The organism is Sphingopyxis sp. (genome assembly GCF_050725655.1).
In the GTDB taxonomy this organism is placed as follows: domain Bacteria; phylum Pseudomonadota; class Alphaproteobacteria; order Sphingomonadales; family Sphingomonadaceae; genus Sphingopyxis.
Genome location: NZ_JBOHHT010000122.1, coordinates 1 through 47,389 on the forward strand (window position 1 = coordinate 1; position 47,389 = coordinate 47,389).

General features: G+C 63.1%; 47 protein-coding genes and 1 tRNA gene. 19 read left to right on the forward strand and 29 right to left on the reverse strand.

Features of this window, described 5'->3' with window-relative positions; translation table 11 throughout:
• Positions 1-261: 261 nt before the first annotated feature.
• From ACREBX_RS19710 to ACREBX_RS19720, 3 genes are all read right to left on the reverse strand, one after another.
• A complete protein-coding gene (locus ACREBX_RS19710) occupies positions 262-963 on the reverse strand; it encodes a DUF899 family protein (protein ID WP_431563431.1) in 702 nt (233 codons plus the stop codon).
• Positions 964-1,061: 98 nt separating this feature from the next.
• Positions 1,062-1,640, reverse strand: a complete 579-nt coding sequence (locus ACREBX_RS19715; RefSeq protein ID WP_431563432.1) for a DUF2846 domain-containing protein — start codon at positions 1,638-1,640, stop codon at positions 1,062-1,064.
• A 12-nt stretch (positions 1,641-1,652) separates the two neighbouring features.
• Positions 1,653-2,291 carry a carbonic anhydrase gene (locus ACREBX_RS19720; RefSeq protein ID WP_431563433.1) on the reverse strand — a complete coding sequence of 213 codons (639 nt, stop codon included), beginning with the start codon at positions 2,289-2,291 and terminating at the stop codon, positions 1,653-1,655.
• 62 nt (positions 2,292-2,353) lie between these two features.
• Here ACREBX_RS19720 and lipA point away from each other — a divergent pair, with 62 nt between their 5' ends.
• Positions 2,354-3,289 carry a lipoyl synthase gene (gene lipA / locus ACREBX_RS19725; protein WP_431563474.1) on the forward strand — a complete coding sequence of 312 codons (936 nt, stop codon included), beginning with the start codon at positions 2,354-2,356 and terminating at the stop codon, positions 3,287-3,289.
• Positions 3,290-3,296: 7 nt separating this feature from the next.
• The gene (locus ACREBX_RS19730) at positions 3,297-3,776 is read left to right on the forward strand and encodes a type II toxin-antitoxin system RatA family toxin (protein WP_431563434.1); all 480 of its coding nucleotides are present in this window, start codon (positions 3,297-3,299) and stop codon (positions 3,774-3,776) included.
• Here the strand turns inward: ACREBX_RS19730 and ACREBX_RS19735 are convergent.
• Both ACREBX_RS19735 and ACREBX_RS19740 read right to left on the reverse strand, forming a co-directional pair.
• On the reverse strand, positions 3,719-4,276 hold the full coding sequence (locus ACREBX_RS19735; protein ID WP_431563435.1) for a CinA family protein: 558 nt from the start codon (positions 4,274-4,276) through the stop codon (positions 3,719-3,721). The genes ACREBX_RS19730 and ACREBX_RS19735 overlap by 58 nt on opposite strands.
• Before the next feature lie 4 nt (positions 4,277-4,280).
• Positions 4,281-5,459: a bifunctional 2-C-methyl-D-erythritol 4-phosphate cytidylyltransferase/2-C-methyl-D-erythritol 2,4-cyclodiphosphate synthase gene (locus ACREBX_RS19740; RefSeq protein ID WP_431563436.1), complete on the reverse strand. Its 1,179-nt coding sequence runs from the start codon at positions 5,457-5,459 to the stop codon at positions 4,281-4,283.
• Between the two features lie 96 nt (positions 5,460-5,555).
• Here ACREBX_RS19740 and dusB point away from each other — a divergent pair, with 96 nt between their 5' ends.
• The 7 genes from dusB (at position 5,556) to hflX (ending at position 14,761) form a co-directional block, all read left to right on the forward strand.
• On the forward strand, positions 5,556-6,554 hold the full coding sequence (dusB, locus tag ACREBX_RS19745; RefSeq protein ID WP_431563437.1) for a tRNA dihydrouridine synthase DusB: 999 nt from the start codon (positions 5,556-5,558) through the stop codon (positions 6,552-6,554).
• The gene (locus tag ACREBX_RS19750; RefSeq protein WP_431563438.1) at positions 6,551-7,642 is read left to right on the forward strand and encodes a two-component system sensor histidine kinase NtrB; all 1,092 of its coding nucleotides are present in this window, start codon (positions 6,551-6,553) and stop codon (positions 7,640-7,642) included. The genes dusB and ACREBX_RS19750 overlap by 4 nt, the downstream gene beginning before the upstream one ends.
• Positions 7,639-9,048, forward strand: a complete 1,410-nt coding sequence (locus tag ACREBX_RS19755) for a sigma 54-interacting transcriptional regulator (protein WP_431563439.1) — start codon at positions 7,639-7,641, stop codon at positions 9,046-9,048. Before ACREBX_RS19750 ends, ACREBX_RS19755 begins: the two co-directional genes overlap by 4 nt.
• 123 nt (positions 9,049-9,171) lie before the next feature.
• On the forward strand, positions 9,172-11,433 hold the full coding sequence (locus tag ACREBX_RS19760) for a sensor histidine kinase (protein ID WP_431563440.1): 2,262 nt from the start codon (positions 9,172-9,174) through the stop codon (positions 11,431-11,433).
• A complete protein-coding gene (locus tag ACREBX_RS19765) occupies positions 11,423-12,802 on the forward strand; it encodes a sigma-54-dependent transcriptional regulator (protein WP_056374564.1) in 1,380 nt (459 codons plus the stop codon). The genes ACREBX_RS19760 and ACREBX_RS19765 overlap by 11 nt, the downstream gene beginning before the upstream one ends.
• 118 nt (positions 12,803-12,920) lie before the next feature.
• Positions 12,921-13,421 carry an RNA chaperone Hfq gene (hfq, locus tag ACREBX_RS19770; RefSeq protein ID WP_249340006.1) on the forward strand — a complete coding sequence of 167 codons (501 nt, stop codon included), beginning with the start codon at positions 12,921-12,923 and terminating at the stop codon, positions 13,419-13,421.
• 8 nt (positions 13,422-13,429) lie between these two features.
• Positions 13,430-14,761, forward strand: coding sequence for a GTPase HflX (gene hflX, locus ACREBX_RS19775; protein WP_431563475.1), 1,332 nt, complete (start codon positions 13,430-13,432; stop codon positions 14,759-14,761).
• Between the two features lie 7 nt (positions 14,762-14,768).
• Here the strand turns inward: hflX and ACREBX_RS19780 are convergent, their stop codons facing one another.
• The 11 genes from ACREBX_RS19780 to ACREBX_RS19830 form a co-directional block, all read right to left on the reverse strand.
• Positions 14,769-15,149, reverse strand: coding sequence for a hypothetical protein (locus tag ACREBX_RS19780; RefSeq protein ID WP_431563441.1), 381 nt, complete (start codon positions 15,147-15,149; stop codon positions 14,769-14,771).
• A gap of 75 nt (positions 15,150-15,224) precedes the next feature.
• Complete coding sequence (gene mazG, locus ACREBX_RS19785) at positions 15,225-15,998, reverse strand: nucleoside triphosphate pyrophosphohydrolase (protein WP_431563442.1); 774 nt, start codon at positions 15,996-15,998, stop codon at positions 15,225-15,227.
• 66 nt (positions 15,999-16,064) lie between these two features.
• On the reverse strand, positions 16,065-16,241 hold the full coding sequence (locus ACREBX_RS19790; protein WP_431563443.1) for a hypothetical protein: 177 nt from the start codon (positions 16,239-16,241) through the stop codon (positions 16,065-16,067).
• Complete coding sequence (locus ACREBX_RS19795; protein ID WP_431563444.1) at positions 16,238-17,002, reverse strand: MBL fold metallo-hydrolase; 765 nt, start codon at positions 17,000-17,002, stop codon at positions 16,238-16,240. The genes ACREBX_RS19790 and ACREBX_RS19795 overlap by 4 nt, the downstream gene beginning before the upstream one ends.
• 13 nt (positions 17,003-17,015) lie before the next feature.
• A complete protein-coding gene (locus tag ACREBX_RS19800; RefSeq protein WP_431563445.1) occupies positions 17,016-17,792 on the reverse strand; it encodes a TatD family hydrolase in 777 nt (258 codons plus the stop codon).
• Positions 17,792-19,369: a methionine--tRNA ligase gene (metG, locus tag ACREBX_RS19805; protein WP_431563446.1), complete on the reverse strand. Its 1,578-nt coding sequence runs from the start codon at positions 19,367-19,369 to the stop codon at positions 17,792-17,794. The genes ACREBX_RS19800 and metG overlap by 1 nt, the downstream gene beginning before the upstream one ends.
• Before the next feature lie 38 nt (positions 19,370-19,407).
• Positions 19,408-20,397, reverse strand: a complete 990-nt coding sequence (locus ACREBX_RS19810) for a DNA polymerase III subunit delta' (RefSeq protein ID WP_431563447.1) — start codon at positions 20,395-20,397, stop codon at positions 19,408-19,410.
• The gene (gene tmk / locus ACREBX_RS19815) at positions 20,388-21,005 is read right to left on the reverse strand and encodes a dTMP kinase (protein ID WP_431563448.1); all 618 of its coding nucleotides are present in this window, start codon (positions 21,003-21,005) and stop codon (positions 20,388-20,390) included. Before tmk ends, ACREBX_RS19810 begins: the two co-directional genes overlap by 10 nt.
• Positions 21,002-22,225, reverse strand: a complete 1,224-nt coding sequence (locus ACREBX_RS19820; protein ID WP_431563449.1) for a D-alanyl-D-alanine carboxypeptidase family protein — start codon at positions 22,223-22,225, stop codon at positions 21,002-21,004. The genes tmk and ACREBX_RS19820 overlap by 4 nt, the downstream gene beginning before the upstream one ends.
• An 11-nt stretch (positions 22,226-22,236) precedes the next feature.
• Complete coding sequence (locus ACREBX_RS19825; RefSeq protein WP_431563450.1) at positions 22,237-23,205, reverse strand: septal ring lytic transglycosylase RlpA family protein; 969 nt, start codon at positions 23,203-23,205, stop codon at positions 22,237-22,239.
• 25 nt (positions 23,206-23,230) lie between these two features.
• On the reverse strand, positions 23,231-24,226 hold the full coding sequence (locus tag ACREBX_RS19830) for a lytic murein transglycosylase (RefSeq protein ID WP_431563451.1): 996 nt from the start codon (positions 24,224-24,226) through the stop codon (positions 23,231-23,233).
• A 375-nt stretch (positions 24,227-24,601) separates the two neighbouring features.
• On the opposite strand from ACREBX_RS19830, the gene ACREBX_RS19835 reads away from it, so the two are divergent.
• Positions 24,602-24,691: transfer RNA gene (locus tag ACREBX_RS19835), tRNA-Ser, on the forward strand.
• A gap of 740 nt (positions 24,692-25,431) precedes the next feature.
• Here ACREBX_RS19835 and ACREBX_RS19840 read toward each other — a convergent pair.
• The 4 genes from ACREBX_RS19840 to ACREBX_RS19855 all read right to left on the reverse strand — a co-directional run bounded on the left by ACREBX_RS19840 (position 25,432) and on the right by ACREBX_RS19855 (position 27,517).
• Positions 25,432-25,746: a hypothetical protein gene (locus ACREBX_RS19840; protein ID WP_431563452.1), complete on the reverse strand. Its 315-nt coding sequence runs from the start codon at positions 25,744-25,746 to the stop codon at positions 25,432-25,434.
• The gene (locus ACREBX_RS19845) at positions 25,736-26,155 is read right to left on the reverse strand and encodes a hypothetical protein (RefSeq protein ID WP_431563453.1); all 420 of its coding nucleotides are present in this window, start codon (positions 26,153-26,155) and stop codon (positions 25,736-25,738) included. Before ACREBX_RS19845 ends, ACREBX_RS19840 begins: the two co-directional genes overlap by 11 nt.
• 81 nt (positions 26,156-26,236) lie before the next feature.
• Positions 26,237-26,560 carry a hypothetical protein gene (locus ACREBX_RS19850; RefSeq protein WP_431563454.1) on the reverse strand — a complete coding sequence of 108 codons (324 nt, stop codon included), beginning with the start codon at positions 26,558-26,560 and terminating at the stop codon, positions 26,237-26,239.
• 204 nt (positions 26,561-26,764) lie between these two features.
• Positions 26,765-27,517 (reverse strand): hypothetical protein, encoded by a 753-nt coding sequence (locus ACREBX_RS19855; RefSeq protein WP_431563455.1) that lies wholly within the window; start codon positions 27,515-27,517, stop codon positions 26,765-26,767.
• Between the two features lie 201 nt (positions 27,518-27,718).
• On the opposite strand from ACREBX_RS19855, the gene ACREBX_RS19860 reads away from it, so the two are divergent.
• Positions 27,719-28,567, forward strand: a complete 849-nt coding sequence (locus tag ACREBX_RS19860) for a hypothetical protein (protein WP_431563456.1) — start codon at positions 27,719-27,721, stop codon at positions 28,565-28,567.
• A gap of 260 nt (positions 28,568-28,827) precedes the next feature.
• On the opposite strand, the gene ACREBX_RS19865 is transcribed toward ACREBX_RS19860, so the two are convergent.
• The 5 genes from ACREBX_RS19865 to ACREBX_RS19885 form a co-directional block, all read right to left on the reverse strand.
• Positions 28,828-30,327: a DUF3987 domain-containing protein gene (locus ACREBX_RS19865; protein WP_431563457.1), complete on the reverse strand. Its 1,500-nt coding sequence runs from the start codon at positions 30,325-30,327 to the stop codon at positions 28,828-28,830.
• 207 nt (positions 30,328-30,534) lie between these two features.
• Entirely contained in the window at positions 30,535-30,768 is a 234-nt protein-coding gene (locus ACREBX_RS19870) for a helix-turn-helix transcriptional regulator (protein ID WP_431563458.1), read from the reverse strand.
• A 469-nt stretch (positions 30,769-31,237) separates the two neighbouring features.
• Positions 31,238-32,509 carry a tyrosine-type recombinase/integrase gene (locus ACREBX_RS19875; protein WP_431563459.1) on the reverse strand — a complete coding sequence of 424 codons (1,272 nt, stop codon included), beginning with the start codon at positions 32,507-32,509 and terminating at the stop codon, positions 31,238-31,240.
• Between the two features lie 209 nt (positions 32,510-32,718).
• Positions 32,719-33,810, reverse strand: a complete 1,092-nt coding sequence (locus ACREBX_RS19880; protein ID WP_431563460.1) for a flavin reductase — start codon at positions 33,808-33,810, stop codon at positions 32,719-32,721.
• 115 nt (positions 33,811-33,925) lie between these two features.
• Positions 33,926-34,906 (reverse strand): NAD(P)H-dependent flavin oxidoreductase, encoded by a 981-nt coding sequence (locus ACREBX_RS19885; RefSeq protein WP_431563461.1) that lies wholly within the window; start codon positions 34,904-34,906, stop codon positions 33,926-33,928.
• 121 nt (positions 34,907-35,027) lie between these two features.
• Here ACREBX_RS19885 and ACREBX_RS19890 point away from each other — a divergent pair, with 121 nt between their 5' ends.
• From ACREBX_RS19890 to ACREBX_RS19915, 6 genes are all read left to right on the forward strand, one after another.
• Positions 35,028-36,209, forward strand: a complete 1,182-nt coding sequence (locus ACREBX_RS19890; protein WP_431563462.1) for an acyl-CoA dehydrogenase family protein — start codon at positions 35,028-35,030, stop codon at positions 36,207-36,209.
• 110 nt (positions 36,210-36,319) lie between these two features.
• Positions 36,320-37,414 carry an acyl-CoA dehydrogenase family protein gene (locus ACREBX_RS19895; protein WP_431563463.1) on the forward strand — a complete coding sequence of 365 codons (1,095 nt, stop codon included), beginning with the start codon at positions 36,320-36,322 and terminating at the stop codon, positions 37,412-37,414.
• Positions 37,411-38,616 carry an acyl-CoA dehydrogenase family protein gene (locus ACREBX_RS19900; RefSeq protein WP_431563464.1) on the forward strand — a complete coding sequence of 402 codons (1,206 nt, stop codon included), beginning with the start codon at positions 37,411-37,413 and terminating at the stop codon, positions 38,614-38,616. The genes ACREBX_RS19895 and ACREBX_RS19900 overlap by 4 nt, the downstream gene beginning before the upstream one ends.
• A 12-nt stretch (positions 38,617-38,628) precedes the next feature.
• Entirely contained in the window at positions 38,629-39,411 is a 783-nt protein-coding gene (locus tag ACREBX_RS19905; protein ID WP_431563465.1) for an SDR family NAD(P)-dependent oxidoreductase, read from the forward strand.
• 26 nt (positions 39,412-39,437) lie between these two features.
• The gene (locus tag ACREBX_RS19910) at positions 39,438-40,688 is read left to right on the forward strand and encodes an acetyl-CoA C-acetyltransferase (protein WP_431563466.1); all 1,251 of its coding nucleotides are present in this window, start codon (positions 39,438-39,440) and stop codon (positions 40,686-40,688) included.
• A gap of 16 nt (positions 40,689-40,704) precedes the next feature.
• Positions 40,705-41,835 (forward strand): CaiB/BaiF CoA transferase family protein, encoded by a 1,131-nt coding sequence (locus ACREBX_RS19915; RefSeq protein ID WP_431563467.1) that lies wholly within the window; start codon positions 40,705-40,707, stop codon positions 41,833-41,835.
• A gap of 4 nt (positions 41,836-41,839) precedes the next feature.
• On the opposite strand, the gene ACREBX_RS19920 is transcribed toward ACREBX_RS19915, so the two are convergent.
• Together ACREBX_RS19920 and ACREBX_RS19925 are read right to left on the reverse strand one after the other, a co-directional pair.
• Positions 41,840-42,541, reverse strand: coding sequence for an acyl-CoA dehydrogenase family protein (locus ACREBX_RS19920; protein WP_431563468.1), 702 nt, complete (start codon positions 42,539-42,541; stop codon positions 41,840-41,842).
• Entirely contained in the window at positions 42,538-43,677 is a 1,140-nt protein-coding gene (locus ACREBX_RS19925; RefSeq protein WP_431563469.1) for an acyl-CoA dehydrogenase family protein, read from the reverse strand. Before ACREBX_RS19925 ends, ACREBX_RS19920 begins: the two co-directional genes overlap by 4 nt.
• Before the next feature lie 51 nt (positions 43,678-43,728).
• On the opposite strand from ACREBX_RS19925, the gene ACREBX_RS19930 reads away from it, so the two are divergent.
• Both ACREBX_RS19930 and ACREBX_RS19935 read left to right on the forward strand, forming a co-directional pair.
• A complete protein-coding gene (locus tag ACREBX_RS19930) occupies positions 43,729-44,532 on the forward strand; it encodes a crotonase/enoyl-CoA hydratase family protein (RefSeq protein ID WP_431563470.1) in 804 nt (267 codons plus the stop codon).
• Entirely contained in the window at positions 44,529-45,314 is a 786-nt protein-coding gene (locus ACREBX_RS19935; RefSeq protein ID WP_431563471.1) for a tyrosine-protein phosphatase, read from the forward strand. Before ACREBX_RS19930 ends, ACREBX_RS19935 begins: the two co-directional genes overlap by 4 nt.
• Positions 45,315-45,318: 4 nt before the next feature.
• Here the strand turns inward: ACREBX_RS19935 and ACREBX_RS19940 are convergent, their stop codons facing one another.
• Complete coding sequence (locus tag ACREBX_RS19940; RefSeq protein WP_431563472.1) at positions 45,319-46,653, reverse strand: amidohydrolase family protein; 1,335 nt, start codon at positions 46,651-46,653, stop codon at positions 45,319-45,321.
• Positions 46,654-46,726: 73 nt separating this feature from the next.
• A partial coding sequence (locus tag ACREBX_RS19945) for a phosphatase PAP2 family protein (RefSeq protein ID WP_431563473.1) occupies positions 46,727-47,389 on the reverse strand: 663 nt, incomplete at its 5' end.

The following is a 47,389-nucleotide window of genomic DNA, read 5'->3' on the forward strand; positions in this document are numbered from 1 at the left end:
GTCCCCCTCCCCATCGCTGCGCGACAGGGAGGATATTACGTCCGCTTCCCACCCCAAAACGGACAATCGAAATACCGCTTTCCTACATTATCTCGCGGTGTCACCGTTTCTCCGGCTCTTTGATCTCGTCGAAACCTCACTCACCCGCCTAAAGCGACAAAGGAGACATTTTACACGCGCACATGCGTATCCTTTGTCGCCTTAAGGCCACAAAGGTCACAATTCCGATGCGAGCATGAAGGGCTTTTGTGGCCCTAACCCTCAATATTCGAGCGACGGATACCAGTCGGTCCCGCGCCCGCCCGGCGTCAGGTCGAGGATTGACCAAAGGCTTGCGATATCGGGCGCGTCGCGCGGGTCCTGTCCCGGATCGGCCATTTCGCGGGTCATCTCGCTTTTCCAGAACAGGCGGATGCCGCTGCCGTTGCGCTTGAAGACCGCCAATGCCGGGTTCTCGCTTCCATCGGCGTTGAGCAATTGAAAGTCCTGCGCATAATCGTCGCCGACCGTTTGCACGAAATCGAGTGCCTGCCAGCCGCGTTCCTGCGCGAAAGCCTTTTGACGCTCGACCGGGCTGCGCCCGAAGACCTTGAACGCAACGCGCTGCTTGATGTCGTTGGCATTGCCGTTGACCGAACCCAGCCAGTTGGTGCACATCGGGCAGGGGCGTTCGCGCTCGGGGCCGTACATCCAGAAATAGCTGACCAGCGTGTCATGATCGCCGAACAGGTCGGCAAGCGCCGGTTCGGAGCCGTTCGCATCCTTGAACCGATAATCCTTCATCAGCGGCCCCGGGGGCAGCTGGCGCCGCTGTTCGGCGACGCGAGTCATCCTGCGCCGCAGGTCGATTTCCTCGGCGAGCAGCGATTTACGGGCCTTGGTATAGTATTCATCTTCGCCGGGGAACGCTCGGCGGCGGGAAGCAAGTGCCGGCGCAGCCGACAGGGTTTGGCGAAGGGCCATCCAATTCTCCTTTTTGGGAGAACGTGCAATCAACGCCATTGTTGCGAAGACGTTTCACGGCTGCTCGCAGCCGCGCGTCATTTCGTCGCAGGACCGGGTCAGGCTGGCGGCATTTCCCACAGGATCAGCTTGGTCGCGTGGACATTTTCGCGTGCTTTCGCGGAGTCGAGGCGGGTCAGCTTCACCCCGCCTTTCAGCGCGCCCATTTCGATCATCGCGTCGATCACGACGACCCCGCCTGCGCCGACGTCGATTTCCAGTTCGGCAGGCCGCGCGAGTTTCGCCTTGGCCGTCGCGACATGGATATGGTGCGTCCCCGGCGCGACATCGGCCATCAGCATCTGGCCCGACTTGATCTGCCCCTTCGCATTGCCGTCGAGCGTCACGTTCATGCCCTGCAACGCGGCGACGAAACCGCGGCGGGTGACATAGATGCGCGCCTTTCCGTCGGGCGCCTGCATCGTCCGCGCGTCAGCGGTGGCAGCCGTGTCGGCCTTGGCGCCGCCCTTGTTGCTCGACAGCGCCCAGATGCAAAAGGCGATAATCCCACCAAACAGGATGGCGGTCAGAATGAGCAAGGTCCCGGGGGACATCGTCTGGGCCAACGTTGGCCCCATCATCGCGCCAATGATGGCCGCCACGAAAATGAGGGTCAGCCACATCGCATTCTTGCTCATATCGCCTCCTGTTCAGACGGGAGAAAATTCGCTCGTCGTCTCGTCCATAACGTGCAGCACCCCGTCGCTGATCGCGAAAAAGGCGCCGCGCAGTTTCAACGTCCCGCGCCGTACCTTTTCCTGAATGCACGGAAAAGTTCCCAGATTGTCAAGGCTTACGCGCACTGCAGCCAATTCCATCGCACGGCCTGCGTCGCGGTTGTCGATATCGCGGTGCTCGCTGCGAACCTGCTCGCTGGCATCGTCGAGCATCGCGATCCAGTCGGCGATAAATCCGCCGCGGCCCGGCTCGGCCCCCGCCATCGTCCGGTGCAGCGCGGCGTGGCAGCCGCCGCACAGGCCGTGGCCCATCACGACGATTTCCTCGACCTTCAGGAACTGCACTGCAAATTCGAGCGCGGCCGAGACGCCGTGACGTCCGGGGGTCGTCTCGAACGGCGGCACCAGCGCCGCGACGTTGCGGACGACGAAGATTTCGCCCGGATTGGTGTCGAAAATCTGCGACGGTTCGGACCGGCTGTCCGAACAGGCGATGATCATCACCTTGGGCGATTGCCCCTCGGCGAGATGTTCCCAGCGCTCGCGCTGTTGCTGCCAGCCGCCGTTACGGAAACGCCGGTAACCATCGATCATATCTGCAAAGTGAGTCATGGAGGCGCCTTAGCATAGGTAGAGAGGTTGAGAAGAGGCGCGTGCACGACTATGTGGGCGGCATGAACGCTCCCGCATCGCCCGCCACCACTCCCAGCCAGCGTCAGCGCAAACCCGACTGGATTCGCGTCAAAGCCCCGACCAGCCCCGGTTACGCCGAAACGCGCAAGCTGATGCGCGAGCTCAACCTGCATACGGTGTGCGAGGAAGCGGCGTGCCCGAACATCGGCGAATGCTGGACGAAAAAGCATGCGACGGTGATGATCCTCGGCGACACCTGCACCCGCGCCTGCGCCTTTTGCAACGTCAAGACCGGTATGCCGCGCGCCGTCGACCTGCTCGAACCCGAACATACCGCGATCGCCGCAGCAAAGATGGGGCTGAGCCATATCGTCATCACGTCGGTCGACCGCGATGATCTGCCCGATGGCGGCGCGAGCCAGTTCGTGAAAGTCATCAACGCGCTGCGCCGCGAAACCCCGCAGACGACGATCGAAATCCTGACGCCCGATTTCCGTAACAAGCCCGAAAGCGCGGTCGCGGCGATCGTCGATGCGCGGCCCGACGTCTACAACCATAATCTCGAAACCGTCCCGCGGCTCTATCCGACGATCCGCCCCGGCGCGCGCTATTATGCCTCGCTCCGCCTGCTCGAAAGCGTCAAGCGCCGCGATCCGTCGATCTTCACCAAGTCGGGCGCGATGCTCGGCCTCGGCGAAGAACGGATGGAGGTGCATCAGGTGATGGACGACATGCGCAGCGCCGACATCGATTTCATGACGATGGGCCAGTATCTTCAGCCGACGCCGAAGCACGCCAAGGTGATCGACTTCGTGACGCCGCAGGCGTTCGATGCCTATGCGCAGATCGCACGCGCCAAGGGCTTCCTGCAGGTCGCTTCGTCGCCCTTGACCCGGTCCAGCTATCACGCCGGCGACGATTTCGAACGCATGCGCGCCGCCCGCGAAGCGCAGCTGGCGCGCGTCAAGGCTGGCTGATCGGCCTTTGCCAAGGCACCACGAAACCCGCGTCCTGCCGTACAGCGACGAGCAGATGTTCGCGCTCGTCACCGATATTGCGCGTTATCCCGAATTCCTGCCGTGGGTGATCGCGCTGCGTATCCGCAGCGACAGCGAGCATGAGGCTGTCGCCGACGTGATCGTCGGTTTCAAGGGGCTGCGCGAAAGCTTTTCGTGCCGCGTCCACAAGCAGCGGCCGCGCGAGGTTTGCGTGAGTTACATCGACGGACCGATGAAGCATCTCAGCAATGAATGGCATTTCCAGCCCGCCGAGGGTGGTGGATGCCGCGTCGATTTCCTCGTCGATTTCTCGTTCCGCAGCCGGATGTTCGAGGCGCTCGCCGGACAGATGTTCGACAAGGCGCTGCGCAAGATGATCGCCGCGTTCGAAACGCGCGCCGACGATCTTTACGGAGCGGGGAGGGCGATGTCCTCCGACGGCCGCAGTTCGTCCTTGCCCGGCTGAAGCAGGTCGAGCGCGAACAGCGTCGCATGGTGGCGGATCGCGGCGCGATCGGTCGATTCGAACTGCACCCGCTGGGTAAAATAATCGTCGGGGTCCTGGCCGCGCAGCGCGCGTGCGAATACAACCTGGCCGACGGGCTTCTTCTCCGAACCGCCGCCCGGTCCCGCAATTCCCGTGATTGCCACCGCGACGTCGGCGTCGCTGTTCGCCAGCGCACCCGCCGCCATCGCCCAGGCGGTCGCGAGTGAAACTTCGCCAAAGGTTTCGAGGATTTCGCTGCTGACGTCGAGCTGGCTCTGCTTGGCATGGCCCGAATAGGTGACGAAGCCGGCGCTGAACACGTCCGAGCTCCCGGCAATATCGGTCAGCGCGACCGACACCATGCCGCCCGTGCAGCTTTCGGCGACGGCGACTTTCCGCCCCGCGGTGCGGTTGCTTGCAAGGACGGCGGTGGCAAGGTCGTCGCGCGCGGCAAGGCGCGTTTCAGCATCGGACAGCACGGGTTCAATTCTCCGGAAGTTGCAGGGTCGCGACGGCCTGGGCAGCGATCCCCTCGCGGCGACCGGTGAAGCCCAGCCGCTCTGTCGTTGTCGCTTTGACACTAACCCGTTCGAGCGGAATCGCAAGGATTTCGGCAATCCGCGCCCGCATCGCGGCGCGGTGCGGGCCAATTTTCGGCGCTTCGGCGATGATCGTCAGGTCGACATGGGCGATGCGCCCGCCGCGTGCGGTCACGCGTTCGGCGGCAAAGGACAAGAAGCGGTGCGACGCGGCGCCGCGCCATTGCGGATCGTTCGGCGGGAAATGGTCGCCAATATCGCCGTCGGCGAGCGCGCCGAGGATTGCGTCGGTCAGCGCATGAAGCCCGACGTCGGCATCGCTATGCCCCTCAAGCCCATGACTATACGCGATTTCTATGCCGCCGATCCAAAGCGGTTTGCCCGCCACAAGACGGTGGACGTCATATCCCATGCCGACCGCAGTTCGCGTCATCGTATCGATCCCCAGAAGCCCAGCGAGGATCGTCATATCCTCGGCATATGTCAGTTTATGGAGCCGCGCATCGCCCGGGACCGTCACAACCGACACACCCAGCCGGCGCACCAACTGTGCATCGTCGGTTGCGGCAGCCTCGACAGCCTCGGTATGGGCGCGGCGCAATGTGCCAAGGTGGAACGCTTGCGGCGTCTGAACGCGTGCCAGTGCGCTGCGGTCGACAACCTCACCAGCGAGGTGCGCGGTTTGTTCTACGAGGGTGTCGGGAACGGGCAAAGTCGGGATTGCCGCCTCGGCATCGTGCAGCGCCTCAAGCAGGCGATCGATCATCGCTGCGGCCACACCGGGCCGTGCGGCGTCATGAACGAGGACGAATGCGCCGTCTTCCCAATCGGCGAGCGCTGTAAGCGCGTTCGCGACAGATTGCTGCCGTTCGGCCCCGGGATCGGCAGAAATCCAACCATCCGGAAGGTCTCCGAGCGCGGCCATGACGTCACCATTTGCCACCAACACGCCGCCACCGATCGCTGGATGCGAGGAAAAAGCATCGAGGCTCCAACGCAGCACCGGCTTGCTACCCAGTATTGCGAGCTGCTTTGGCATTTCCAGCCCGGCGCGCGTTCCCCGACCGCCCGCGAGCAATATGACCGCGACGCGCGGCAGAACGGAAGGGTCGGACTCGGTCATCGTGCGCGCCGGTTAGCGCAGCCGCGCCTTGCGGGAAAGCGGCTTAGCGTGTACGGGCTGCTCAAATTTTAGGCAATTTGACGAAAGCTCCCCGCCATGGCGCCGCTGCGGCCCATCCAGATTGGCAATATCACCATCGCGGATCCCGTGATCCTCGCGCCGATGACGGGCGTCTCCGACCTGCCGTTCCGCAAGCTCGTCCGCCATTATGGTTCGGGGCTCAATGTCACCGAGATGATCGCGAGCCAGGCGGCAATCCGCGAAACGCGCCAGTCGATCCAGAAAGCGGCGTGGGACCCCGTTGAAGAGCCGGTCTCGATGCAACTCGTCGGTTGCACCCCGTATGAAATGGGCGAAGCCGCGAAGCTCAACGAAGATCGCGGCGCGGCGATCATCGACATCAACATGGGCTGCCCGGTGCGCAAGGTTACCAACGGCGACGCGGGCTCGGCGCTGATGCGCGACCTGAAGCTTGCCGCCGCGTTGATCGACTCCTGCGTCAAGGCGGTGTCGGTGCCGGTAACGGTCAAGATGCGCATGGGCTGGTGCCACGACAGCCTCAACGCCCCCGAACTCGCACATATCGCCGAGGATCTGGGCGCCAAGCTGGTGACGGTCCATGGCCGCACGCGCAACCAGATGTACCGCGGCGAGGCCGACTGGAGCTTCATCCGCAAGGTCAAGGATGCGGTGTCGATCCCGGTGATCGCCAATGGCGACATCTGCTCGGTCGAGGATGCGCGCACCGCGCTGGTGCAGAGCGGCGCCGATGGCGTCATGATCGGTCGCGGCGCTTATGGCCGCCCGTGGCTGCTCGGGCAGGTGATGGCAGCGCTCCGCGGCGAAAGCCCGCGCCCCGACCCCGGCATAGACGAACAATATGACGTCATTACATCGCATTATCGCGCGATGGTCGACCATTATGGTGAAATCACCGGGGTCAATATGGCGCGCAAGCATCTCGGCTGGTACGTCAAGGGTGTGCATGGATCGGCCGAATTTCGCAATAAGGTCAACCAGATCCCCAGCAGCCGCGACGTACTCGACGCGCTCGAACAATTCTACACGCCGTTCCTGAGCAAGGCGGCGGCGTGACCGCGCTCACGTCGAGCATTCCGAGTTTCGATCACGACGAACTGATCCAGTCGCACCCCGTTCCGACGCTGCTCATCGACGGCGGCGGGGTGGTGCTGTTCGTCAACGCCGCCGCCGAACAGCTCTGCAACGTCAGCCGTTCGGCGATGGTCGGCCGCGTCGTCTATGACGTGATCGAGATGGACCGCAGCTATCGCCAGCGGATGAGCGACGCCGCGACGTCGGCGCTCTTCGCGCATCGTACAGAGATTTCAGCGGGTGGTCGCCGGTCCTTTTTCGTGGACATGCAGATGGTGCCCTATGGCCAAAGCGGCCACCGTATCCTCGCGCTCATACCGTCGCAAAGCGATTCCGAGCTGATGGGCGGCGCAATCGGCCGATCGGGCCGCGCGGCGGGCGCGGCCGCGTCGATGCTGGCGCACGAGATCAAGAATCCGCTTGCGGGCATCAAGGGCGCTGCGCAGCTGCTCGCGCGCAAGACCGATGCGGGAGGCGAGCGCTTCACGACGCTGATCTGCGCCGAGGTCGATCGCATCGCGACACTGATCGACCAGATGGAGCATTTCTCGCGCGGGCAACCGATCACCTGCGGCCCGATCAACCTGTACCAGCCGATTCATCAGGCGATGGAAACCGCGCGTGCGCGACAGTTTCCGGGCTTGCGTTTTGCCGAGGATTTCGACCCCTCGCTACCGCTCGTGCATGGAAACCATGACGCCATGGTGCAGATACTGCTCAACCTGCTCACCAACGGCTGCGAAGCATTGGGTGGGCGGGACGATGGCGTTGTCCGGCTGACGACCGCGTATCGGCATGGCCTGTCGATCGACAATGGCGACGGACGCGGCCGCATTGCGCTGCCGATCGAGGTCAGCGTCAGCGACAATGGTCCCGGCGTTCCCGCCGATATTCGCGGCGACCTGTTCGATCCATTCGTGACGACGAAACGCGAGGGGCGGGGGCTCGGCCTCGCGCTCGTCGCGAAGCTCGCGCGTGACATGGGCGGCACGGTCCAGCATATCCGCGACGGCGAATGGACCCGCTTCCGTGTTCATCTTCCCGTCGCGCAAAAGGGACGGCCCGCATGAGCAAGGCGAAGACGATCCTGCTGGTCGAGGACGACCCGGCGATCGCGATGATCATTCGCGAAACGCTCGTCGGTGAATGCAGCCGCTTCGCATCGGTCGCCAGCATCGCCGAACGCAATGCCTGGCTTGCCGACAACCGGCCCGACCTTGTCATCACCGATGTCGTCCTGCCCGATGGCGACGGTATCGATTCGCTGCGGATCGACGCCCTTACGCCGGTAATAGTATTGTCGGCGCAGAATACGCTCGATACCGCGGTGCGCGCGACGGGGATCGGCAGTTACGATTATCTGCCCAAGCCGTTCGATCTCGACGAACTGACCGCGAGCGTCCGCGCCGCGTTGCAGCGAAAGGCTGAGCCTGCGGCAAGGGACACCGCGGGGGCGGCCGACAGCCATGGTCTCGTCGGCCGCGCTCCGGCGATGCAAGCGGTCTATCGCACGATAGCACGGCTCGCCTCGAACGATCTGGCGGTGTTGATCCTCGGCGAATCAGGAACGGGCAAGGAGGTCGTGGCGCGCGCGATCCACGCGACCGGCCTGCGTCGCGCCGGACCTTTCGTGGCGATCAACATGGCAGCGATCCCGCGCGAACTGATCGAAGCCGAATTGTTCGGCCACGAAAAGGGTGCCTTTACCGGCGCGCACAGCCGCAATGCCGGGCGCTTCGAACAGGCTGCGGGCGGCACGCTCTTCCTCGACGAAATCGGCGACATGCCGCTCGAGGCGCAGACGCGCCTGCTCCGGGTCCTGCAAAGCAACGAATATTCGACGGTCGGCGGCAGCCAGGCGTTGCGCGCCGATGTCCGCGTCGTTGCCGCGACGCATCGCGACATGCGCACTCTTGTCGCCGATGGCCGGTTTCGCGAGGATCTCTTCTACCGACTCAACGTCATTCCCGTCACGCTGCCACCGTTGCGCGACCGGCGTAGCGACATTGCAGCGCTCGTTCGTCATTTTGTCGAGGCCGGGCGCAGCGCGGGGTTGCCCGATCGCCAGTTCGCGCCCGCCGCGATGCAATGGCTCGAACGCTACGACTGGCCGGGCAATGTTCGCGAGCTCGGCAATGTCGTTCAGCGACTCGCTGTCTTGTCGCGTGACGTCGTCGTGACCGACCGCGATGTCGAGACGGTGCTGCACGAAAGCGGCGAGGGCGGTGGCGCGGTCGAGCCCGCTACGCTGATCGCGCGCGCGGTTGACGATTGGGCCCGCGAGCAGATGGCGGATACGGCGTGCAACAGCGATATTCACGAACGGCTTGAGGCGATCGTCGAAGCGGCGCTTTTTCGCCGCGTATTGCGCGATGTTCGTGGCAACCAATTGGAGGCGGCGCGGCGCCTTGGTATCAATCGCAACACGTTGCGCAAACGGCTCGGGCAGCTTGATATCGATCCAGCGCAGCCTTGATTGGCGAGGATAAACCCGGAATCGGGGCAATTGGGCGACACTCGCGTAGATTGTGTGTTTTCTATGCAACAGGATTGTCGTAGCGTGGCAACAATGGCGCAATCCCCAACTCTGGCTCTCGATATGGATTCGGACGGCCAGGAAGTGCGCTCGGGATTCTGGCGCTTTGCAGCTCCCGAATATTATACGCTCGCCATCATCGTCAGCGTCGCCATTGCGACCTATATCTTCGTAACGGGTGATGCGCAGAGCGAGCGGTTGCTGACGCCTGCGCTTGTCGCGGCGATCATGGTCGTCAATCTCGTGCCGGCGATGGCACTGATCGTGCTCATCGGCAGCCGCGTTGCGCGCGCACGGGCAGTGCGGTCGATGGCCGGCGGCAACGGCCGTCTCCACGTCCGCCTCGTTGCGCTCTTTTCGCTGATTGCGGCGGCGCCGACCCTGCTCGTCGTGATTTTCGCTTCACTGTTGTTTCAGTTCGGTGTCGATTTCTGGTTTTCGGATCGCTCGCGCGGCATGTTCGAAAATGCCGCCAACCTTGCCGAGGGCTATTATCAGGAAAACCAGCGCCAAGTCGGGGCGAACACCTTTGCCATGGCAACCGATCTCGGCAAACAATTGACCCAGTTTCCGATCGATAGCCCCGCCTTCAGCAATTATTATTTTCAGCAGGTCGTGGTCCGTAGCCTCAACGAATCGGCGATTATCGAGATCGGTCGGGATGGCGTCGCACGCACAGCGGCGGCGATTAATCCGGACGATCGGGTTGCCGAGAATCGGCTGAATTCAGAGATGGTCGGCCGCCTCGACGCGGGCGAAGACATCGTCGTCATTCGCCAGGCCAATCGGATCGAAGCGGCGGCGCGGCTGCCCGGGACCGATCGCGCTTATGTCTACGCCTCACGCGACATCAATGTGCCGGGTTTTCAGCAGTCAGCGCGCGCGAGCGCGGTTCTGGCCGACTATAACAACCTCTTCGACCGCTCACAGCAGCTCCAGCTGCAATTCAACGGCGCGCTCTATCTTGGCTCGTTGCTGCTTCTTGCGCTTGCCGTCATCGCGGCGATCGTGGTTGCGGATCGTATCGTCCGCCCGCTCGGCACGCTGATCGGTGCGACGCGAACGGCTGCGGGCGGCGATCTGTCGGTCCGGGTTACCCCGCCGGTACGCGACGACGAAATCGCCGTGCTGACGCGGGCTTTCAATCGGATGACCGAGCAGTTGCAGGGCCAAACCGGCGCGCTCGTTAGCGTCAACGAGCAACTCGAAGCCCGGCGAAGCTTTATCGAGGCGGTGCTCAGCGGGGTGTCGTCGGCGGTGGTCTCGGTCGATGCCGATCGCCGCATCCTGCTCGCCAATGCCGCCGCCGAACGTTTGATTTGCCAGTCAGCCGAATGCTTGACAGGGCAACCCCTCGACGATGTCGCGCCCGAACTGGCGCGCTTGCTGATCAGCGACGAGCGCGAAGCGATCGTTCAGCTCTCGCGCAAGGATGCCGAACCCGCGACGCTCGCGGCGAAAGCGGTGGCGCAGGGCGACGGCTTTGTCCTGAGTTTCGAGGACATCACGCAGCAATTGCTCGATCAGCGCCGGGCGGCCTGGTCCGACGTGGCGCGGCGTATCGCGCACGAGATCAAGAACCCGCTCACACCGATCCAGCTCGCGGCCGAACGCCTTCAGCGTCGATTTGGCGACAAGGTCGAAGGCGATGCGGCGACCTTCCGCAAGCTGACCGACACGGTGATCCGGCAGGTGCACGACATGCGGCGCATGGTCGACGAATTTTCCAGCTTCGCCCGGATGCCCAAGCCAACCTTTGGGGTCGAGGATGTCCGCGATATCCTGCGTCAGGCCGTATTCCTGTTCGAGGTGGCGAAACCCGACATCGCCTTTGCAGTCAAAACGCCGACCGAGATCGAGCCCCTTGTTTGCGACCGCCGGCTGCTGTCGCAGGCGATGACGAATATCGTGAAGAATGCGGTCGAAGCGATTGAAGAAAAATTTAAAAACTCAGAAACTGCGGCGATGGGTCACATCGCGGCCGAACTTGACGTCGGCGCGGACGGAGAGATCGTCATTCGCGTTACCGACGACGGCATCGGCTTACCGGAAGCGCGTGACGCGATCGCCGAGCCTTATATGACCACGCGCCAAGGCGGGACTGGCCTCGGGCTCGCGATCGTCAAGAAGATCGTCGAGCAACATTATGGCGAAATGGAGTTTTCAGATAATCCGGCGGGGCAGGGGACATGCGTTACCCTGACGCTCCATCCCGACCGACTGAGGCCGTTGGCCGGCAAGGGCGGGGAACAAGGCATGGGGCATAGTGAATCGGTTCCCGGACGCATCCGGAACCGGCAGGACAGAGAAGATCATGGCGCTTGATATTTTGATCGTCGATGACGAACGCGACATCTGCGACCTCGTCGCCGGCGTCATGGAAGATGAAGGTTATGAGGCGCGCACCGCGTCCGACTCCGACTCTGCGCTCGAGGCGATCCGTCAGCGGCGGCCGTCGCTCGCGCTGATCGACGTATGGTTGCAGGGGTCGCGGCTCGACGGGCTGGGGCTGGTTGAGGCGATCAAGGCGTTCGACCCGACCCTGCCTATTATCGTCATCTCGGGCCATGGGGGGCTCGACACGGCGGTCGCGGCGATCCGCCGTGGCGCGTTCGACTTCATCGAAAAGCCATTCGAGGCGTCGCGTCTGCTCCACCTTGTCGCGCGCGCGACCGAGAATGAGCGGCTGAAGTTCGAATATGAGCAGCTGCGCGAAAAGGCCGGCCCGTCGGACGAACTGACCGGCACCAGCGCCGCGATTAACAATGTCCGCGCGACATTGAAGCGCGTGGCGGGGACGGGAAGCCGTGTGCTCATCACGGGCGCGCCCGGCGTCGGCAAGGAGGTCGCCGCGCGTGTGCTGCACGGATGGAGCGGCAGGCAGACCGCGCCGTTCCGCGTCATTTCGTCGGCGCGAATGGATCCCGAAACGGTCGAGACCGAATTATTCGGGTCCGAAGCCGAGGACGGATCGATCCGTGTCGGGCTGCTCGAACAGGCGCATGGCGGCACCTTGTTCCTTGACGAGGTCGCCGACATGCCGCTGACGACGCAGGGCAAGATTCTTCGCGTGCTGACCGACCAGAGCTTCACGCGCGTGGGCGGGCGCACGATGATTCGCGTCGACGTGCGCATCATTTCGGGGTCGGCGCGCGATCTGATGACCGAAATCGCCGAAAGCCGGTTTCGCGAGGACCTCTATTACCGGCTCAACGTCGTGCCCGTCCACATCCCGCCACTGCGCGAGCGGCGCGACGATATCGCGAGCCTCTGCGACCATTATATCCGCCGCTACGCCGCCGACCGCCGCGTCGCGCCGCCCGAGATCAGTTCGGAAGCGATGGCGGCGCTCCAGGCGCATGAATGGCCGGGCAATGTCCGCGAACTGCGCAACGTCATCGAGCGCGTGATGATCCTTGCCCCCAGCGACCGCTTGGCGCGGATCGACGCCGACATGCTGCCGTCCGAACTGGTGCGCGGCGGAACCGACATATTGCCCAATTCGGAATCGATCACCGCAATCCCGCTGAAGGAAGCGCGCGAGAATTTCGAGCGCGAATATTTGCGCATCCAGATCAACCGCTTTTCGGGCAATATATCGCGCACCGCGACCTTTATCGGCATGGAGCGCTCGGCGCTGCACCGCAAACTGAAACTTTTGGGGCTTACCGAGAGTTCGGACGGCGAGGGATAGCGGCTTTGCGCTAGACCTTGCGCGTCCTTTGCCGCATATTGTGCTTGCAAAGAAGGTCTTAAAAGCCGGAAAACCGGCGCCATACCCGCGGTTTAACCGCCAAAAACAGGAGGCAAATGTGTCCGATAAAAACCAGAATCTCCAGGATATTTTCCTCAACGCCCTCCGTAAGAGCAAGACGCCGGTGACCATGTTTCTGGTCAAGGGTGTCAAGCTGCAGGGCATCATCACATGGTTCGACAATTTCTCGCTGTTGCTTCGCCGCGACGGCCAGTCGCAACTTGTCTACAAGCATGCGATCTCGACCGTGATGCCGTCGCACGATTTCGATCTGTCGTTACTGGGCGGCAATCTGCGCGATGCACCTGCGAGCAAGGGCAAGGCGTTGCAAGATGTCTTCCTTAACGCCGTCCGCAAGTCGGACGAGTCGGTGACGATGTTCCTCGTGAACGGCGTGATGTTGCAAGGCGATATCGTTGCATTCGACCTGTTCTGCATGTTGCTCGAGCGCGAGCGTCAGGTGCAACTCGTCTATAAGCACGCGATTTCGACCGTTCAGCCGAACGGCCCGATCAACCTGACCGACAGCGAGCCGGACGCAGAAGCGGACAACGCCTGATCGACCCGATAATCGACAGTGAAGACGAGGTAACGCGCGGTGCCCCCGCGCTTATCGTCGTGCCCGAATGGCATAGCCAGCGGCTTGCGCGTGACCTCGACGCGCGCGCCGAGGAGGCGAGGGGGCTTGCGCTGGCGATCGGGCTCGACGTCGTCGCGGTACACACGCTCCGGTTGCGTCAGACGCGTGCCGCGACCTTGCTCGGCGTCGGACAGATTGAAGCGATTACGCCCGATATTGCAGCGAAGGGCGTGCAGTTGGTCGTCGTCGATGCGGCGCTCAGCCCGATCCAGCAGCGCAATCTTGAAACGGCATTCGGCACGAAGGTGATCGACCGCACCGGCCTGATACTTGAGATCTTTGGCGAACGCGCTGCAACCGCCGAAGGGCGGCTGCAGGTCGAGCTCGCGCATCTCGATTATCAAGCGGGTCGGCTGGTGCGTAGCTGGACCCACCTCGAACGTCAGCGCGGTGGTTTCGGCTTTCTTGGCGGCCCCGGCGAAACGCAGATCGAGGCCGATCGGCGGATGATCCGGAATCGCATGGCGCGCATTCGTCGCAGCCTTGAGGATGCGCGCCGCACGCGTCAGCTTCAGCGGTCGAAGCGCCAGCGCGCGCCGTGGCCGGTTGTCGCGCTCGTCGGTTATACCAACGCCGGGAAATCGACGTTTTTCAACCGTTTGACGGGAAGTGACGTCATGGCGGAAGACATGCTCTTCGCCACGCTCGACCCGACGATGCGCGAGATTCGGCTACCCGGTATCGACAAGGCGATCCTGTCGGACACCGTGGGTTTCGTGTCCGACCTGCCAACCGAACTCGTCGCGGCTTTTCGCGCGACGCTGGAGGAGGTCACGACCGCCGACCTGATTGTCCACGTCCGCGACATCGCGCATCCCGACAGCGAGGCGCAATATGCCGACGTTCGCGCCATCCTGGAATCGCTCGGAGTCAGCGGCGCACAGGATGGCGGGGAGGGCGATACACCGCCTGCGATCCCGCAGATCGAGATATGGAACAAGATCGACACCGCCGACGCCGATATGCGTGGGGCCATAGAAGAGATGGCGGCGCGGCGTTCCGACGTCGCGATCATGTCGGCGGTGACGGGCGAGGGCGTTGAGGCCGCTCGCATCCTTATGGCGGCGCATCTGACCGCACAGCACCAGGTTCGGCGCGTCTATCTGGCCTATAGCGAGGGCGAGGCGGCGGCGTGGCTACACGCGCGCGGCGAAGTACTGGGCGACGAGCCGCAGGAAGAGGGGCATGTACTGACGGTGCGGCTCGATCCCGCGGACAGCGCGCGATTCGAGCGATTATGGCCAACATCGCTAGATTAGACGGGCTTCAGTCTACGCAAAGGCTATGATTGACGCGACCTTTTGTAACATTTGTACGGCATCCAAAACCATAGTCCGTTGCGGCGCAGGCCCCGTACACTCTCTGCCGTGGTTCTGGAAACTTAAACCCCGGCTTTGTCGTATCGAGGAAGCAACCGGCTTTGCATTGTGATGCGTCGGTACAGGATTTTCCGGCATCGGGCATCGGGCGGGCGCAACCTTCGTTGCCGGACAGTCCCATAATCTTGATTGTTCCGCCGTCGGCAAAACAGGCGGCGCGCTCGTCGTCGGTCAGCTTCGTCGAAACATATCGAGGCTCTGCTGCTCCCAGCGAAAATGCGCCGACAAGCATCAGGACGAACAGTAACGGCGAGAGGACACGCATCATGCAATAGACCGTGCAGGGCGATGAATTACCGCAGGTGGTTAATCTGCCATTTGCGGTGCTTGATCCGCGCAGAAGCTAGGCATTTTCGTTCTTCTTCACCGCCAGCCAGTGCTTTTCCTGCGCATCGAGACCCAAGCCCGCCAGCGTCCCGCCCGCGTTCGCTTCCATGGCGGCAAAGCGCCGTGCGAATTTCAGATTGGCGTCACGCAGTGCGCTTTCGGCATCGACACCCAGCTTGCGCGCATAATTGACGACCGAAAACAGCAGATCGCCGATTTCCTCATGGCGTTCAAGGTCGCTGTTTGCCCCGGCCACTTCGGCGAGTTCCTCGGCGATCTTGTCGCGCGGCCCATCGACGTCGGGCCAGTCGAAGCCAACGCGTGCGGCTCGGCCTTGCAGCTTTTGCGCGCGAAGCAAGGCGGGCAACGACGATGCCACACCGGCCAACGCGCCTGCCGGGCCATCGGCGGCACGCTCGGCCGCCTTGATCTGCTCCCACTGCAACCGCACGTCGGACGTCGTGACGTCGCCGAAAATATGCGGATGTCGGCGTTCCATCTTGTCGCTGATCGCATTGGCGACATCGTCGAAACCAAACAGGCCGTCATCGGCCGCGATCTGGCTGTGAAAGACCACCTGGAGCAACAAGTCGCCAAGCTCGTCACAAATGGCGGCGGGCTCGCCGCCGGCAATGGCGTCGGCGACCTCATAAGCTTCCTCGATCGTATAAGGCGCGATCGTCGAGAAATCCTGCGCCAGATCCCATTCGCAGCCGCCATCGGGATTACGCAGTTGGCGCATGATAGCGAGCAGGCGGTCGATGGGGGATTGGGCTGCCGTATCGGCCATATCATTATCCGATAATATATATTATGTTAAATTATTTGAGATCCAGGAGAGGGCAAGGCCCCCTCGCTATGTCGCCGCTTGCCACGTGCGGATGACGAGGAATACGAGACCAAAGATTGCCACCCACGCCAGCGCCATCTTGAGCCAGTCGGCCATCGGCAAGCGTCGTGCCAGCAACGAACTCAGGACCAATGTGAACGCGCCAGCGAACCAAAGGATTTGAACAGTCGTGTCGCCGCTCATAGCTGCACCTCCAGCCCGTCATATCCGGGTTCGACACCCGGCGGCAATTCAGTCGCAAGGTCGTCATAATCCATCGTGTTGTCCATATGCGTGATGATCGCGCGCGGACTGCCAACCTTGGAAAGACCATCGAGCGTCATTGCGAGATGCGGATGCGTCGGATGCGGATAGCGGCGCAGCGCATCGATAACGAATAGGTCGACGCCCTGAAAGAAGCTGACCATTTCATCAGTAAACTTCGAAAAATCAGTCGCATAGGCGATTCTATGCGCACCATCACTGAAGATCAGACCGGTAGCCTTGATTGGTCCGTGCGGCATTTCGATCGCCGACACTTCAATGGGGCCGATCGACTGATGATCCTGAAGATCAATCGGATCGACCGACGCCGGATAGCCGGCATTGCCCGCGAAGGCATAGGTGAAGCGCCATTTGAGGATATCGAGCACATGGTCACGCGCATAGACGGGAACGGCTGACCGGCGCAGGTGCATGACCTGGCGCAGATCGTCGAGGCCATGCGTATGGTCGGCATGTTCGTGGGTCCAGATGACGGCATCGATTTCGCCCACGCCCGCATCGAGCAATTGCAACCGCATATCGGGGCTGGTGTCGACGAGGATACGAAAGCCACCGAGCGACACCATGATCGACGCCCGGCTGCGCAGATTGCGGGGATTGTCGGGGTCGCACTGACCCCAGTCGTTGCCGATCCGCGGGACGCCCGACGACGTACCGCAACCGAGGATCCTCAACTTCATGATGCGGGCAACGTCATGGCCGCGCCTTGTTGAAAAGCGCGTAAAAATTGGCGCTGGTCGTCGCAGCGAGCACTTTTTCGTCCTCACTACGCAACTTGGCAAGGAAAGCGAGCGTATCGGCCACAAAGGCGGGCTCGCCGGTTTTGCCGCGATGCGGGACGGGGGCGAGGAAGGGGGAATCGGTCTCGATCAGCAGCCGATCCTGCGGCAACCACTTGGCTGTGGCTTGGAGATCGGCGGCGTTCTTGAACGTGACTATGCCCGAGATCGATATGAAGAGCCCAAGGTCGAGCGCCTTGCGAGCGAAATCGTCGCTCGCGGTGAAGCAGTGGATCACGCCGGGGAACACCGCCCTGCCCATCTCTTCGCCAAGCAGCGCCAACGTATCGGCTTCGGCATCGCGCGTGTGAACGATGATCGGCAGACCGGTCTGCTGCGACGCGTGGATGTGACGGCGGAAGCTGTCCTGCTGCCGCGTGCGATCGCTTTTGTCGTAATAATAATCGAGTCCGGTTTCGCCGATCCCGATCACGCGGGGATGTGCGGCACGTTCTATCAGTTTGGCGGTGTCGACGTCGGAGTGATGGTCGGCGTCGTGCGGGTGGATGCCGACGCTGGCCCACACATCGTGATTTGCTTCGGCGGCGGCGAGCACGTCGTCCCACTCGCTTTCGCGCGTCGCTATGTTGAGCATCGCGGTGACGCCGCGCGCGCGGGCACGTTCCAGCACCTCGCCCTGCTGCTCGGCGAGGCCCTTATAGTTGAGGTGGCAGTGCGAATCGACGAGCATCAGGCCCCCCCTTCCCCTTCAGGCAGTTCGAGGCGGGGGAAGATCGGAACGGGCTGGCCGACCGAGAAGCCGCTGGCTGAGAGTTTCGAAAACCAGTCGCCATCGGCAAGCGCCGCGGAATCACGCGCATCTTCGGCAATGCCCATCTGATCGAGCAGCTTGTCGGCCGCTGCCGGCACGACGGGCCGGATCGCGATCGCCAGTGTGCGCACGGCCTGGAACAACGTCATCAGCACCGCGCGCATGCGTTCGGGATCGGTCTTACGCAGCGCCCAAGGGGCCTGTGTATCGACATATTGGTTGCACGCGAAGACTGTGCGGATCCAGTCCTCGATGCCGATCGAGAAACCGAGCCGCTCGAATTCGCGCGGCAGGCGGACGGCCGCCATGTCGGCGAGGTCGGCGAGCAGGTCGATATCGTCCTGCGCAGGCGCATAGTTCGCCGAAATCTTGCCGTCCAAATTCTTGAAAATCATCGACAAGCTACGTTGAGCGAGATTGCCGAAGCTGTTCGCGAGGTCGGCATTGGCGGTGCGCACGATCGCCTCGGCCGAATAGGTGCCGTCCTGCCCGAAGCTGACCTCGCGGAGCAGATAATAGCGCAGCGCGTCGACCCCGAACTGATCGGCAAGCGCCATCGGGTCTACGACATTGCCGAGCGATTTCGACATCTTCTCGCCGCGGTTCAAAAGGAAACCGTGACCGAACACCTGCTTGGGCAGCGGCAGGTTTGCGCTCATCAGGAAGGCCGGCCAGTAAACCGTATGAAAACGCACGATATCCTTGCCGATCATATGGATATTTGCCGGCCAGAATTTGCCGAAGTCGCTGGCGGGATCGGGATAACCCAGCCCCGACAGATAGGTAGTGAGGGCATCGACCCACACATACATTACATGGCCCGGCGAACCCGGCACCGGCACGCCCCAATCGAAGCTGGTGCGCGAAACGCTGAGGTCCTTGAGGCCGCCCTCGACGAAGCGCAGAACCTCGTTGCGACGGCTTTCGGGGCGGATGAAGTCGGGATTGTCGTTGTAGAGCGCGAGCAGCTTGTCCTGGTAGTTCGACAGGCGGAAGAACCAGCTCTCTTCGACGGTCCATTCGACCGGCGTGGCCTGGGGTGAGAGGCGGGCGCCCCCTTCCCCGTCGGTCAGTTCGCTCTCGTCATAAAAAGCTTCGTCGCGGACCGAATACCAACCCTCGTAGCGGTCAAGATAAAGGTCGCCATTCGCCTCCATCGCCTTCCAGATCGCCTGCGACGCTGCATGGTGCGCCGCATCCGACGTGCGCATGAAATTGTCATAGCTGATATTCAGCCTGGCATACATCTCACGGAAATATCCCGACATTTCGTCGGCAAGGTCAATCGTCGCGCGGCCCTGGTCGCGCGCGGTCTGGAACATCTTAAGCCCATGCTCGTCGGTGCCGGTGATCAGCCGGACGTCGCGGCCGCGGGCGCGCTGGAAACGGGCCATCACGTCGGTCGCGATCGCTTCATAGGCATGGCCGATATGCGGACGGCCGTTGGGGTAGCTGATCGCCGTGGTGATGTAGAAAGGTTCGGTGTTTTCGGACATGCGCGCGCCTTAGCCGCTGGCGCGCGCTAGGGAAAGCGTCAGCGTGCCGTCTGACCCGTCCTCGGCGCCAATTCGGCGAGGCAATTGCCGATTTCGAAACCGACCATCGCGCCGTCGTACGACCCGCGGATCGCATCGCGGACGGTGCGTTGAACGCGGTCCCATTGTGCGAGGATCGGTGCGATGTCGGCCACCGGCCGTTCGCGCGCGAGGCGAGCGAGCAGCCCGGGAACAATGTCGATCACCAGCTCGAGTCGGGCGCGATTGCTGGTCCCGCCGACTTCGCGCGCGAGCGCCTCGCGCAGCCGGTTCTCGGGATCGCCGCTCGTCGCAATGGCGAGCAGCTTCTTTTCCATCGCCGCGACGTCGCTGTCGATCAGCGCGAGCGCCTTGCCCGGCACGCCGCCCGATGCGGCGACTATCGCGCGTACCTCGGCCATTTCGAGCATCGGGCGTAATTCGTGTAGCCATGCGGTCAAGACGTCACGTTCAACAGGCTGAAAACGCATCGTTCTACACCGTGACCGAATGGTTGGGAGCAAACGACCGGGCGAATGGCTGACGAGCAGGAAGAGCGTCTTTGCCGGCGGTTCCTCGAGCGTCTTGAGCAGCGCGTTGGCACCGTCAGTTTCCAGATCGTCGACCGCATCAACGATGATCACGCGCCACTCGCCGAGCGACAGCGACAGGTGCAGGCGGCGGATCATCTGCCGCACCTGCTCGATCGTGATATTGCGGGCGAGTTCCTTGGCCTTGTCCTTCGGCTGGCGCGCGAGACGGAGAATTTCGGGATGATTTCCGGCGTCGACGAGGCGACCCGCCGCGTCGTCGCCCGCGTCATCGAGACCGATCGCCTGTCCGTCGCCGCCGCGTCCATGGGTGACGAGAAATCGCGCGACGCGCTCGGCGAAAGCGCCCTTCCCCATGCCCTGCGGTCCGGCGAGGAGCCAAGCGTGATGAAGGCGGCCGCCCTGCCACGCTTCGAGAAACGCCTTTTCGGCGTCCTGATGGCCGATCATCACAGCCATTCCACAAGTTCATCGAGAATCGCGGCGGTGACGTCGGTCGCGGCTGCGTCGGCATCGACGATCCGCCATCGCGCGGGCTCGCCTTGCGCCATCTCGACAAATCGCGCGGTGAGCCGCTCCTGGTAGTCGGCGGGCTTGTTGCCCATTCGGTCGCTGCCACCACGTTCGGTCAGCCGCCGCGCGGCTTCGTCCGCGCTGACGATGAGCAGGAAGGTGCGGTCGGGCAGCAAACCCAGCGAACCAAAGCCGTGCAGCGTCAGTATATCGGCATCGGTGATGCCGCCGCCGCCGCCCTGATAGGCGCGGCTGGAATCGACGAACCGATCGCAGAGCACCCATGCGCCGCGTGCGAGCGCCGGGCGAATGGCTCGCGCGACATGATCGGCGCGTGCCGCGGCGAAGAGCAACGCCTCGCTGCGCGCATCCCAGCGGTCGTCGCTTCCTTCCATCAGCAGCGTGCGGATCGCTTCCGCGCCCGCGCTGCCGCCGGGTTCGCGCGTCGCTACGGCTTCAATACCGCGCGCCTCCAGCGCGGATGCGAGCGCGCGGATTTGTGTCGATTTACCGACGCCCTCCCCGCCTTCCAGCGTGATGAACCGCCCGGTCACAGTCCGGTCAGCCGGTAAAATCCCGTTCGCGCGCGCGCCCACCAGCCGCCCTCGGCGACATCGGCGGCGGCGATAAGCGGGGTCGTTTGCGGCGGCAAGCCGTCGGGGGTGACGACCAAGTCGGCGACCGGCGTCCCGCGCGTGACGGGCGCAGCGATGGGGGCTTGGGTGCGCATCACCGCGCGATAGCCGCCCTCATAGCCCTTGGGAACCGTCATCCGCACAGCGATCCCGGTCCGGGTGGCGACCGCGGGAATGGCACCTTTTCGGACGCCGACGTGGCCGAGGCTGGCACCGGCGGGGACGATTTCGCGCCCCTCCCATTCCTCGAAACCCCATTTCATCAGCCGCTCGGCTTCGTCGCGGCGCGCTTTTTCGCTGCTCATGCCGGCGACGACCATGATGAGGCGGCGCCCTTTCCGTTTAGCCGAGCCCAGAAAGCAATAGCCCGCTTCGGCTGTATGACCGGTTTTCAGGCCGTCGACGCCTTCGAAGCGGCCGAGGATCGGGTTGCGATTGGGTTGGACGATCGGCTTGCCGTCGGGCGACTTGCCATGCTGAAGCTTCGGCAGCGAAAAATAACGATTATAGCCGTCCGGATGGTCGCGGATCAGCCGGTCTGCGAGCGTGACGAGGTCAGCGGCGCTGACCTTGGTGATGCCGCCATCGGGCCATCCATTGGGGGTTCCAAAACGGCTCGATGCCATCCCAATTTTAGCGGCTACAACATTCATTCTTTTAACGAACGCTTCCTCGCTTCCGTCGATTCCGACCGCGAGAACCGCTGCCGCATCATTGCCCGAAACGGTGATCAGTCCCTTGAGCAATTCATCGACCGAGACTTTTTCGTTCGGGCGCAGGAACATCGTCGATCCACCGGTGCTGCCGTTCCATTTCTTCCACGTCGCCTCGCTGACGGTGAACTGCTTGTCGCGCGCGAGTCCGCCCTTTTTCATCAGGTCGAGCACGACATAGGCTGTCATCACCTTCGCCATCGATGCCGGGGCAAAACGCTTGTCGGCGCCGCGCGAAAAGAGGATCGCGCCCGAATCGAGATCCTTGAGCAGGACGATCGGCGCTTGGGTGACATAGAGCGGGCGGCTGACGGGTGCGCCTTTCGGGCGGGCGTCGCCCGCCGATGCTGCTGGAAAAGCGAACGTCAGGGCGAGGATCGTCAGCGCCGCGGCGCCGCCTTTGGCAATGATGGCCGGCTTCCCCACGCGCCCGACCGTTAGCGGTCGCGCTGGACCACCGCGTCGCGGAAGCCCTTGGCTTTGACCTGACCGAGGGCGCCGCGCGCTTCAGCGTCGCTTGCAAAGGGGCCAACGCGTACGCGCCACAGAGTACCGGCCTTGGTGACCTGCCCGCCGACCGACTTGGCGGCCGCATTGGCGCGGCTTTCCGCACTGAACGCGCCGACCTGGACGACATATTTTCCCGCGCCTGCGGCAGCCGGCTTGGCCGCCGTCACTGCCGGTTTTGCCGTCGGCGCGATCTTCGCTGCCGGGGTGGGCTTGGCTGTTCCGGGGGCTTCAACGACGAGGCGGTCGTCGCCGGGCTTGGCCGTACCCGATGCGATTGGCGCCGCCGACTGCGCGGCGACGGGCGTTGCGGCGACGACCGCAGCCTTGGGCACCGGCAAAGCCTTTGCCTTGCTGCGCAGGATCGCCAGCAGCGATTCGGGTGTAGCGATCCGTTCGGGAACCGGCTTCGCGGCGCGAAGCTGGGCGCGTTCGGCCACCGGCGGGTTGGTGCGGCGGACGCGGACGGCGGAAACACCGTCAGTCAAGCCCAATTGTTCGGCGGCACCGCGCGACAGGTCGATCAGCCGATCGCCAACCATCGGGCCGCGGTCGTTGACGCGCACCAGGATCGTCCGTCCGGTATCGAGCGCGGTGACCTCGACATAGCTGGGCAGCGGCAATGTCTTGTGTGCCGCCGATATGCCCGCGGGATCGAAAATCTCGCCATTCGCGGTAGGCCGCCCGGCGAGTTCCTCGCCATACCAGCTTGCATAGCCGACATCGTCATAGTCGGGGATATCGGCGGGCGTATAGGTGACGCCGCCGACCGAATAGGGATCGCCGACCTTGACCGGCACATCGGCCACGCCCGCAACGGCGGACGAAGGGGTCGGGCTCGCCGTCGGCCCGCCTTCGCGCTTGCCGTCCATACTGCCACAACCGGAGAGCAACAACATTGCCCCCGCCATCAGGCCCCCGCCCCTAACGATCGATTTCATCCGCCAGCAACCCCACAGACAGTGCGTAAAAGTTGGAACAATTATAGTCCAATATCGCACGATAGTTACCGGTCAGCAAATAAGCCGTGCGACCGGGGCCATCGGGCTCGAGAAGCGTCGCCTGGATATTGCCGTCGGGCCAGCGTCCGCCGAGCGGCGCAATGCCGTCGGCGCGCCATTCGGCCACCGAGCGCCAGCGGCTGTGACGGTCGAAAACGCGCGGACAGCGGGTGGGTGTGAGGCGGTTCGCGACGCGGTTGCGGTCGAAGCCTGCGGGAACGGTTACCGCGACACCCCAAGGCTGGCCGGCGCGCCAGCCGGCGCGGCGAAGGTAAGAGCCGATAGATTCGATCGCGTCGGCTTCGCTCGACCAGATGCGCGCGACACCGTCGCCGTCGCCGTCTTCTGCAACCTGCAGATAGACCGACGGCAGGAATTGCGGATAGCCGAAGGCGCCGGCCCAGCTGCCCTTCAGCGCGCTGCGCGGTACGCCGCGTTCGACCATCACCATCGTCGCGATCAGTTCGGGTTCGAACAGGCTCCGCCGGCGCCCTTCATAGGCGAGTGTTGCCAGCGCTTCAGGAAGGTCGAAATTGCCGGTGACCTGGCCATAGGCGGTTTCGTGGCCGTAAATCGCGATCATGATGCTGGTCGGAACGCCGGTGCGCGCCTCGATCCGCGAGAGCAGCGGGAGCAGCCGGTCGTGGACGCGGCGGCCGCCGCCGATGCGCGCGGCGTCGACATGCTTGGCCTTGTACGGCGCGAACGACGGGATCGGTGTGTTGGGGCTCGGCGGGCTGCCCAGATTGTCGCGATCGAGCGCGATAACGCGGGGGTTATAGGTCAGTCCTGCGGTGACCCGGTCGAAGGTCGTGCGCGATACGCCGCGCGCCTGCGCCTTTGGCCACAGCGATTGGACATAGGTGTCGAAGCTGGAATCGCCGGTCTGCGCATGAAGCGGCGCCGAGGCCGTGAGCATCCATGCCGACAGGAAAGCCGTTGCAAACTTGAAAAGGCGTCCGATTCTGAAACGTATAGCGTGCATCATGTCCCCACCATAAGACGTGTCTCGCACAGATGCGAGCGGCTTGGTTAGGTTAAGGGGGGACAGGGCGAGTCCTTGGCGCGATGGGCCGAGCGGGCGAGGTTTTGCTTGCCGCAAGGCGTTCGCGCGCTATGGCGACGCCGTGCGGACAGGTGGCCGAGTGGTTTAAGGCAGCGGTCTTGAAAGCTACCGGAGCTTGTGACCTGTGTGCGGGAATATGAGTGTGGTTACAAGGGGTTAGCGTAGGTCAGGTTCGCTGGGTGCAATCACCCATAAGCCTGTCGTAAGCTGCCAGCCCCGAAACGGTGTGGAAGCGTGGCCGAGTGGTTGATGGCTCCAGTCTTGAAAACTGGCATACCTGCAAGGGTATCGTGGGTTCGAATCCCACCGCTTCCTCCAACCCCTCACAGCAACGCCCCGCACCCGAAGGCGCGAGGCGCTGCACAGCGTCAGGCAGGAGGAGGAAACCTCGCCCCGCTGGTGCGGTCGTTGGATTGACGGGGAACGCACCGCTATGCCCCGGCGTGGCGACGTTCATGCCACGCAACCTCGTTATAAGAATCGGTCTTCGTCTCCCCTGCATCCCGTATTGCCGTCTCCGCCCTTGCACAGCCGCAGGCGAACAACGTCCTCTGAGAAAAATGGGCGACGGCACTTCATGCAGCGGTGCCAGCCCACGCGCCTGACCACGCGCGGCGGGTAATCCACGTCCGTCACCGGCTCCCGGCGTTTACACCCGTCGAAAGGCCACGGGTCCGGTTCAATGATACCAATGGCGGCAGCTTGCCCGCGCATACGGAGCGGCACCTTGGGACCGGGCGGTGGCGGGGGCGGTGGAGCTTTCGGCGGCGCGGGTTGCGGCTGACCCTGCTGGTGCCGCCACGCGAGTAACCACGCTGGCTCACCATCAGCGAGCATGTGCTGTCCCCCATGCGCCGTCCGCCTCCCATGCCTTGAGCGCGGATACCAAATCGATCATGTCGTCCGGTTCGAGCGCCCCGCTTTCAATCCCCGGCAGCACCGCCTGCTCAACCCATGCGTCAAACGAACCATACCAAAGCGCGATAGGGGATGGTCTCGGCTTCCCCGCTTGCTCCATCCGCTTCACGCGGCGTTGGAGGGCGCGGAGACTCATGTGGTTATCGCAGTCCGAGCCGCTCACGCAGATTGTCAGGTCGGGCGCGCTCGGTGATGACCACTGTGGGCGGCGCTACCTCGGGCACGGGTTCCACGTCCGCTTCCGGCGCTGCCACAGGTGCGGGCACGGATGGCTTACCGTCACGCGCGTCGAACAGCGCCTTCGCGATACATGCCATCCGAAGGTTGTGATCCAGCACACCGGCGGCAAGCTGCTGCTGCTCCGCCATAAGGGCGTGATGGCATTCCACGATGCGTTGCGTCTCGTCGGTCGCCATGCCGTACTTCACAATGGGCGCGGGTTCGTCAGCTTTCATGGCGGATCACCTTCAGTTGATGTAGAACGTCATAGGCATCGGCGCGGACCTGCCAGTCGTCGCAGTCGCGCATGACCTCGCAGCATGTGGTCACTACGACCTGTCGCATCTCGCCACGCTCTTGATCGGTCATGCTGGCGACCGCATCGCAGAACGGCTGGAAGCGGCTTGGCTCACGCATGTCGTCGCCGTTGAAGGGAACGACATGGATGGGATGGGCCATCTGGTCCGCCATGCTGACAGCCCAATCCACCGCCGCCTGATATTCCGTGATGGGCTGGTAGCGCAGGTGGCGCACTACCCGCGCACCCGCGTCGTCGTATCCGAGCAGCGAGATGCGCACGAACACATCGTCATCGCCACGCGCATGGGCATGGACGCGGTTTCGTTCAGTCTTGATGATCGTCATGAGCCGGTGCCCCTATGTGTCAATCTGGACGGAAGCCGGTCGCTCTCGGCTTTCTTGCAAACGGCGCGTATTTTGCGGAAATTACTTTCGGGCATCGCTCGCCGCCTCCAAGGCTTCAATCCGAGCGGCCAATTCTTCGGATGCCCGAACGTCCGAGAGCGACTTGATGCCGTCGATGATGAGCCGCCCCACATCAGGGGCCAACTGACCACGCGCCACGCCATCCAATACGGCGGCCACCTGCTCGCTGATCGACGCAGACGGATCAAAGTCGAAGTTCACCTTCTCCGCCTGCGCCTTGATGCTCGGCAGGCACTTCGCCATCAAAATCGCGGCGGAATTGCTATCGCCCTCAAGCGCCTTGCCGATCAGCACCGCCACGATGTTCCGCATCTCATCGAGCATCTGTTGTGTGGCCAGGAGACGCCGATCTGGAATGCCCGCAGGTCTGCCCGAAGGGTTTGGCGAAGGACCGCCCGCTACCCATGACGGGTTGCCGGGGCCGCGAGGTTCAGATGCAGGGGGCGGAGGCGCAGGCTTCCAGTCGCTGCCCCACGGGGGCTGAATTGCAGCGGTCATCGAACTACCTCAATTTGATTAGAGCAAGCGTCAGAGCGCGAACGGCTTGTTGGATTTGTCCCGTTTTGCACGCAATTGCGCCGGGGTGACCTCGCCGGAATACTGGCCGTGCAGATCGAACGTGTTGCCCTTGATCTTGATGGTTCCGACCGCCTTCGCCACCTGCTTCTTCAGCACTCCCATCCGCCCGTCGATCAGATCGCGCGCGGCGGTCACTGCCCGAAGGCGCTTGGCGAGGCCGGGGTTGAACCGCTCGTGATACTCGCGAAGCAGAATCGGCTTCATCTCGTCGTCGATCCCGCTGAGCATCCCCGGAGCGCCCAACACCGCCGATGCGACAACATCGTCTCCGTCGCGGATCGCTTGCGAGATGGCGACCATGCGCTCGCTCAGTGGCAATGCCTTGAAGTGCGCGCGGATTTCGCTGCTGACCATCTGGGAAGCCTTGGATTCGACCGCCTTGGTCATCTCCTTCTCCCAGACCTGCACCTTCTCGTTGAGGCTGGCTGACGCGGTGTCCCATAGCGGATACACCTTCGCGATCATGCGCTTGTCGGCGTAGTCCGCCACTTTGAGAAGCCGTCCGGCATCATTGAGAGTAGGATCGTCCGCCACCGCCGCTTTGGCGTCGTGGATAGCACCGAGCGCAGTAAATGCCTCGCTGAACGCCGACTTGGCAGTGCTGAGGTAAGATGCGGTGTCGTCGTCGTAATCAACGATAGTCGCCATCGCCGCTTCTGGGTCAAGATCGAGACTGACGCGGACGTCTATTTCATCGGCCATATCGAACTACACTTTCGGCTGATAAGTTACGGTAGGCTTATGCGTAACTAACCGCCGTGCATCGACACAAGCGAAAAGTATGTTGTTACAATCACTTACGCCAGTTCAGACGGGTGCGAACATAAAATATGGTATTTGCTGGTCGTGGCTATCAGGTTGAATTTAGGCGGAAGATTGGGCCGCTGTGCTGGCGCTACAGCGGTGGCAGCGTATGGCCGCACCCCTGCTGGCGACGGTGCAGCTTTCGTGCCCCTGTGCCCGGCGCTGTTCGCTGTATGTAGTGACCACGAGCGGGCGGTGGCGGCGCACCCGTTGGGCTGTTATTGTTCCGGCATGGAACCAATCGAAGCTGCCGACGCCGCTATCGCGAGCATGAAGACAACCTTGTTCAATGAACTGGACATGGGCGGCCTGCATTCCCGAAGCCCGACCGCACACAAGTGGAAGGCTCCATACCGAAGCCTCCAGCTGCGGGAGGTCGTTTATTGGCGGCTACTCGATCTGCTGGACCAGTCCCTCCTACTGCACAAGAACGGGCACGGCCTCGGTGCCCGCATCTTATTACGTAGCGCGTTCGAGACGCTGGCGATCTTGATCTATCTGAACCAGCGGATGGCCGCTGTTCTAGCTGGCACGATGGAGTTCAACGATTTCAGCATAACCACGCAAAGGCTGGTCCTCGGATCGAAGGTCGAGGGCGATCCCGAACAAGCTGTGAACATCCTGACCGTGCTGGGACACTGCGACAAACAGTATCCCGGCATGATGGGCCTATATAACGACCTGTCTGAAAGCGCCCACCCGAACTACCAAGGTATGAGCGCCGGATATACCAAGATCGATCACGAGGCCGACACCGTTCAGTTCTACAATCGCTGGATGGAAAAGCACGGCGCAAGACTGCCTGATGGCATCATGCTCTGCATCGAGATTTTCCATCACGAATATAACAAGATCTGGTGCGAGACTTTCGAGAATTTGGAAAAGTGGCTCGAAGCAAATGACGAAATGCTGGAAGCGGCAAGACCAGCACCAGCGGCCGAAGCATGAGCGGCGGTTAGTGCGTTAGTGCGTTAGCCCCGGGGCACCCCCTATATACCCCCAAAACGGCTGAAATGATGCCGGAGAGGCCAGTGTAGGCTAACGCACTAACTTACTATATATTACATATAGAATCCCTAGGGTTTTCGCGGGTTTGCGGCGTTAGCCTCGGCCCGCTAACTTCGGCTACTGTTAGCCCTCGATCTGGCCGGTGGCAGGGCTAATTGCGCTAACGCAGACGCTCGCGGTAGCCCTGCCATCGTGGTCAATCATTTCAGGCCGAGCACCCGAAACGCCCTTCCATGGAAGCTGAAGTTCTCGACCAGCTTGTCGTGTTTGACCTCCATCAAATTGCCGTTTGCAATGGACGTTTTGATTGTCATATCCAGCGCGGCGGTGTGGCCCAGCTTATGCCTCTCGAACATCGTCAGCCGCTGCGTCCGCTGCTGAAGGTATTTGCGCGGGACGATGTTGGCATCCTGCATCGCCTTGCCGTGCTTGAGGTAGATGGGCAGCTTATCGACAGGCATGGTGAGGAACTCGCGGCACAGGTCCAGCACCTTCTGCTCGCGCCCGCCATCGGTGCCCTCTCCCACCTCGCCGGAGTCGATGCGCCGGAGGAAGGTGCCGTTTCCATACTCAACAAGACTTATGGCCCACTGCGCTTGCTCCTCGGTCACGACAGGATTGCAATAGTTGTCGCCAACCGCCAGCAGCGCGGCGACACGGAGCGCCTTTAGATAGGCGCGGTTCCAAACTTGGCGCTTCGCTTCGTCGTCGGATGCGCGGACGCCATCAGCGCATCGCTTGTCGAACCTCTCCAGCAACTCCTTCGCGTCCGCGCTGAATGCCACCATCTGATTGTCGCCCGCCGCGAGAGCCTTGTCTGCATGGTTCATTAGACCAGCAAGATAGATGATCAGATTCTGCGGTGGTCGTTCGATTTGAGCTGCGTTCTTCTCTGGACGGTCGCCGGTATATTCAATGACGAGGAAGCGCGACATAAACCCGTCTTCCATCATTGTCGGTGTGAGAGATTCATAAAACGTACCCGGCGTCGTCTCGCCGATTTGGCTGAAAGCCACACCCCTAATTGATTCGACGTTGTTCTCTTGGCTGCTATAGGAAATGCCACCTGCAATGCTGTTCGGAGCGGACTTCATATATAGGTTCGTCAACTGTGTTCTGAGTGTCTGCATACTCGAATCTTTAGTGGACGACATGGCAAGGAACCTGCGCCCGATTTCTCCACTTACATTTACGAAGCATTGGTTCTGGGAGAGCGCTTTGATAAGTGCTGGTCCAGACGCATACTCTGTGAAGTCCACGAAGTTGCCTGCCACAGGGCTGAGCGGCAGAACGGCGTTAATCAGGTCCGATATGCCGCTGTGCAACGCTTCCTTGCCGATACCGGAGCGAGCCACGAGAACGATATACAGGTTCAGTCCGCTCTTGGGGATAACCCATACCTTGCCACAGATACCCGCCATAAACCCCAGCGCCGCCGTGATGGCGATCTCGGGCACCGGGAGCAGTGCGCTCTGATAAAGGAACTGCGCCACCGCCCCGACGAAGCCCGGGGGCATGGGCAGCGCACCTTGCATGGGTAGCGCGGGACCGTCAGCGGCATATGCGCCCCCTCCCGGTGCCGCAACGGACTGGGCAAGCTGCGCTTTCAGGTCTGCCTGTATCGCTGCCTGCACCTCCGCGCGTTCCTTATCTGCCTTTGCGAAGAAGTCAGGACCAAGTGTGATCTGAGGTTCAGCCATGACGAGCCACCTCCGAGCCGGTCGGGGTAGTAGTCAATCTGTGCGCCAAGCTCATCGCTCCCGGCGAATTTTTACGCGGCGCAAGATATTTCGCAAAATGTTCGGGGCATTGCGGACCGACGGCGAAGCCGGGTATATTTGTGTTGTTCACGTTGATACCTTTCGGGGGCCGGATGCTGCTGGGCGTCCGGCCCCTATTCGTGACGATCATGCTGTGGCGGGATATTGGACCGTCGCGGCGCTGGTGGACGCGAACTTGCGCGCCGCCTTCCACGCCTCAATGTCGGCCGGGTCGTAACAGACCCCGGCTTGCTTGGACTGGCCCAGCTTGATGAAACGCGGCCCCTTGCCCTTACATCTCCAAAATCGGAGCGTGGCGGGTGTTATCCCGATAAGCGCGGCGGCTTCATAATGATTGAGGACGTTGACCGATGCGGTCATGGCGGTGACTCCAGCATCGCCCTGCACGGTCCTTGACCGTCAAGCAGAGCGTCGATGAGCTGTGGTCACCAGCGCCAGAGGAACCCCCTCTAGCAAAGTGTCCGTGTCCTGGGGCTTGCGCCTTACTCCAACGGCTGCGGGGACAGTAGGTTTGAGTGCCCCGTCCCCGGCACTGCAACGCATTGTTAGCACAGGCTAAGCGGCCACGCTCGGACAAAATGCGGTGTTGGCAGTCCCGAACCGGGATCGGCAAAAATCGGCCGGTAGGATTTTAATCCGTAAACCGATCAGGGGGCGATTTGTGGAGGGACGGCTCGCGGCGACTTGCCCGAAAATGCGATCTGAACGACCGGCTACCCGGCCTCGGCTGTAAGGCGGCGTGGGGCGCGATCGGCACCGGGCCGCCCCTAACCCGGCAGCGACCCCGGCCTCACCGCTGTGCGCGAGCCTGCGCGGCCCGCACCGTGCATCACGCGCGCTGCGGCAGCGCCATCTGCACCACGTTGGCACCCGCTACTTTCGCCGCTTCCGTGTCCAGATGATCGGCAATCTTCTGGGCCTCGGGCTGGAGCCACTGAAGGTTTGTCGTGTCGAAGTAGTGTTCGGCGGTCACGTCGCGGGTGATGTGGTTCGTAAGCAGGTCGGTCCTGAACTTTTCGATGCGGCACTGGCGCAGAGCGACGTTCGTATAGGTCCGGCGAAGCGCGTGTGGGGTGATGGCGCTACCGGCAACGCCGCTCAGCTTCTTCATCAGATCGCGCGGATCTTTGATATGGCCAAGCACGCCCCAGCTCGGGAAGACGTATTCGTTGTCCTCGACCCTCGGACGGGCTTTCAGCAGCTTCACGGCCTGCGTGGAGAGCGGCATTGAGACGGGGTTGGAATTCTTCGGGTTAGGTAGATGGAAATACTGATCTTCCAGATGCACCTGGCTCCACTTGAGCGAAGCCGCCTCGCTGATCCGAAGGCCGGTGAGCATGAGGAACCGCACAAGGTCGATGCTCGACATGGTGTCGCGGTTATGAGCGACCGCCCGCCACTCGGTCAGCGCGTGCCATGCCGCACCGACCTTATTGTCGAGAATGCGCGCCGTGCGGGGCTTCAACCGCACCTTGTCGTCGCGCAGGATGGCAACGGGGTTGTGCGGGATCAGCGGCGAACCGTCCGCCCGCTTATGCTGACGCGCTGCATAGTTGAGCAGCGCCCCGAGAACGGAGAACGCTTGGTTCGCCTGCCCCGGTGAGCCACCCTCACGATTACCACGCAGACCCTTCGTGAGCATCTCGCGATACCGGGTTTTGCACATATCCTCGGTGATGCTGACGACCGGCTTGTCCTTCCACGCCGCAAACGTCGTGGTCACATGGCGCTCAATGGCGTGCTTGCTGGTCGCTTTCAGCTTACCGGGACGGGACACATAAGCATCACAGACGGCTTGCAAGGTGACCTTCATCGCCTCGCTTTGCTTCTTAACGTCACGGGGGTCGCTGCCCAACCGCATGGAGCGCAGATGCTCCTTTGCCTCGTCGCGGGCGCCATCGACGGTAAACACGCCATACGGCCCAATGGTGATGCGGGCTTCTTTGCCACTGCCATCGACCCGCCCCTGCACAACGAAGGTGATCTTTCCTCTTGGCGTGACGCGGACCCCGAAGCCCTTCACCTCCGCGTCCCAATGAAACTCGTCCTTTGGACCGGGCTTGATGCGGTCAACGACCGTTTTCGTAAGTTTGATAGCCATGCGGGAAACCTCATAAGCAAGTCATAAGCAGCTTGCGCTAACTTACGGCAACCTACGTAAAACGTCCAGCGGCCTAAAACCTATATTTCCCGAGCGGTCTCTTGCTTATGACAACCTCTGCAAACATACGCAAACGCCGGTTACGCTAAACTTGAAAACCGCCGTGGGTGCAAGCTCACCGTGGGTTCGAATCCCACCCTGTCCGCCAATCAGGCGAAATGCAGCCGCCGGTATTTCCCGCGGAAATAGAGCAGCGGATCGCGGTGCGGTTCGAACTGCGCGCGCACGACCCGGCCAACCAGGATGAAATGGTCACCCGCTTCGTGCAGCGATTCGTGCTGGCACTCGAACGAGACTAGCGAACTGCCGAGCAGTGGCACGCCTGTCTGGCCGGGCGCCCACGGCTGGCTGGCGAAGCGGTCCTCGCCCTTTGCCGCGAAGCGGTTCGACGTCGGTTGCTGGCCGATCTGCAGCACGTTCACGCCGAAATGCGCGGCTTTGCGTAGCGCCGGCGCGGTTCCCGCGGTGTTGGCAATGCACACCAGCAGCAGCGGCGGATCGAGCGAGACCGAGGTGAAGCTGTTCGCGGTCAGGCCGACGGGCGTTCCCGCGTCGTCGAGCGCAGTGACGATCGTGATGCCGGTCGCGAAACAGCCCATCGCGTCGCGGAGCGTCCGCGGGTCCGATCCGGCCTTGAACTCCATCGCCTCGCGCGGCTGCCGCCGTTCGAGAAATTCGAGTAGCTGGCCGACCAGGGCTTCCTTGCGGTCGGACGCAAGTTCCAGATCGCATTCGTTGATGTCGGCGTTTTCGCCGAGCGGCAGTGCGGCGTTGAACGCATCGCTCACCGCGCTGCATTGCGCGGGTGAAAAGCCGCCGCGTACGACGAGCGCCGGGATGGCCAACCGCGCCGCGACGCCATTCGCGATGGCGTCTTCGTCGATCGGCATGTCGACCAGCACCAATCCGGCGGCCAGCAGGGCGCCTTCGAGTGCCAGCGCGCGTATCGCTATCCATCCGCCGCGCCCTGCGGTCACAACAACCGGGCGCGAACCCATTTGTGCGAGCACCGCGCGCAGATCCTCGATATGCGGCGCAAGTCCGTGCTCGTCGCCCGCTTCGCGCAGATCGAGATTGACGACGCGGCGCCCCGAAAGCACCAGCGCGTCGGCGACCTCGCGCCACGCGGCGCGGCCCTGGCCAACCTCGGGGATCAGCAGCACCGCGGGATCGTTTTCGTCGCCCAGCATGTCGGCCGACAGAGGAATGCCGCCGAAACCCTTATATTCGATGAGGCTCAAAAATCCCCCTTGCCGCGCCGGCGGGCGCGGAGGCCGGCGGCTTTCGATGTGATCAAGTTACGAAGAATCGGATCATATCGAAAGCCGCCGCGCCGCGCCAGCGCGCCCGGCCTGTTTACGCGCGCATCGACGCGAGCCGCTGGCCGACGATCGCGTCGGCCTCGGCGATGATCCGGTCGATAAGTTCTTTGCAGGTCGGGAGATCGTGAATTAGCCCCTGGACCATACCGGCCCAGAACACGCCTTTGCCGAGGTCGCCGGTCTCCAGCAATTCGCGGCCCGCCTTGCCATTCACCAATTCCGCAACGTCGGCGAAGGTCGCATCGGGCACAGCGAGACGGCGTACCACCTCTTCGCTCACTTCGCTTTTCCCGACGCGCGCAGTGTTCTTGAGGCTGCGGAAGATCAGAAAACTGCCGCGTTCGTCGTTGTCGATATAGGCTTGCTTCACGTTGCCGTGGATTGGAGCCTCCACGGTGGCGCAGAAACGCGTACCCATGTTGATGCCTTCGGCGCCCAACGACAGCGCCGCGACGAGACCGCGACCGTCGCCGAAGCCGCCCGAGGCGAGCATCGGGATTTTTACCTTGTCGGCCGCCGCGGGAATCAGGATCAACCCTGGGATATCGTCCTCGCCCGGGTGGCCCGCGCATTCGAAGCCGTCGATCGAGATAATGTCGCAGCCCGCTCGCTCGGCCGACAGCGCATGGCGCACCGCGGTACATTTATGAAGGATCGTGACGCCATGGGGCTTCAGCATCTCCCAGATTTCGCGAACCGCCTGCGTGCCCGCGGTTTCGACGATCTTGACCCCGCCATCGATGATCGCCTGCGCATAGGCTTTGTAATCGGGGGCGTTGATTGTCGGAAAAACGGTCATGTTCACGCCGAACGGCTTGTCGGTCATCGCGCGGCAACGCTCGATCTCGGCGCTGAGCGCCGCGGGGGTCGGCTGGGTCAGCGCGGTCAGGATGCCAAGCCCCCCGGCCTTCGATACCGCAGCCGCGAGTTCGACATAGCCGACGCTCTGCATCCCGCCCTGAACGATCGGATGCTCGATACCCAGCATTTCGGTGATGCGTGTCTTGAAAGCCATTCGAGTCTCTCCTGTGCGGTTCTGCCCTTACGGCATCTTCGCTCTGATCCATGAAATAACTTGACGCTTACGTCAACGTCGGGTTGACTGGGGGGATAGTTAGATAGCGAAGGGAATCAAGATGGCGGCGCGCGAAGGCATATCGGATCAGGCGTTGGCGATTGCCGGAAAGGTCGAAACCTTCGTCCGCGAAACTGTCGTTCCTTTCGAGACCGACCCGCGCCGCGACCATCATGGCGCGCCGACCGACGAGCTTGTGATGGAAATGCGCGAACATGCTCGCGCCGCCGGCGTCCTGACCCCGCATATTCTGAGCGACGGTGATCATTTGAACCAGCGCGAGACGGCAGTCGTGCTGATCAAGAGCGGACTGTCGCCGCTCGGTCCGCTCGCCTGCAACACAATGGCGCCCGACGAGGGCAATATGTATCTGCTCGGCAAGGAAGGCAGCCCCGAACTCAAGGAGCGCTTCCTGAAGCCGATGGTCGAAGGGCGCGTCCGTTCGGCCTTTTTCATGACCGAGCCGGCTGAAGAGGGCGGCGCCGGGTCCGATCCGTCGATGATGAAAACAACCTGCCACCTCGACGGCAATCATTGGGTCGTCAATGGCCGCAAGACCTTCATCACCGGCGCGCTCGGCGCGCGCGTCGGCATCGTGATGGCAAAGTCCGAACAGGGCGCGTGCATGTTCCTCGTCGACCTGCCCGATCCCGCGATCCGCATCGACGACGTGCCGAACACGATCGACAGCTCTATGCCCGGCGGCCACGCGACGCTGACGATCGACAATCTGCGCGTGCCGGCCGACCAGATGCTGGGCGAGGCCGGAGAAGGCTTTCGTTACGCGCAGGTGCGCCTCTCCCCTGCTCGCTTGTCGCATTGCATGCGCTGGCTCGGCGCGTGCATTCGTGCGCACGAGATTGCGACCGACTATGCGAACCGCCGCGAAGCGTTCGGCAAGCCGCTGATCGACCATGAGGGCGTCGGCTTCATGCTCGCCGAAAATATGATCGACCTGAAGCAGGCCGAACTGATGATCGACTGGTGCGCGGGCGTGCTCGATACCGGATCGCTCGGCACCGTCGAAAGCTCGATGACGAAGGTCGCAGTGTCGGAAGCGCTGATGCGCATCGCCGACCGCTGCGTCCAGGTGATGGGCGGCACCGGGGTCACCGACAAAACGATCGTCGAACAGGTTTTTCGCGAAGTTCGCGCCTTTCGCATCTATGACGGCCCGACCGAGGTCCACAAATGGAGCCTTGCCAAGAAAATCCGCCGCGACTGGAAAGCCGGGCTCGCCTGACGCGGTCGTCAGTTGCGGCCTGAAAAGCGTACCGTCAAAGTGCTTGACGTTTACGTCAACGTCCGGTTCATTGGCCGCAACGAGATAATGGGAGAAGGACGGGTGCACGCATGACCATCCTCTATGACGAAGGCCAGCAGGCGATCGCGACCGAATCGCGGCGCGTATTGGAGGCGCGGGTCGGCAAGGACGCGCTGCTGCCGCTTCTCGAAACCGTCGGCGAATATCATCGCCCCTTCTGGGATACCGCGAAGGAGCAGGGCTGGACCGCGCTCGCGCTTCCCGAAGCCGATGGCGGACTTGGTCTTGGGTTGATCGAGCTGGGGCTGATCGCGCATCAGGCGGGGCGTAGCATCAGCGGCGCGCCGTTCCTGACGTCGAACTTCGGCGCGGCGAAAGCGATCGAGCTTTTCGGTTCCGACGCGCAAAAGGCGCGCTGGCTACCGGGATTGGCGAGCGGCGAAGCCATTGGTGCGATCGCTTTTGCGGCTGGACCCGACATCCTTCCTGCCCGCCCCGACGTGACCTTTACCGAGGATCGGCTCGACGGCCATATGCGCGGCGTTTCTGCGGGGCTCGCGGCGGATGTCGCAATCGTCTTTGCGAACGGACCGGATATGCCGGTGCTCGCGCTTGTCGATCTCGCCGGAGCACAGCGCTCCGCCGTCCCGAGCTTCGACAACAGCCGTCTGATTGCCGACCTCGACTTTTCGGGCGTGCCGGCGGAACCGTTCGCGGTTGGCAATATGGCACGCGATGCGGCGCTTCACATCCTTGCGCTCCAGTCGGTGGTCACGGCGCACGAACAGACCGGCGGCGCCGAGGCGCTGATGGAAATCGCGCGCGACTATGCCCTCACCCGCCGCGCCTTCGGTCAGCCGATCGGCGCGTTCCAGTCGGTGAAGCATCGGATCGCCGAGCTTTACGGCCTCGTCGAACTGGCGCGCGCAAATTGCATTCATGCCGCGGCACGTGAGGGTTCGCCCGATTTCATCACAGCCGCGGCTGCGGCGCGCCTGTCGGCAACCGAAGCCTATGACACCGCGGCGCGCGATTGCATCCAGATCCACGGCGGCATCGGCGTGACGTGGGAGATCGGCCTGCACCTCCACATGCGCCGGGCACGCAGTTTGGCGATTGAACAGGGCAGCAGCCTGTTTTGGGAGGATGTTCTTGTCGAACGACTTGCGGGAGAGGCGGCGTGAGCGATCTCGAAGCCTATCGCGCCAATGCCTCGGCGTGGCTCGTATCGATGGCGCCGACCTTTGGGCGCGACGCGCGCAAGGGGTTGTCCGCAGCTGACGATCTGGCGCTTGGTCGCCGCTATCAGAAGGCAAAGTTCGACGCGGGCTATGCCGGGATCAACTGGTCGGCCGAATATGGCGGTCAGGGGCTCGGCCACCTCCAAAAGGTCACCTTCGACGCCGAGGAAATGAAGCACGGCTTCCCGAGTTTCTATTTCGGCATCTCGCTCGGTATGCCGGTGCCCGTGCTGATGCAGTTTGGTAGCGACAAGGAGTTCGTCAAGGAGCGCGTGCTGAAGGCGCTGCAAGGCGAGGAAATCTGGTGTCAGCTCTTTTCGGAACCCTCGGGCGGGTCGGATCTTGCGGGTCTCCGTACCAAGGCGGAGCCCGACGGCAACGGGTGGAAGATCAACGGGCAAAAGGTGTGGACGAGCTGGGCGCATTATAGCGACTATGGCGTCATTGTCGTCCGCACCGACCCGACTGTTCCGAAGCATAAGGGGCTGACTTACTTTTGGGTCGATATGAAGGCGCCCGGTGTGACAGTGCGCCCGATCAAGCTCGCGGGCGGTGATAGTCACGTCAACGAGGTCTTCTTCGACGATGTGAAGATTACCGACGATCATCGCATGTCGCCGGTCGGCGGCGGCTTTGCGGTCGCGATCGCGACGCTGATGATCGAACGCTATGTCGCGACTGACAGCGCGGGTTTCGGTCCGCACCTCGACCTGTTCGTCGATCTGGCGAAAGAGGTGCAGCTCAATGGCCGCCCCGCAATCGACGACGGCCGCATCCGGCAACAGATTGCGCGCAACTATGCGATGCGTTCGGGGCTCGATTCGATCAACGTGCGCGCGCGGCTGATGATGCAGGCGGGAATGATGCCGGGGCCCGAAGGCTCGCTCAACAAGCTGGTTGCGGTGCGTTCGCGTCAGAAGCTGTCGGAGCTTGCGCTCGACCTTCAGGGCCACGGCGGCTTCCTCTTCGACGAACATGCCTCGCAGAAGGAAGATTGGGCGTCGAGCTGGATCAACGCTCCCACCGGCCGCATCGCGGGCGGGTCGGACGAGACGCTGCTCAATACGATCGCCGAAAAAGTCCTCGGCCTGCCGCAGGATCATCGCCCCGACAAGGGTGTTCCGTTCAATCAGATTCCGGCCTGAGGAGGCGCGTCCATGAAAATCGATCCCAGTATATCGGCCGTTGTCACCGGCGGCGCATCGGGCCTCGGCCGTGCGACCGCAGAGGCTCTCGCGGCATCGGGCGTGAAGGTCGCCATTTTCGACATCAACGACGCGCTCGGTGAGGAAGTCGCGGCATCAATCGGCGGGCTGTTCGTCCATGTCGACATCACCGACGAGCAATCGGTGCTCGATGGTTATGCCAAGGCGCGGGCGGCGCATGGGCAGGAGCGCGTCTGCGTCCATTGCGCGATGACCTCGCGCCGCGGCAAGACGCTCGCCTATGACAAGGACACCGGCACGTTCCGGCGGACGTCGACCGAAGATTATGCCTATGGCGTCGCGGGCATATTGACCGCCAGCTATCGTATCGGGTCGATCGCTGCTGAAGGCATGGCAACATTGCCCGAGCTGGAAGACGGCGAGCGCGGCGCAATCATCTTCACCGCGTCGGTCGCGGCGCAGGACGCGCAGATCGGGCAGGTTATCTATGGTTCGGCCAAGGCCGGCGTGAACGGCCTCGTGCTGCCGATGGCGCGCGATCTGATGGACCTGGGCATCCGGGTCAATTCGATCATGCCGGGCGTGTTCGGCACCCCGCTGCTCGGCAATATGAACCCCAAGGTGAAGGAAAGCCTTGAAGCCTCGGTCCCCTTCCCCAAGCGGCTCGGCAAGGCCGAGGAATATGCAAGCCTCGCGATGGAGATGGTTCGCAACACCTATTTCAACGGCCAAGCGGTGCGCCTCGATGGCGCTATTCGCATGGCTCCTCGCTAATCTCCCCGATCGAAAGGAATTCTCTCGTGGCCGAAGCCTATATCATCGACGCCGTCCGCACCCCGCGCGGGGTCGGCAAGCCCGGCAAGGGCGCGCTGTCGCACCTTCACCCGCAGCATCTCGCGGCAACGGTGCTTGCCGCCATCCGTGATCGCAACAATCTCGACACCGCGACCGTCGACGACATCGTATGGTCGACGTCGAGCCAGAACGGTAAGCAGGGCGGCGACCTCGGCCGCATGGCGGCGCTGTCGGCGGGCTATGATACGAAGGCGAGCGGAACGACGCTCGACCGTTTTTGTGGCGGCGGGATCAGTTCGGTGAATTTCGCGGCGGCCAGCGTGATGAGCGGCATGGAAGATTGCGTTATCGCGGGTGGCACCGAGATGATGAGCTACACGACCGCTTTTGCCGCTGAACAGGCGAACGCCGGGCTGCCGCCACGCCTGATGGGATCGGGTCACGAAGCGCTCGACGAATTGCACCCGCAATCGCATCAAGGCGTGTGCGGCGATGCGATTGCGACGATCGAAGGGATCAGCCGCGAAGCGCTCGACGCGCTCGCGCTCGTCAGCCAGCAGCGCGCCGATCGTGCCATCAAGGAAGGCCGTTTCAACAAGTCGGTGGTGCCGGTTCTCAATCCCGACGGCAGCGTCGCGCTCGACCATGAGGAATTCCCGCGGCCGGAAACGACAGCCGAGGGTCTCGCCTCGCTCAAGCCGGCCTTCACCGGCCTTGCCGATTTCGACCTTGGCGGCGGCTTCACCTTCCGCAAGCAGGTCAATCGCCGCTATCCCGACGTCGAAATCCAGCATTTCCATCATGCTGGCAATTCGTCGGGCGTCGTCGATGGCGCGGCAGCGCTACTTCTGACGTCGAAGGACTATGCCGACAAGCATGGCCTGAAACCGCGCGCGCGCGTTGTCGCCTATGCCAATATCGGCGATGATCCGACGTTGATGCTTAATGCGCCCGTTCCCGCGGCGAAGAAGGTGCTCGAAAAGGCCGGCCTCACGAAGGACGACATCGATGTCTGGGAAATCAACGAAGCTTTTTCGGTCGTCGCCGAAAAGTTCATCCGCGATCTCGATCTCGACCGCGAGAAGGTGAATATCAACGGCGGCGCGATGGCGCTCGGCCACCCGATCGGCGCGACCGGTTCGATCCTGATCGGCACCGCGCTCGACGAACTCGAGCGCTCGGGCGGCCGCTATGGCCTCGTCACGATGTGCGCTGCGGGCGGCATGGCGCCCGCGATCATCATCGAACGTATCTGAGGAACAGGAGAGTCAAATGACCGGGCCGCTGAAGGGTATCAGGATCATTGAATTTGCGGGCATTGGTCCCGGCCCCTTCTGCGGCATGATGCTCGCCGACCATGGCGCCGAGGTGATCCGGATCGACCGGCCGGGCGGCTTCATGGATCCGCGCGATCCGCTGAGCCGCAACCGCACCTCGATCGCGCTCGACATGAAGAATCCCGACGCGGTGCAAATCGCGCGCGATCTTTGCAAAAGCGCCGACGGGATCATCGAAGGCTATCGGCCGGGGGTGATGGAGCGGCTCAGGCTTGGTCCCGAGGTGCTGCTCGCCGATAATCCCAAAATTGTCTATGGCCGCATGACCGGCTGGGGCCAGTTCGGCCCCTATTCCCAGGCGGCGGGACACGACATCAACTATATCTCGCTGTCGGGTGTGCTCCACGGCATTGGCCGCGCGGGCGAAAAGCCTGTCCCGCCGGTCAATTATGTCGGCGATTTCGGCGGCGGCGGGATGATGCTCGCCTTCGGTATGTCGAGCGCCCTCGTGCATGCGGCGCGTACCGGCGAAGGCCAGGTGATCGACTGCGCGATGACCGACGGATCGGCGCTGCTCGCGGGCATGACGTGGGGGTTCCATGCGGCGGGGCGGCTCAAGGATGAAGCCGGCGTCAACATGCTCGACGGCGCGGCGCACTTCTACGACAGCTATGTCTGCGCCGACGGCAAGTTCATCTCGATAGGGTCGATCGAACCGCAATTCTATGCGCTCCTGCGCGAAAAGACTGGTCTTGCCGACGATCCCGATTTCGATGCCCAGATGAATTCTGCGCAATGGGGACCGTTGAAGGAAAAGCTGACCGCGCTGTTCAAGACGAAGACGCGCGACGAATGGTGTGCGATCATGGAAATGACCGACGTCTGCTTCGCGCCGATCCTGTCGCTGAGCGAAGCGCCGCAGCATCCGCACAATGTCGAGCGCGAAACCTTCCTGACCGTCGGCGGCGCGGTGCAGCCTGCCCCTGCCCCGCGTTATTCGGTAAGCGTCAATGATACGCCGCGCCCGGCTCCCGCGGTCGGGGCCGATGGCGAAGCCGTGCTGGCGGCTCTCGGCTATGATGCAGACAAGATTGCCGCGCTGCGCGAAGGCGGCGCGCTGCGCTGACGACTCAGGCGCCGCGCTCGGTCATCGCTTCCCAGAGGCCGCGCCCGCCGAGGCTGGCGACCTGTCGTCCAAGGCGCTGCGCCCAAAAGGCGTCGTTGCCGTGGGCGCCGCGCCAGCGCATCAGCGGGACGGTCACCCGGTGGAGATCATACTCCTCGGTAAATCCGATCGCGCCATGCACCTGATGGGCAACGGCGGTGACGATGCCGACGGCGCGATTGGCGCGTAGTTTCGCCGCTGCGATTTCAAAATCGGCGGCAGACGTGTCGAGGTCCACCGCATCGAGCCGCGCCGCCAGCGCCGCCGCCGCCGCCTCGACCGCGCGGACTTCGCATGCCATCACGGCCAGCGTTTGCTGTACCGCCTGAAACTTGCCGAGCGGGCGGCCGAACTGCTGGCGGGTGTTCACATGGTCGATCGAGAGCGAAAGCGCCTGCCCCATCGCGCCCGCCATCAGGCTCACCGTCGCCGCGGGCTGATACGCGCCGCCGGCGATCAACTCGGCAACCGGGAGATCCGGCACGGCCGCACCGGCGATTTGCAGCACTGCGTTTGCGTCGCCCCAGTCGCCGCCGAAACCGCCCTCCACTTCAGGGACAAGCAGCAATGCGAAACCGGCTTCTTCGACGGGAGCGATCCCTGCCGTGGCGGCTTCGGCGAACACCGCGCGCGCGGTATCGCAGAGCATATCGCGGGCCGCGCTCATCTAAGGCCCAAGCCGCGTGCGATGATCCCGCGGATCACTTCGCGAGTTCCGCCGCGGAGCGAGAAACTGGGCGATGCGATAAGCAACACGCGGAGCAGTTTCGCGAGATCACCTTCATCGTCCCAGCCGCAGTCGACGATCGCCTGCACGCGGCGAGGCATGTCCTGTTCGAAGGCATTGCCCAGTTCCTTGACCACCGACGCCTCGACCATCGGATCTTCGCCCGCTGCGAGCTTGGCCGCGGTCGACATCGAGAGTTGGCGCAGCGTCCACATTTCGGCGGTGAGTTCGCCGATCAGCGTCGCGATCGCCGGATCGGGTTCGGGGCCTCCGGCGTCGATCAGCGCCGCGAACAGCGCGTGGCTCGACAGATAGCGTTCCGGTCCCGATCGTTCGAGACCGAGTTCGGCGGTGACCTGCTTCCACCCTTGCCCGCGCTCGCCGACCAGCGCGCCGTGGGGCACGAGCACATCGTCGAAGAACACCTCGTTGAAGTCGTGATGGCCCGCCATGTCGATGATCGGGCGGATCGTGATGCCCGGCGTGTCGAGGTCGATCAGCAGCTGGCTCAATCCCGCGTTACGCTCGCTGCCCTCTTCGGTGCGGACGAGTGCGAGCATGATGTGCGAGAAATGCGCGCCCGTGGTCCAGATTTTCTGGCCGTTGATACGCCAGCCTTCGGCGGTTTCGCGCGCCGTTGTTCGCACGGCCGCGAGGTCGGAGCCCGCGCCCGGTTCGGACAGGCCGATGCAGGCGTAAAGCTCCCCCTTTGCGATGCCGGGCAAATAGCGCTCGCGCTGCTCCTCGCTGCCGTAGCGCAGGATCAGCGGGCCGGTCTGGCGGTCGGCGATCCAGTGCGCGCCGACGGGCGCTCCGGCCGCCAGCAGTTCTTCGATCACGACATAGCGTTCGAGCGGATGGCGGTCGCCGCCGCCGTAGCGTGCCGGCAACGTCATGCCGATGTACCCCGCCGCGCCGAGCGCGCGGCTGAAGCCGGCATCGAAGCTTGCCCAGCAATTCGCCCGCGCCACCACGTCATCCTGCGGCTGGTTCACCGCAAGCCATGCCCGCAAACCGGCGCGCAGTGCGGCAATGTCGCCGGGTGGATCGAACGGATAGAGCGCAAAGCCTTGCATGTCGCACCAGCCATGCAATAGCTTTGGTTAGGCAGCAAAGGATAATTGAAGATGGGCGAATTTCTGAGTGTCGAGCGGCGGGGCAAGATCGCGATCCTGACGATGATCAAGCCCGAGAGCATGAACGCGATCGGCACGCACGAAGACTGCCAGGACATTATCGACACGCTTCGCACCCTCGGCGACGACCGTAGCGTCAGCGCGATCATCCTGACCGGCAGCGGCAAGGCGTTCAGCGCCGGCGGGAACCTGAAAGGCATGCAGGATCGCACCGGCATCGGCGTGCTCGACCAGCCCGATTCCACTCGTGCCAATTACCGCAAGGGCGTGCAGGCGGTGATCCGCGCACTGATGGATTGCGAGGTGCCGATGATTGCGGCGGTCAACGGCCATGCGATCGGGCTCGGCTGTGACCTTGCCTGCACCTGCGACATCCGCATCGCGGCCGAGAGCGCGAAGTTCGCGTGCAGCTTTATCAAGGTCGGGATCGTCCCCGGCGACGGCGGCGCCTGGCTGTTGCAGAAGGTGCTGGGCTATCCGCGCGCCGCCGAGCTGTTCCTGACTGGCGATCGCTTTGACGCCGCGCAGGCAAAGGAATATGGTCTGGTCACGGACGTCGTGCCCGATGCGGAACTGCTCGACCGTGCAATCGCCATTGCCGAGCGGATCGTCTGCAATCCGCCGCGCGCGCTGCGCCTGACGAAACGCCTGCTCCGCGAGGCGCAGCACAGCCGGATGAGCGATATTTTGGAACTCAGTGCAGCCTATCAGGCGATCGTCCATGAAACCGCGGATAACCGCGAGGCGATCAACGCCTTCGTCGAAAAGCGTCCCCCGGTGTTTACAGGAGAATGATGATGATTGCCGAGCGAGTCCTGCCACTGGCCGGCGTCCACAATTTCCGCGACTATGGCGGTTACGCGGTTGAGGGTGGCGGGCGGCTGCGTGACGGGACGCTGTGGCGCTCGGCGCACCACGAGGCGGCGACCGACAATGATCTGGACGCACTCGACGCGCTGGGGCTCGAGACGGTGATCGACCTGCGCGGCGACGACGAGCGCGAGTTGCATCCGTGCCGCCGTTCCGAGGCTTTCTCGGCGCGCGTGCTGTTTGCGGGCGGCATCACCGCCGGGCTTGCACCGCATCTGCAGGCGGCGGGCGGGACGATCGATGTCGAGACGGCGCGCGAGCGGATGATCGATACCTATGCCGGCATGCCCTATCGCCCCGCGCTCGTCGCGACGCTGCGACTCTATCTGGCGGCGCTCGCCGAATATGACGCGCCCAGCCTTGTCCATTGTGTCGCAGGCAAGGACCGCACCGGCTTTGCGGTCGCGATCGTCCACCGGCTGCTCGGGGTCCATGAAGATGATCTGATGCAGGACTATCTGCTCACCAACACCGCGGGCAAGATCGAGGAACGCATCGCGCAGGGCGCGGCGCATATCCGCTCGCGCTATGGCGCCGAAATCCACGACGATGCGATCCGCGCGCTGATGTCGGTCAACCCCGCCTATCTCGACGCCGCGCTCGCCACGGTGCGGCGCGATCATGGCGATATTCCGACCTATGCCGAGGCGGTGCTGAATTTCTCCCCCGACATGCGCGAAGCATTGGTCGACCGGCTGGTGCTATAGGAGCCTATTTGCCCCTGACGATCACCCCGCCCTTCACCACTGCGTCGACGCTTTCGAGCTGGCGCACGTCGGCCAGCGGATTGCCGTCGACCGCGACAATATCGGCGTAACGGCCCACAGAAATCGCCCCGACATCCTTCTCGCGGCCGAGCGCCTCGGCGGCGTTTTTGGTCGCGGCCTGGATCGCCTGGAGCGGGGTCATCCCATATTCGACCATGACGCGGAACTGGCCGCCGACCTGCCCGTGCGGCATGACGCCGGCGTCGGACCCAAACACCATGCGCACGCCCGCCTTCACCGCCTTGCGGAAATTGTCGCGCTGGATCTGGGCGACCTCGCGGTCCTTGCGAAGATTATCCTCGAGCACGCCGTTCTTCGCGCCTTCGGCCTGCGTATATTCGGTGTTGTAGATATCCATCGAGAACCACACCGGCTGCTTGCGCGCGAGCGCCATGCGGATGCCCTCGTCATCGACCAGGCTGGCATGTTCGATCGTATCGATGCCGGCGGCGATCGCGGCGCGGATGCCTGTCGCGCCATGTGCATGCGCAGCCACGCGCAGGCCCCATTGGTGCGCCTCGTCGGCGATCGCGGCGAGCTCTTTTTCGGAGACCTGGAGCTGGCCGGGTTCGGTGTTGCGCGAAAAGACCCCGCCGGTCGCGCAGACCTTGATGACCTCGGCGCCATATTTGCGCTGGCGGCGGACCTGAAAGCGGAGTTCCTCGGGCGTGTCGCCGATGCCCTCTTCCTTGCCGTCCTTCTTTTCGAGGCTGGGCGGCAGGAAGGTGCTGTCGCAATGCCCGCCGGTCGCACCGAGCGCATAGCCTGCGGGGACGATGCGCGGGCCCGTGGCATAGCCCGCGTCGATCGCCTGCTTGAGCCCGATATCGTTGCGATTGTCCGACCCGACATTGCGTACGGTGGTGAAGCCCGCGCCGAGCATGTCGTTGGCATTCTTGACCGCGGTCATGCCCCAGAAACTGTCGGTAAATTCGAGGCCGCGATAGCCGCCGATATCGGCGGGGCCGTCGAGATGGACATGCATGTCGATCAGGCCCGGGAGCAACGTCCTGTCGCCGAGGTCGATATGTTTGACGTTCGATCCCCAGCGCACCGTGCGTGCATCGGCGATGTTCGTGATGCGACCGTCGGCGCCGACGAAGATGGCCGGAAATTCGACCGTCTTTCCGGTGAGGACGTCGATGTAGCGTGCGGCGGTGATCACCGTCTGCCCGGCCGCGTCCTGTGCCTGCGCGGGGGCGATTGAGGCGACGAAAAGCGCCGTTGAGCCCAAAGCGATTCCCCGCAGAAAACTGCCGAACTTCATTCGCGATTGCATGTTTTACCCGCCTGTTGTTGGTGCCCGCAAACTAGATGGCAAACCGCCGCAAAATAGGACAGCGGAAAATGCGTCAGGCGGTCGCCCGGTTCCTTGCGACCCACCAGACGCCGAGCAGCGCGAAGGCGGCGCCGAGCATCGTGCCGCCGACGACGTCGCTAGCCCAATGGACGCCGAGCATGATGCGCGAGAAGGCGTTGAGGATGATCATCGCGGCCGCGAGCGTCCATGCGGCCGGGCGCCAGCGGGGCGGCGCGAGCCAGGCAAGGAGCAGATAGACGGTCGCGGCGCTGGTTGCGTGGCCGCTGGGATAAGAAAAGCTCGTCTGATGGTCGAGGTGATCGATCAGGTCGGGCCGCGCGCGACCGAAGCCGAGTTTCATGAGGCTGGAAGCGAGATTCGACAGCAGCGACGCCCCGCCGAGCGCGACGGCGCAGCGCGGGCCGCACCAGTGCCATACGAGCCCGCAGAGCAGGATGACGATGATCCAGCGCGGCGTACCACCGCCGATCCAGCTCGCGCCTTGCATGAAGGCGATGAAGGCCGGGTCTCTTTCGTCGACGCGGATCGCCAGCGAATACGAGATTTGCCAGTCGGCGACCTGCGTCCAACCCGCGCCGACCGCCAGGCCGAGGAGGATGACGGCGGCGATGAGGGCGGCCGCCAGGATGGGAAAGCGATAGGATTCGGCGCTCACAATTCCCCCTTCGTCAGTCCCGCGAAAGCGGGAACCCAG

Excerpts from the sequence above, each read along its gene's own strand:
- ACREBX_RS19715 (WP_431563432.1), bottom strand. The coding sequence starts at position 1,640 with ATGAGCAAGAATGCGATGTGGCTGACCCTCATTTTCGTGGCGGCCATC.
- ACREBX_RS19870 (WP_431563458.1), bottom strand. The coding sequence starts at position 30,768 with ATGACCGCATCGGTCAACGTCCTCAATCATTATGAAGCCGCCGCGCTT.
- ACREBX_RS19890 (WP_431563462.1), top strand. The coding sequence starts at position 35,028 with ATGGCGGCGCGCGAAGGCATATCGGATCAGGCGTTGGCGATTGCCGGA.
- ACREBX_RS19740 (WP_431563436.1), bottom strand. The coding sequence starts at position 5,459 with ATGACCGAGTCCGACCCTTCCGTTCTGCCGCGCGTCGCGGTCATATTG.
- ACREBX_RS19885 (WP_431563461.1), bottom strand. The coding sequence starts at position 34,906 with ATGGCTTTCAAGACACGCATCACCGAAATGCTGGGTATCGAGCATCCG.
- mazG (WP_431563442.1), bottom strand. The coding sequence starts at position 15,998 with ATGGCCGATACGGCAGCCCAATCCCCCATCGACCGCCTGCTCGCTATC.
- ACREBX_RS19795 (WP_431563444.1), bottom strand. The coding sequence starts at position 17,002 with ATGAAGTTGAGGATCCTCGGTTGCGGTACGTCGTCGGGCGTCCCGCGG.
- ACREBX_RS19925 (WP_431563469.1), bottom strand. The coding sequence starts at position 43,677 with ATGCAAGGCTTTGCGCTCTATCCGTTCGATCCACCCGGCGACATTGCC.
- ACREBX_RS19850 (WP_431563454.1), bottom strand. The coding sequence starts at position 26,560 with ATGCTCGATGAGATGCGGAACATCGTGGCGGTGCTGATCGGCAAGGCG.
- ACREBX_RS19915 (WP_431563467.1), top strand. The coding sequence starts at position 40,705 with ATGACCGGGCCGCTGAAGGGTATCAGGATCATTGAATTTGCGGGCATT.
- ACREBX_RS19755 (WP_431563439.1), top strand. The coding sequence starts at position 7,639 with ATGAGCAAGGCGAAGACGATCCTGCTGGTCGAGGACGACCCGGCGATC.
- ACREBX_RS19905 (WP_431563465.1), top strand. The coding sequence starts at position 38,629 with ATGAAAATCGATCCCAGTATATCGGCCGTTGTCACCGGCGGCGCATCG.
- ACREBX_RS19780 (WP_431563441.1), bottom strand. The coding sequence starts at position 15,149 with ATGATGCGTGTCCTCTCGCCGTTACTGTTCGTCCTGATGCTTGTCGGC.
- ACREBX_RS19830 (WP_431563451.1), bottom strand. The coding sequence starts at position 24,226 with ATGCTCACGGCCTCGGCGCCGCTTCATGCGCAGACCGGCGATTCCAGC.
- lipA (WP_431563474.1), top strand. The coding sequence starts at position 2,354 with ATGAACGCTCCCGCATCGCCCGCCACCACTCCCAGCCAGCGTCAGCGC.
- ACREBX_RS19800 (WP_431563445.1), bottom strand. The coding sequence starts at position 17,792 with ATGCTCGTCGATTCGCACTGCCACCTCAACTATAAGGGCCTCGCCGAG.
- ACREBX_RS19825 (WP_431563450.1), bottom strand. The coding sequence starts at position 23,205 with ATGTTGTTGCTCTCCGGTTGTGGCAGTATGGACGGCAAGCGCGAAGGC.
- dusB (WP_431563437.1), top strand. The coding sequence starts at position 5,556 with ATGGCGCCGCTGCGGCCCATCCAGATTGGCAATATCACCATCGCGGAT.
- ACREBX_RS19720 (WP_431563433.1), bottom strand. The coding sequence starts at position 2,291 with ATGACTCACTTTGCAGATATGATCGATGGTTACCGGCGTTTCCGTAAC.
- ACREBX_RS19760 (WP_431563440.1), top strand. The coding sequence starts at position 9,172 with ATGGATTCGGACGGCCAGGAAGTGCGCTCGGGATTCTGGCGCTTTGCA.
- ACREBX_RS19865 (WP_431563457.1), bottom strand. The coding sequence starts at position 30,327 with ATGGCTGAACCTCAGATCACACTTGGTCCTGACTTCTTCGCAAAGGCA.
- ACREBX_RS19840 (WP_431563452.1), bottom strand. The coding sequence starts at position 25,746 with ATGAAAGCTGACGAACCCGCGCCCATTGTGAAGTACGGCATGGCGACC.
- ACREBX_RS19765 (WP_056374564.1), top strand. The coding sequence starts at position 11,423 with ATGGCGCTTGATATTTTGATCGTCGATGACGAACGCGACATCTGCGAC.
- metG (WP_431563446.1), bottom strand. The coding sequence starts at position 19,369 with ATGTCCGAAAACACCGAACCTTTCTACATCACCACGGCGATCAGCTAC.
- ACREBX_RS19790 (WP_431563443.1), bottom strand. The coding sequence starts at position 16,241 with ATGAGCGGCGACACGACTGTTCAAATCCTTTGGTTCGCTGGCGCGTTC.
- ACREBX_RS19845 (WP_431563453.1), bottom strand. The coding sequence starts at position 26,155 with ATGACGATCATCAAGACTGAACGAAACCGCGTCCATGCCCATGCGCGT.
- ACREBX_RS19895 (WP_431563463.1), top strand. The coding sequence starts at position 36,320 with ATGACCATCCTCTATGACGAAGGCCAGCAGGCGATCGCGACCGAATCG.
- ACREBX_RS19935 (WP_431563471.1), top strand. The coding sequence starts at position 44,529 with ATGATGATGATTGCCGAGCGAGTCCTGCCACTGGCCGGCGTCCACAAT.
- ACREBX_RS19920 (WP_431563468.1), bottom strand. The coding sequence starts at position 42,541 with ATGAGCGCGGCCCGCGATATGCTCTGCGATACCGCGCGCGCGGTGTTC.
- ACREBX_RS19710 (WP_431563431.1), bottom strand. The coding sequence starts at position 963 with ATGGCCCTTCGCCAAACCCTGTCGGCTGCGCCGGCACTTGCTTCCCGC.
- ACREBX_RS19855 (WP_431563455.1), bottom strand. The coding sequence starts at position 27,517 with ATGGCCGATGAAATAGACGTCCGCGTCAGTCTCGATCTTGACCCAGAA.
- ACREBX_RS19875 (WP_431563459.1), bottom strand. The coding sequence starts at position 32,509 with ATGGCTATCAAACTTACGAAAACGGTCGTTGACCGCATCAAGCCCGGT.
- ACREBX_RS19810 (WP_431563447.1), bottom strand. The coding sequence starts at position 20,397 with ATGGCTGTGATGATCGGCCATCAGGACGCCGAAAAGGCGTTTCTCGAA.
- ACREBX_RS19930 (WP_431563470.1), top strand. The coding sequence starts at position 43,729 with ATGGGCGAATTTCTGAGTGTCGAGCGGCGGGGCAAGATCGCGATCCTG.
- ACREBX_RS19940 (WP_431563472.1), bottom strand. The coding sequence starts at position 46,653 with ATGCAATCGCGAATGAAGTTCGGCAGTTTTCTGCGGGGAATCGCTTTG.